The organism is Streptomyces sp. NPDC052109 (genome assembly GCF_040680195.1).
Classification (GTDB): domain Bacteria; phylum Actinomycetota; class Actinomycetes; order Streptomycetales; family Streptomycetaceae; genus Streptomyces.
In genome coordinates this window covers 243,790-301,460 of record NZ_JBFAWF010000001.1, presented here as the reverse complement: position 1 = coordinate 301,460, position 57,671 = coordinate 243,790, and the positions used below count along the sequence as shown (strand labels likewise).

Below are 57,671 nucleotides of genomic sequence, written 5' to 3'. Positions count from 1 at the left end.
CTGGAGGTGGCGATCGGCTCCGCCATCGACCGGTTCATCGCTTTCAACACCGAGCACCCGGTCTTCTTCGCGCTGCTGCACGGCCCCGACATCCCGGGACGGATGGCCGAGGCGCACGACCAGTTGCACGCGACCGTGACCGGCCGGATCGAGGAACTGCTCGCCTCCCTCATGCCCGGCGCCTCCCCGGCCGACGTCACCCGCACGGCGCACGTCTGCCTCGGCATCTACAAGTCCGGCCTGGAACTGGTCCTCGCCCACGAGGACGCCGAGCGTGCGGCCTACGTCCAGGAGATCAAGGACGTCCTGATCCGCTACCTGGACCCGCTGGTGGGAGACCGGCCCGACCACGGGTGATCCGGGGAGCCGTCCGGCGGCGGGTGAGCCAAGGGCCACTCGATCCCGGGTGAGAGTTAAGTGATCACCCGGCCTGGGGGGGAGCCGTGGAGCCGAGCTCGCCGGCCGCGACTCCAGTGGCCCGGATCCATGTGCCCCCAGCAGGTCACCCGGACTGCGGCACCCGGTGCATCTGCCTACAGTGCGGATGAATCGACCAGCAGCCGTCCGAGGGGACCCCCGTGAGCCACTCCCCGCCTCCCGGCGCACCCAAGGCCCGCATCCCCGGCCCCCAGCAGCCGCCCCCGCCGTACCCCCGCATCGCCGCGGGACTGTGGCGGCGCTGCCTCGGCGGGGGGCTCGCCCTGTGGGCGCTGACCGCGTGGGTCACGTACGAGACGCGGAACAGCGCAATGCTGCCGACGCTGATCCTGCTCGGCAGCCTTCTCGTGCCGGTCGTCTTCGTACTGTGGGCATACGAGCGCCACGGCCGTGACCTGGGCGTCAGTGCGATCCTCGGCTGCTTCCTGGCCGGCGGGGCCCTCGGCGTGCTCGGCGCCTCGCTGATGGAGGCGTACCTGCTGCGCCCCTCCCTCGGCATGTTCGCCGGCGTCGGGCTGATCGAGGAGGCGGCCAAGCTCGCCGCGCTGGTGTTCGTGCTGCGCCGGCAGCCGGCCGTCCGGGGACTGCGCGCCGGACTGGTGCTCGGCGCGGCCGTCGGCTTCGGCTGCGCGGCACTGGAGAGCGCCGGTTACGCGTTCGGCGCCGCCTTCTCCACCGAGGGCGTCGATCTGCGCTCCCTGCTGGAGACGGAGGTCCTGCGCGGGGTGCTCGCCCCCTTCGGGCACGGCCTGTGGACCGCGATCGCCGGTGGTGCGCTGCTGTCCCGGCGGCGCCTGAGCGGGCACTTCCGCATCGCCGCGCCGGTCGTCGGCACCTGCCTGGGCGTGTCCCTGCTGCACGCCCTGTGGGACTCCGCACACGGCATCGCGCTCTGGATGGTCGCCCGGCTGACCGGCGGCGGCCTGCGGGGGCAGCTGTTCGCACAGGGGTACCTCGTGCGGCCGAGCGCCGAACAGGAGCACCTCTTCGCGCTGTTCTCGGTCGGCGGGTCGGCCCTGGTGGCCCTGGCCGGGGTCGGCTGGGTGCGGTCACTGGCGCGCCGGGGCACCTCCTGGTGAGGCGCCTCGGTACCCCCTAGGGGTATAGTGTGGACAACGGTGGGGTCCCCTCGCGGGCCTCACTGGCCCCACATGCCCCGACGAGGAGTAACGACATGCACACCGACACCCCGGGCTCCGTCACCACCGTCTACAAGGTGACCGGCATGAGCTGTGGCCACTGTGAGGGCTCCGTCTCCGGCGAGATCTCCCAGATCCCCGGCGTCAGCTCGGTGAAGGCCGTGGCCTCCACCGGTGAGGTCACCGTGGTCTCCGAGGTCCCGCTGGACGACGAGGCCGTGCGCGCCGCCGTGGACGAGGCGGGCTTCGAGCTGGCCGGCCGGGCCTGAACGCCCGCCACCCCCGTTCCCCGACCCGACCGTGCCGACCAGCTGATACTGGATCCGTGCGGTCCGGTCCGATGTCTGGAGTCCGGACATGACCAGCACCACCGCAGAGAACGCGACCGCGATGACCACCTCCGAGGTCGAGCTGCTCATCGGCGGGATGACCTGCGCCTCCTGCGCCGCCCGGGTGGAGAAGAAGCTCAACCGGATGGAGGGCGTCAGCGCCACCGTCAACTTCGCCACCGAGAAGGCGAAGATCGCCTTCGGCGAGGGCGTGCGGGTGGCCGACCTGATCGCCACCGTGGAGAAGACCGGCTACACCGCCGAGGAGCCCGCGCCCCCGGAGCCCGATCCCGACACGTCTCCCGAAACCTCCGAGCAGGACCGGCAGGACCCCGGACTCGGCGCCCTGCGCCACCGGCTGCTCGTCTCCGCGCTGCTCGCCGCACCCGTGGTGCTGCTCGCGATGGTCCCGGCGCTGCAGTTCGACAACTGGCAGTGGCTGTCCCTCACCCTCGCCGCGCCGGTCGTCGTCTGGGGCGGGTGGCCCTTCCACCGGGCGGCCTGGACCAACCTCCGGCACGGCGCCGCCACCATGGACACCCTGGTCTCGGTCGGCACGCTGGCCGCGTTCGGCTGGTCGCTGTGGGCCCTGTTCCTCGGGGACGCGGGCACGCCGGGCATGCGCGACGAGTTCCGCCTCACCGTCTCGCGCATGGACGGCGCCTCCACCATCTACCTGGAGGTCGCCGCCGGAGTCGTCGCGCTGATCCTGCTCGGCCGCTATCTGGAGGCCCGCTCCAAGCGCCGCGCGGGCGCCGCCCTGAAGGCGCTGATGGAGCTGGGCGCCAAGGACGTGGCGCTCCTGCGGGACGGCCGCGAGGTACGCGTCCCCCTCTCCTCCCTGACCGTCGGCGACCGGTTCGTCGTACGCCCCGGCGAGAAGATCGCCACCGACGGCACGGTGGTCGAGGGCCTCTCCGCGGTGGACGCGTCCATGCTGACCGGCGAGTCGGCGCCGGTGGACGTCGGTCCCGGCGACCGGGTCACCGGCGCCACGGTCAACGCCGGCGGCCGGCTGGTCGTGGAGGCCGACCGGGTCGGCGCCGACACCCAGCTCGCCCGGATGGCGAGGCTCGTGGAGGACGCGCAGAACGGCAAGGCCGAGGTGCAGCGGCTCGCCGACCGGATATCCGCCGTCTTCGTCCCCGTGGTCATCCTCATCGCGCTCGGCACCTTCGGGGTCTGGCTGGGCGTCACCGGGGACCCCGTCGCCGCCTTCACGGCCGCCGTCGCCGTACTGATCATCGCCTGCCCCTGCGCGCTGGGCCTCGCCACACCGACCGCGCTGATGGTCGGCACCGGCCGCGGCGCCCAGCTCGGCATCCTCATCAAGGGCCCCGAGGTGCTGGAGTCCACGCGCCGCGTCGACACGGTCGTCCTCGACAAGACCGGCACCGTCACCACCGGCCGGATGACCCTGCAGGCGGTGTACGCCGCCGACGGCGAGGACGAGAAGGAGCTGCTGCGCCTCGCCGGCGCCCTGGAGCACGCCTCCGAGCACCCGGTCGCCCGCGCGATCGCCGCCGGCGCCGAGGAACGCGCCGGCTCACTGCCCGCGGTCGAGCACTTCGAGAACGTCCCCGGGCGGGGCGTACGCGGGCGCGTGGAAGGCCGCGAGGTGGCCGTGGGGCGCCTGTACGACGAGGTGCCGCACGAGTTGGCCCGGGCGGCACACGAAGCCGAGCAGGAGGGCCGTACGGCCGTCGTGGCGGGCTGGGACGGGCGGGCCCGCGGGGTCCTCGCCGTCGCCGACGCGATCAAGGGGACCAGCGCGGAGGCGGTACGGGAGCTGCGCGCGCTGGGCCTCAGGCCGGTGCTGCTCACGGGTGACAACCGGACGGTCGCCGAGGCGGTCGCGCACACGGTCGGCGTCGACGCCGGGGACGTCTTCGCCGAGGTGCTGCCGGAGGCCAAGGTGGACGTCGTACGGGGGCTGCAGCGCGAGGGGCGGACCGTGGCCATGGTCGGCGACGGCGTCAACGACGCGGCCGCACTCGCCGCCGCCGACCTGGGGCTCGCCATGGGCACCGGCGCGGACGCGGCGATCGAGGCCGGCGATCTGACGCTGGTGCGCGGTGATCTGCGGGTCGCGGCCGACGCCATCCGGCTGTCCCGGCGGACGCTGACCACCATCAGGGGCAACCTGGTGTGGGCCTTCGGCTACAACGTGGCCGCACTGCCGCTGGCCGCGGCCGGGCTGCTGAACCCGATGATCGCCGGGGCGGCGATGGCCTTCTCCTCGGTCTTCGTGGTGACCAACAGCCTGCGGCTGCGCCGGTTCCACTGAAGTCCCGCGAGGTTACCGGCGGTTAGACGTGGCCGAAGTAAGAGACCCCCTAGAGTCAGGCGCGAGCCTCACATAAGCTCTTCACAAGGCTCGCGCATCATCCTTACGCTTGGGCCCCGATCGCCGTATCGGGGCTCTTGCGCACCTAAGGGACATATGCAAGAGACGCAGATCACAGTGATGCGAACGTAACCATCGAAGGGGTTCGAAGGTCTAAGTTGGCGATGTCGGTTCGGCGTCTTGGGGGGCGTCATCCGGCATCTGAGGATGTCTTGGGGGACTTCCTCAGAGATGCGTTGCCGGGGCACGTACACCGGGAAGCTTTGAGCGGCCCTCCCAGCGTGCGTTGTCCCGGCAGATCGCACCGCATCACCGGAGCAGGACGAGTTTTGCTCATTCTGCTCGACGACAGCGATTCAGGCGCTGTCCTCTCCGAGCGCCCGGCCGGATCCCGTGGGGGGAATCCGCACCGGGACATGGGAAGGCGCCCTGGTCGTCGGCCCGTGGGGGGACCGGCGTCTCAGGGCGCCTTCTGCTTTTCACTTGTTTCCACGACGGGTCCGTGAGGACGGCGACGGGATGCCGGGGGGGCGACGGTAGTCCGTGCGCACCGCGGAGTCCCCCGGACGCCCGGAGGGCTCACCGCACCACAGGCGCCACCGCCGATCCCCTCCAGGGGACCGGCCCACGGCCCGAAGCCGACGGAAAGCAGGCCACAAGGGGCGCCATCTGCATGGCACCCCTCACCGGCAGGTGTCAGCGCTCCTCGACCGGCACGAAGTCACGCTCGACGACGCCCGTGTAGATCTGGCGCGGGCGGCCGATGCGCGAACCCGGCTCCTTGATCATCTCGGTCCACTGGGCGATCCAGCCCGGCAGGCGGCCGAGGGCGAACAGGACCGTGAACATCTCGGTCGGGAAGCCCATGGCCCGGTAGATCAGACCGGTGTAGAAGTCCACGTTCGGGTACAGCTTGCGCTCGACGAAGTAGTCGTCGGAGAGCGCGTGCTCCTCCAGCTTCAGGGCGATGTCGAGGAGCTCGTCCTCCTTGCCCAGCGCGGAGAGCACGTCGTGCGCGGCGGCCTTGATGATCTTGGCGCGCGGGTCGAAGTTCTTGTAGACCCGGTGGCCGAAGCCCATCAGACGGACGCCGTCCTCCTTGTTCTTCACCTTGCGGATGAAGGTGTCGACGTCGGAGCCGGAGTCGCGGATGCCCTCGAGCATCTCCAGCACGGACTGGTTGGCGCCGCCGTGCAGCGGGCCCCACAGCGCGTTGATGCCGGCCGAGATCGACGCGAACATGTTGGCCTGCGAGGAACCGACCAGGCGGACCGTGGAGGTCGAGCAGTTCTGCTCGTGGTCGGCGTGCAGGATCAGCAGCTTGTCCAGGGCGGCGACGACGACCGGGTCGAGGTCGTACTCCTGCGCCGGGACCGAGAAGGTCATGCGCAGGAAGTTCTCGACGTAGCCGAGGTCGTTGCGCGGGTAGACGAACGGGTGGCCGATCGACTTCTTGTACGCGTACGCGGCGATCGTCGGGAGCTTGGCGAGCAGGCGGATCGTGGAGAGGTCGCGCTGCTTCTCGTCGAACGGGTTGTGGCTGTCCTGGTAGAAGGTGGACAGCGCCGAGACGACCGAGGACAGCATGGCCATCGGGTGGGCGTCGCGCGGGAAGCCCTTGTAGAAGTTCTTGACGTCCTCGTGCAGCAGGGTGTGCCGCGTGATGTCGTTCTTGAACCTCGTCAGTTCGTCGACGGTGGGCAGCTCGCCGTTGATCAGCAGGTACGCCACCTCGAGGAAGGTGGAGCGTTCGGCCAGCTGCTCGATGGGGTAGCCGCGGTAGCGGAGGATGCCCGCCTCACCGTCGAGGTAGGTGACAGCGGATTTGTAGGCGGCCGTGTTGCCGTACCCGCTGTCCAGAGTCACCAGACCGGTCTGGGCGCGGAGCTTCCCGATGTCGAAGCCCTTGTCGCCGACGGTGCTGTCGACCACCGGGTAGGTGTACTCGCCGTCGCCGTACCGCAGTACTACAGAGTTGTCGCTCACGTCTTCCCTCACCGACGTAGTGCCTCATCTTCGAGGTGCCCTGACTGTCTCTACCATCCCCCATTTGGCTCAGGAGAGTGCACTCGGGGTCGACCATTGGGCCTATCGGCGGCACTCAGTGCCGCCAATCTGCTTATCCTGCCCCCTCCGAACGGCATCTGGAAGTGCTCTGTGACCTTCACGACTCATTTGATCGATCATTTTTCGTGATGCCTGTCCGCCGCCCGTCCGAGCCGGTGACGTCCAGCTTCCCGCCCGATGACGCGAGCCTGAAATCGAGGGCCGTGCAGCGCCGTCCCGCCGACACCGTGCGCACCGCCTGACCGATCGCCTTGCGCGAACCGACGAGGACGACCAGCTGCTTGGCCCGGGTGACCGCCGTGTACAGCAGGTTCCGCTGGAGCATCATCCATGCTCCTGTGGTGACGGGAATCACCACCGCGGGATATTCACTCCCCTGCGAGCGATGGATGGTCACCGCGTACGCATGGGCCAGTTCGTCCACTTCGTCGAATTCGTACGGAACCTCCTCGTCCTCGTCCGTCAGCACGGTCAGGCGCTGGTCGACCGGATCGAGCGAGGTGACGACGCCGACGGTGCCGTTGAAGACGCCGTTCTTCCCTTTCTCGTAATTGTTGCGAATCTGGGTGACCTTGTCGCCGACGCGGAAGACCCTGCCGCCGAACCGCCTCTCCGGCAGATCGGGCCGCCCGGGCGTGATGGCCTGCTGGAGCAGCCCATTGAGCGCACCCGCGCCCGCCGGCCCCCGGTGCATCGGCGCCAGTACCTGCACATCCCGGCGCGGATCCAGCCCGAACCTGGCCGGAATCCGCCGCGCGGCCACGTCCACGGCGAGCCGCCCCGCCTCCTCGGTGTCGTCCTCCACGAAGAGGAAGAAGTCCTTCAGCCCGTCGGTCAGCGGATGCTGCCCGGAGTTGATCCGGTGCGCGTTGGTGACGACGCCGGACTGCTGGGCCTGCCGGAAGACGCGGGTGAGCCGGACGGCGGGGAGGGGACTGCCGTCGGCGAGCAGATCGCGCAGCACTTCCCCGGCCCCGACGCTGGGCAGCTGGTCGACGTCACCGACGAAGAGCAGATGGGCGCCGGGCGCTACGGCTTTGACGAGCTTGTTGGCGAGCAGCAGGTCGAGCATGGAGGCCTCGTCCACGACGACCAGGTCGGCATCGAGCGGCCGGTCCCGGTCGTAGGCGGCATCCCCACCGGGCTTGAGCTCCAGCAGCCGGTGGACGGTGGAGGCCTCGGCGCCGGTCAGCTCGGACAGGCGCTTGGCGGCACGCCCGGTGGGCGCCGCGAGCAGCACCTTTGCACGCTTGGCCCGGGCCAGCTCCACGATCGAGCGGACGGTGAAGGACTTGCCGCAGCCGGGGCCGCCGGTGAGGACCGCGACCTTCTCGGTGAGCGCGAGCCTTACGGCTGCCTCCTGCTCCGGGGCGAGGTCGGCGCCCGTACGGCCCTTCAGCCAGCCGAGGGCTTTGCCCCAGTCGACGCCGTGGAACGCCGGCATCCGGTCCTGGTCCGTACGGAGGAGACGCAGCAGCTGGGAGGAGAGGGACAGCTCGGCGCGGTGGAAGGGGACGAGGTATACGGCGGTGACGGGCTCGGCGTCGTCGCCGTCCGGCCCGGGCACCTTCTCCCGTACGACACCCGGGTCGCCGCCGTCCTCCGACGGTTCGGCCAGCTCGGCGAGGCACTCGATGACAAGGCCGGTGTCCACGGCGAGCAGCTTCACCGCGTCGGAGATCAGCCGCTCCTCGGGGAGGAAGCAGTGCCCCTGGTCGGCGGACTGGGACAGGGCGTATTGCAGCCCCGCCTTGACCCGCTCCGGGCTGTCGTGCGGAATGCCGACGGACTGGGCGATCTTGTCGGCGGTGAGGAAGCCGATGCCCCAGACGTCGGCGGCGAGGCGGTACGGCTGTTCCCTGACGACCTGGATCGACGCGTCCCCGTACTTCTTGTAGATCCGCACGGCGATCGAGGTGGACACCTCGACGGTCTGCAGGAAGAGCATGACCTCCTTGATCGCCTTCTGCTCCTCCCAGGCGTCGGCGATCTTCTTGGTCCGCTTGGGACCGAGGCCCGGGACCTCGACGAGCCGCTTGGGCTCCTCCTCGATGATCCGGAGGGTGTCCAGCCCGAAGTGCTGCGTGATCCGGTCGGCGAAGACCGGCCCGATCCCCTTGACCAGCCCGGACCCGAGGTAACGCCGGATGCCCTGGACGGTGGCGGGCAGCACGGTCGTGTAGTTCTCGACATGGAACTGCTTGCCGTACTGGGGATGCGAGCCCCAGCGCCCCTCCATGCGCAGCGACTCCCCGACCTGGGCGCCGAGGAGCGCGCCGACGACCGTGAGCAGATCACCGCCGCCTCTGCCGGTGTCGACCCGGGCGACGGTGTATCCGTTCTCCTCGTTGGCGTACGTGATGCGCTCCAGCACGCCTTCGAGCACGGCGAGCCGGCGCTCGGTCGTGGGGTTCCCCGTGCGGTTGGACATGATCCGACCGTACAGGCGGGGTCCGACAACGGAAGGGGAGGCGTCAGGAGCGGGGTGCCTGAACCTGCTGACGCCCCTCGGGCCACCTCCGCCCGGCAGTCCGCGGCCTCGCCTCCTGCCGGCTGGCGCGCGCCGGGCGGAGCGGCGCCTGCGGTTCGCCACGGCCGAGCACCGCACCGGCGGTGCGGCGGCGTTCGCGGCCTGGCCCGCCGTCGGTCACCGTACGGCCCGCGCGGCCGGACGCCTCCTCGTCGGCGTGCGCCGCGGTTACATCGACGCGGCCATGGCCGGCCCAGTCCACCGGCCCCACGCACGCGGATCGCGCGCCGCGCAGGCCCGCGACGCCGCCGGGACGGGCCGTAGGCATGTCCTCGCGGGCGAGCGCACCGGCAGGGCAAGGGCAGACCTGGGACGTCGCGGCTGCGGCCCCGGTCCCGCCCGCCTCCCGGTCACGATTAGGTTTCGGACAACCTTCAACCTCTTGCCTCCCTCCGTGTAATCGATTCCAATCCTTCCTACGGCACGGATGTAATCGTTTCCACGATCCATCCACGAACTCACGAGGAGGTGGGCCCGCCGATGGCCAGCATCAAGGACGTCGCCGCCGCGGCCGGGGTCTCCGTCGCCACGGTCTCGCGCGTCCTGAACGCGCACCCCTCGGTCAGCGCAGACGCGCGGACACGGGTGCTGGCGGCCGTCGAGGCACTGGGGTACCGGCCCAATGCCGTCGCCCGGTCCCTGCGCACCGACCAGACCCACACCCTCGGGCTCGTCATCAGCGACGTACTCAACCCGTACTTCACCGAGCTGGCCCGTTCCGTCGAGGAAGAGGCCCGTGCGCTCGGCTACAGCGTGATCATCGGCAACGCCGACGAGCGGCCCGATCTGCAGGACCACCATGTGCGGAACCTGCTCGACCGGCGGATCGACGGGCTTCTCGTCTCGCCCACCGACGGTGGCTCACCGCTGATGCTGGAGGCCGCCCGCGCCGGGACCCCGATGGTGTTCGTGGACCGCTGGATCCCGGGGGTCGACGTGCCCGTCGTACGGGCCGACGGGCAGACGGCCATCCGGGATCTCGTCACCCACCTGTGCCGGCTCGGGCACCGACGGCTCGCGATCATCGCCGGGCCCGCCGCCACCACCACCGGCAGCGAGCGCGTCCAGGCCTTCAGGGCGGCTCTGGGCGAGCACGGGCTCGCGCTGCCGGACGCCTACACAGGCCAGGGCGACTTCCAGGCGGAGAGCGGGCGGCGGGTCACCGAGAAGTTCCTCGATCTGCCCGAGCCGCCACAGGTCGTCTTCGCGGCCGACAACCTCATGGCGCTCGGCGCCCTGGACGCCGTACGCGCGCGTGGGCTGCGCGTTCCGGACGACATCGCGCTGGCCGCGTTCGACGACATCCCCTGGTTCGTGCACACCGATCCGCCCGTGACCGCGATCGCCCAGCCGACCGGTGAGCTGGGGCGCGCCGCCGTACGGGCCCTGGTCGACCGCATCGAGGGCCGTACTCCGCAGTCCGTCACCCTGCCCGCCCGGCTCGTCGTGCGCCGCTCGTGCGGTGAGCCGCCCGCCCCCTCTCCAGGGCAGTCCCCCTCCCCAGTGCAAAGGAGCACGTCGTGAGCAACCCGGACGAGTTGCTGCGCATCGAGGGCATACGCAAGACCTTCCCCGGCGTGGTCGCGCTCGACGGCGTCGACTTCGATCTGCGCCGGGGCGAGGTCCATGTGCTGCTCGGTGAGAACGGCGCCGGCAAGAGCACGCTCATCAAGATGCTCTCCGGTGCCTACACGCCCGACGCCGGGCGGATCCACGTCGGCGGTCGGGAGGTGCGCATCCACGGTGCCCAGGACGCCGAGCGGCTCGGGATCGCCACCATCTACCAGGAGTTCAACCTGGTGCCCGATCTGACCGTCGCCGAGAACATCTTCCTCGGGCGGCAGCCGCGCCGCTTCGGGCTGATCGACCGCGGGCGGATGGAGGCCGACGCCGAAGCGCTCCTCGCGCGCGTGGGCGTGAACGTGTCCCCACGCGCGCGTGTACGTGAACTCGGCATCGCCCGGCTCCAGATGGTCGAGATCGCCAAGGCGCTCAGCCTGGACGCGCGCGTGCTGGTCATGGACGAGCCGACCGCGGTGCTCACCTCGGAGGAGGTGGAGAAGCTGTTCGGCATCGTGCGCTCCCTGCGGGAGGACGGCGTGGGGATCGTCTTCATCACGCACCACCTGGAGGAGATCGCCGCCCTGGGAGACCGGGTCACCGTGATCCGGGACGGGCGCAGTGTCGGCCAGGTTCCCGCCTCCACGCCCGAGGACGAGCTCGTACGGCTCATGGTCGGGCGGTCCATCGAGCAGCAGTATCCGCGGCAACGGCCCGAGAAGGGGTCCGCGTTGCTCAGCGTCGAGGGGCTCACGCGGGACTCGGTCTTCCACGACGTGAGCTTCGAGGTGCACGCCGGGGAGGTCGTCGGGATCGCCGGGCTCGTCGGTGCCGGCCGTACCGAGGTCGTACGGGCCGTGTTCGGGGCCGATCCGTACGACGGCGGGGTCGTGCGGGTCTCCGGGAGCGAGCTGAAGCGGCATGACGTGAACGCCGCGATGGCGGCCGGGATCGGGCTCGTACCGGAGGACCGCAAGGGGCAGGGGCTCGTGCTGGACGCCTCCGTCGAGGAGAACCTCGGGCTCGTGACCATGCGGGCCGCCACCCGGGCAGGGCTGGTCGACCGCAAGGCGCAGCACGTCGCCGCCGAGCGGATCGCCGGGCAGCTGGGCGTGCGGATGGCGGGGCTCGGGCAGCACGTGCGGACCCTGTCCGGCGGCAACCAGCAGAAGGTCGTCATCGGCAAGTGGCTGCTGGCCGACACCAAGGTGCTGATCCTCGACGAACCGACGCGTGGGATCGACGTCGGCGCGAAGGTCGAGATCTATCAGTTGATCAACCAGCTGACCGCTGCCGGGGCCGCCGTGCTCATGATCTCCAGCGATCTGCCCGAGGTGCTCGGCATGAGCGACCGGGTGCTGGTCATGGCCCAGGGCCGGATCGCCGGCGAGCTCCCGGCCGCCGAGGCCACCCAGGACGCCGTCATGGCGCTCGCCGTCTCCCACCCCACCGCTGAGAAGGACACCGAGAAGGAGGCCAGCCGTGGCCACTGACACGCTCAAGAGCCGGGCGGGCGCGAGTGGCGCCCCGGGCGGCGGCCTGCGCCGGCTGCTCCTGGACAACGGCGCGCTCACCGCGCTGATCGTCCTCGTCATCGCGCTGTCGGCGCTGTCCGGGGACTTCCTGACGACGGACAACCTGCTCAACATCGGTGTCCAGGCCGCCGTGACGGCCGTCCTCGCCTTCGGTGCGACCTTTGTGATCGTCTCGGCGGGCATCGACCTGTCGGTCGGTTCCGTGGCCGCGCTGTCGGCGACCGTGCTGGCGTGGAGCGCCACGCAGCACGGGATGCCGGTGCCGCTAGCGGTGCTCCTGGGCCTCGCCACGGGTGTCGTGGCCGGTCTGGTGAACGGCTTCCTCATCGCCTACGGCAAGCTGCCGCCGTTCATCGCGACGCTGGCCATGCTGTCGGTGGGCCGTGGTCTGGCCCTGGTGATCTCGCAGGGCTCCCCGATCGCCTTCCCCGACTCCGTCTCGCACCTCGGTGACACGCTCGGCGGCTGGCTGCCGGTGCCGGTGCTGGTCATGGTCGTCATGGGGCTGATCGCGGCGCTCGTGCTGGGGCGGACGTACATCGGCCGTTCCATGTACGCGATCGGCGGCAACGAGGAGGCGTCGCGGCTGTCCGGTCTGCGGGTGCACAGGCAGAAGCTCGCGATCTACGTCCTGTCCGGTGTGTTCGCGGCCGTCGCGGGCATCGTGCTGGCCTCCCGCCTGTCCTCGGCACAGCCGCAGGCCGCCGACGGCTACGAGCTGGACGCGATCGCCGCGGTCGTCATCGGCGGCGCCTCGCTCGCGGGCGGCACCGGCAAGGCCTCCGGCACGCTGATCGGCGCACTGATCCTGGCGGTGCTGAGGAACGGCCTCAACCTGCTGAACGTGTCCGCCTTCTGGCAGCAGGTCGTGATCGGTGTCGTCATCGCGCTGGCGGTGCTGCTGGACACCGTGCGGCGCAAGGCGGGGGCGACTCCGGTGGCGGCGGGCGCGGGCGGGCCCAAGGGCAAGCAGGCGGCGACGTACGCGCTCGCGGCCGTGGTGACCGTGGCGGTCGTCGGCGCGACCTCGTTCCTGCACGGCGGCTCGTCGTCCTCGACGACCCCGAAGATGGGACTGTCGCTGTCCACCCTCAACAACCCCTTCTTCGTGCAGATCCGGGCCGGTGCCCAGGCCGAGGCGAAGAAGCTGGGCGTGGACCTGACCGTCACCGACGCCCAGAACGACGCCTCCCAGCAGGCCAACCAGCTGCAGAACTTCACCAGCTCCAGGCTGGGCGCGATCATCGTCAACCCGGTGGACTCGGACGCGGCGAGCAACTCGGTGAAGGCCGCCGACAAGGCGAAGATCCCGGTGATCGCCGTCGACCGGGGCGTCAACAAGGCCGACCTGGACGCCCTGGTGGCCTCCGACAACGTGGCGGGCGGTGAGCTGGCCGCCAAGACGATCGCCGGGAAGCTCGGCGGCAAGGGCAGGATCGTGATCCTGCAGGGCCAGGCGGGCACCTCGGCGGCCCGGGAGCGGGCGCAGGGCTTCGCGCAGGGTCTGAAGGCCTACCCCGGCATCCAGGTGGTGGCCCAGCAGCCGGCCGACTTCGACCGCACCAAGGGCCTCGACGTGATGTCGAACCTGCTCCAGGCCCACCCCGACGTGCAGGGCGTCATCGCCGCCAACGACGAGATGGCGCTCGGCGCGATCAAGGCGCTGGGCTCCAAGGCCGGCAGGTCCGTGCAGGTCGTCGGCTTCGACGGCACCCCGGACGGGCTCACCGCGGTGAAGAACGGCACGCTGTACGCGTCGGTCGCCCAGCAGCCGACGCAGTTGGGGAGGATCGCCGTGGACAACGCGCTCCGGGCGGTCCAGGGCAAGAAGGTGGAACCGACGGTGAAGGTACCGGTGAAGGTGGTCACGAAGGACAACGTGGCCGGATTCAGCGGCTGACAACCGACGACGCGGGCGGGCGGTCGTACACCGTGGGGCACCGGCATGGGTCACCATGGAGGGACGGCCGTCCGCCCGGGGGCATCTCTCAGGGGAGTCAACTGATGTACGACTACGACCTGTTGGTCGTGGGTTCGGCCAACGCCGACCTGGTGATCGACGTCGAGCGGCGGCCGGCCGCCGGCGAGACGGTGCTGGGCGGCGACCTCGCCGTCCACCCCGGTGGCAAGGGCGCCAACCAGGCGGTCGCCGCGGCCCGCCTGGGCGCGGGTACGGCCCTGCTGGCCCGGGTGGGTGACGACGCCTACGGCCGGCTGCTCCTCGACTCCCTGCACGCGGCCGGCGTCGACACGGTCGGTGTGCTGGTGGGCGGGGCGCCGACGGGCGTGGCGCTGATCACCGTGGACCCCTCCGGGGACAACAGCATCGTGGTGTCGCCCGGCGCCAACGCCCGGCTCCTCCCGGCGGACATCCGTACGGCGGCGAGCCTCTTCCTCGCCTCGCGGGTGGTGTCGGCGCAGCTGGAGATCCCGCTGGAGACGGTCGTGGAGGTCGTACGGAACCTGGCCCCGGGCAACCGCTTCGTGCTGAACCCGTCCCCGCCGCGGCCGCTGCCCACGGAGGTGCTCGCGGCCTGCGATCCGCTGATCGTCAACGAGCACGAGGCGCGGGTGATCCTCGGCGAGGCCTGTGTGAGCGAGGATCCGGTGGACTGGGCGCGGCTGCTGCTGGCCAAGGGCCCGCGCTCGGTGGTGGTGACGCTGGGCGCGGAGGGGGCGCTGGTGTGCGACGACTCGGGGGTGACACGGGTGGCCTCGGTGCAGGTGGAGGCGGTGGACACCACCGGCGCGGGCGACGCGTTCACGGCCGCCCTCGCCTGGAGGCTGGGCACGGGCGCGGACCTGCCGGAGGCGGCGGCCTACGCGGCCCGGGTCGGCGCCGCGGCCGTGACCCGGCGGGGTGCGCAGGATTCGTACCCGACGGCGGAGGAGGTCGACGCCGTATGAAGAAGGCGGGGATCCTCAACCGCCATCTCTCCGGCGCCCTGGCCGAGTTGGGGCACGGGGACGGGGTGCTGGTGTGCGATGCGGGCATGCCGATCCCGGACGGGCCGCGCGTGGTGGACCTGGCGTTCCGCGCCGGGGTGCCGTCGTTCGCGGAGGTCGTGGACGGCTTGCTGGCCGAGCTGGTGGTGGAGGGCGCCACGGCGGCGAAGGAGCTGCGGGGCCGCAACCGCGCCCTGCTCGAGGGGCACTTCCCCGGGCTGTCCCTGGTCCCGCACGAGCGCCTCAAGGAGCTGTCGGCGGGCGCGCGGCTGGTCGTCCGCACGGGTGAGGCACGGCCGTACGCGAATGTGCTGCTGCGGTGCGGGGTGTTCTTCTAGGCACCGTCCGGGACGTTTCGAGGGGGCGGCCCCGGTCCGTCGACCGGGGCCGCCCCCTCGGCTTTCCCCTCCGTATCAGAACCCCGTGAATCCCCCCCGGGTCCCCTCCCGGGTTCTGATGACAGGTACGACACCCGGATCCCGGGAAGGGTTGCACGCGTTCTCAAGATTTTTCTCCCGTCCGACACCCGCGAGCGCGCCAGCCCCGAAGGTCGCGGAACGCCGCGGGGTCGCCCAGCCGCGCAGGGCAGCGCGCATGCCGCAATCGCCCTGCCTCGGCCATGTCCGCGATCTTGTGCAGCCCTACGGCCGTGACTCGGGGGCCGCCCACGCGGCGCCGCAGCACCGACTGCCGTCGGGGCCGCCGCCGGTACGTCGACGACGGCCGTGCACTCCCTGTTCGGCGGCAGACGGCCTGATCGGGGCGGTGCGCGACAGGGCCGTCGCCGGCCTGTTCCACGACCTGTCGGCGGTGCCGACCTCGGCGGATCCCCTCGCGGACACCGGCTATGGGGGTGCGGGCACAGTCACCTGTACGCGGTGCTGTTCGGTGGGGTGCGGAGATCGCCGGCCACCCGCACTCACCACGCTCAAGCGGTCAGGTTCGCCGCCCCGGTGCCAGGCCGACGTGCATCGCCCTGGTGCGGCGCCGTCATCCGGCGGCGTGCGCGAGGAACCGCTCCACCGTCTCCGCCAGCACCTCCCGGCCGTCGCGGGCCCACAGCTCCTCGTTGAAGAGTTCGACCTCGATCGGTCCCGTGTAGCCGGCCGCCTCCACATACCCCCGCCACTCCCGCATGTCGACCGCCCCGTCCCCGATCTGGCCCCGGCCGTTGAGGACGCCCTCGGGCAACGGCGTGATCCAGTCGGCGAGCTGGAAGGTGTGGATACGGCCGCCCGCGCCCGCCCGGGCGATCTGTGCGGGGGCCTGGTCGTCCCACCAGACGTGGTACGTGTCCACCGTGACACCCACTTGGTGAGCCGGGAAGCGTTCGGCGAGGTCCAGGGCCTGGGCCAGGGTCGAGACCACACAGCGGTCGGCGGCGTACACGGGGTGCAGGGGCTCGATGGCCAGGCGGACACCGTGGTCCTCGGCGTACGGCGCCAGTTCGGCCAGGGCGTCGGCGACGCGCTCGCGGGCCGCCCGCAGGTCCCTGCTGCCGGGCGGGAGGCCGCCGGAGACCAGGACCAGGGTGTCGGTGCCGAGGGTGGCCGCCTCGTCGATCGCGCGCCGGTTGTCCGCCAGCGCCGCCGCCCGCTCCTCCGCGTCGATCGCCGTGAAGAAGCCGCCCCGGCACAGGGTCGTCACCGTCAGGCCCGCGTCGCGGACCAGTTCCGCCGTGGCCTCCACGCCGTACTCCTGGACCGGCTCCCGCCACAGGCCCACCTGGGTGACGCCCAACCCCCGGCACGCCTCCGCCAGTTCGGGCATCGACAGCTGTTTCACCGTCATCTGGTTGATGCTGAAGCGCGTCAGGTCGGTCACTGACTCACCCCGTACAGCGAGAGCAGGTTCTTCATCCGTTCCTCCGCGAGCTTCGGGTCGGGGAACAGGCCGAGGCCGTCGGCCAGTTCGTAGGCGCGGGCCAGGTGCGGGAGGGAGCGGGCCGACTGCAGGCCGCCGACCATGGTGAAGTGCGACTGGTGGCCCGCGAGCCAGGCCAGGAGGACCACGCCCGTCTTGTAGAAGCGGGTCGGGGCCTGGAAGAGGTGTCGGGACAGCTCGACCGTGGGGTCCAGCAGGCTCCGGAAGCCTGCCGTGTCGCCCGTGTCCAGGACCCGTACCGCCGCGGCCGCCAGCGGGCCCAGCGGGTCGAAGATACCGAGCAGGGCGTGGCTGAAGCCCTGGTCGTCGCCCGCGATCAGCTCGGGGTAGTGGAAGTCGTCGCCGGTGTAGCAGCGGACCCCGCGCGGCAGCCGGCGGCGCAGCTCGATCTCCCGCCGCGCGTCCAGCAACGACACCTTGACGCCGTCCACCTTGTCGGGATGGGCGGCGATGACCTCCAGGAACGTCTCCGTCGCCGCGTCGAGGCCGGCCGAGCCCCAGTAGCCCTCCAGCGCCGGGTCGAACATCGGGCCCAGCCAGTGCAGGATCACCGGCTCGGCGGACTGGCGCAGGAGACGGCCGTAGGTCTCCAGGTAGTCCTCGGGCCCGGAGGCGGCAGCGGCCAAGGCGCGCGACGCCATGAGGATCGGCTGGGCACCCGACTCCTCCACCACCGCGAGCTGTTCCTCGTAGGCCGCGCGGATCTCCGCGACGGAGCCGTTCGTGATCTGGTCGGTGCCCACGCCGCAGGCGATCCGGCCGCCCATGCTCCGGGCTTCCGCCGCGCTACGGCGGATCAGCTCGGCCGCGCCCGCCCAGTCCAGGCCCATGCCGCGCTGGGCGGTGTCCATCGCCTCGGCGACGCCGAGTCCGTGGGACCACAGGTGGCGGCGGAAGGCGAGGGTGGCGTCCCAGTCGACGGCGGCGGGCGAGTCGGGGGACACATCCGCGTACGGGTCGGCCACGACGTGTGCCGCCGAGAACACCGTACGGGAGGCGAAGGGGGTGCCGGGAGACACGGCCAGCGGTTCGGTGCGCGGCTCGTACGTGCGCAACCCACCCTCCGCGTCCGGCAGTTGGATGGTCACAGGCCGATCTCCGGTACGTCGATGCGGCGGCCCTCGGCGGAGGACCTGAGGGCCAGTTCGGCCAGCTGGACGCCGCGGGCGCCGGCCAGCAGGTCCCAGTGGTACGGCGCGTCGGCGTAGACGTGCCTGAGGAACAGCTCCCACTGGGCCTTGAAGCCGTTGTCGAAGTCCCCGTTGTCCGGGACTTCCTGCCACTGGTCACGGAAGACCTCGGTGGCGGGCACGTCGGGGTTCCAGACCGGCTTGGGGGTGGCCGACCTGTGCTGCGCCCGGCACTTCCTCAGTCCCGCCACGGCCGAACCCTCGGTGCCGTCGACCTGGAACTCCACCAGTTCGTCGCGGTTGACCCGCACCGCCCAGGAGGAGTTGATCTGGGCGATCGCGCCGCCCTCCAGCTCGAAGACGCCGTACGCCGCGTCGTCCGCCGTCGCGTCGTAGGGCTTGCCCTGTTCGTCCCGGCGTTGCGGGATGTGGGTGGTGGCGAGGGCCTGGACGGACGTCACCCGGCCGAACAGCTCGCGCAGGACGTATTCCCAGTGCGGGAACATGTCGACGACGATGCCGCCGCCGTCCTCGGCGCGGTAGTTCCAGGAGGGCCGCTGGGCGGCCTGCCAGTCGCCCTCGAACACCCAGTAGCCGAACTCGCCCCGCACGGACAGGACGCGGCCGAAGAAGCCGCCGTCGATCAGCCGCTTCAGCTTGAGCAGCCCCGGCAGGAAGATCTTGTCCTGGACCACGCCGTGCTTGATGCCCTTCTCCTCGGCCAGGCGGGCCAGCTCGAGGGCACCGTCCAGGCCGGTGGCGGTGGGCTTCTCGGTGTAGACGTGCTTACCGGCGGCGATCGCCTTCTTGAGGGCCTCCTCACGGGCGGAGGTGACCTGCGAGTCGAAGTAGAGGTCGACGGACGGATCGGTGAGCACCGCGTCCACGTCGGTCGAGAAGTGCTCCAGGCCGTGCCGTTCGGCGATCTCCTCGAGGGCGTACGCGCGCCGGCCGAGCAGGATCGGCTCCGGCCACAGCACGGTGCCGTCGCCGAGGTCGAGGCCACCCTGGTCGCGCAGGGCGAGGATCGACCGGACGAGGTGCTGGCGGTAGCCCATGCGCCCGGTCACGCCGTTCATGGCGATACGCACCGTCTTGCGTGTCACGTCGTTCCTCTCTGTCCACCCTCACAACGCGCGCGCAGCAAGCGCTTTCTATGCTGCGAAGCTAGCCTCTGGACCCTGTTCCGTACAAGACCGTGTCCCCTTCGAGTTGTTCGAGGGGGCGAACAACTCGGGTGCATGGCTTTAAGGTCTGCTCGACAGTTTCTCGGAACCAGCGGCATGAACTGGCTGTCTACGAGGGCGTACGACACGATGCGCGACCGGAGGACGACGAGATGACGGTGACCCTGGCGGATGTGGCGGCCCGCGCCCAGGTCTCACCCGCGACGGTGTCGCGCGTGCTGAACGGCAACTACCCGGTGGCCGCCTCCACGCGCGATCGGGTGCTGCGGGCGGTGGACGAGCTGGACTACGTCCTCAACGGCCCGGCGAGCGCCCTCGCCGCGGCCACCTCCGACCTGGTCGGCATCCTCGTCAACGACATCGCCGACCCGTTCTTCGGGATCATGGCGAGCGCGATCCAGGCCGAGATCGGGGGCACGGGGGGCGGCCGGGCCGGCGGTGAGCGGCTCGCGGTGGTCTGCAACACGGGCGGCTCCCCGGAGCGTGAGCTGACCTACCTGACCCTGCTGCAGCGGCAGCGGGCGGCGGCCGTGGTGCTGACCGGCGGGGCTGTGGAGGACGCGCCGCACGCCGCGGCGGTCGCGGCGAAGCTGCGCAAGCTCACCGAGGCCGGCACGCGGGTGGTGCTGTGCGGGCGGCCGCCGGCACCCGACGCCGACGCCGTCGCCCTCACCTTCGACAACCGGGGCGGCGCACGCCGGCTCACCGAGCACCTGCTCGGCCTGGGCCACCGCCGCCTCGGCTACATCGCGGGCCCCGAGGAACGTACGACCACCCGGCACCGGCTGGAGGGGCACCGGGCGGCGCTTCAGGCGGCGGGTGTCGAGGAGGACCCCGGCTGGACGGTGCACGGAAGCTACGACCGCCGGTCCGGGTACGAGGCCACGCTGGAGCTGCTGCGCCGCGACCCCTCCCTGACGGCGATCGTGGCCGCGAACGACTCCGTCGCGCTGGGCGCGTGCGCGGCGCTGCGGGACTCCGGGCTGCGGATCCCGGACGACGTGTCGGTGGCCGGGTTCGACGATCTGCCGTTCAGCGTGGACGCGGTGCCCGCGCTGACGACCGTGCGGTTGCCGCTCGCGGAGGCCGGAGCGCGGGCCGGGCGGATCGCCATGGGGCGGGAGGAGCCGCCGCCGGGCGCCGTCGCGGCGGTTCGGGGGGAGTTGATGGTGCGGGGATCCTCCGGGGTGCCCCGCGCCTGAGCGGCCGTCGGCACGTTCCGACCCGCGGGCTGTTCACTGCCGGCCGGGAACCGACCGTCCCAGCATCGGCAGCGGCGCCTCGCCCCTGCGCCGGTCGCGGTACCAGCGCCTGCCCGTCTCGTAGGCCCGGCGGGCCCTGCGCACGGTGGGGATCTGGGTGGCGAGATGGACCTGGTACTTCCAGGGGCTCTGATGGCCTTGGCGTACCGACATGGCGTAGGCGAAGGAGACCGGGTCGCGGTCCAGGTAGTCGTCGAGCTGCTCGAACCAGGCCATGCTGGACCGCGCTCCGGCCTGTACGGGTTGCAGTTCGGCGCGGCGGTGCTGGTCGTACTCGCGCAGTGCCACTCGCGGATCCCGGTACTCGGAGAGGCTGTGGGCGAGCACGATCGCGTCGATCATCGCGAGCCGGGTGCCGGACCCGAGCGTGAAGTGGGTGGTGTGCGCGGCGTCGCCGACCAGGACGACGTTGCCGTCGACCCAGGTCTCGTTGCTGATGTGCTGGAACCGCTGCCACTTGGCCGGTTCGCCGCGTGACCTGCTGATCAGGGAACGGCCGTCGAGTGCGCGATAGAAGATCTTCTCCAGCACGGGGACGGCGTCCTCGGGGTCGAGCGTGTCGAGGCCGAGGCCCTGCCAGGTCCGCGGAGAGCACTCCACGATGCAGGTGCTGACCCTGCCCTTGACCGACGGGTAGGCGTGGAACCAGATCCAGCCCGCGGGGGTCTCCTCGAAGTCGAACACGAAGCTCCCGAACTGCCGGTCCGTGCCGAGCCAGATGTAGGGGTTGCGGCCGGTCTCCACCTTGGTGCCGAAGCGCTCGGCGCGGCTCTGCCGGATCCGGCTGCCCGCGCCGTCCGCGGCCACGATCACGTCGGCCTCGGGCAGGTCGGCGGGGTCGGCGAGCTTCTCCCCGTGCCGGACGTCGACGCCGAGCGACCGTGCACGCCGGGTCAGGACCTCCAGCAGGGCCGCCCGGCCCATGCTGTAGCCGTAGCCGCCGAAGTACGCCGTACCGTCGTGCCCGCTGCCGTGGACGCGGATCTCCTGGTCCTCCCAGAGCACGGAACCGGCGCTCACCGCCCGCGCGCTCTCGGGGTCGTTGCGATGCAGGATGTCCAGCAGATCGTTCCAGTACACGACCCCCCAGCCGTACGTCGCCTCCGGCGGGTCGCGCTCGATCACGGTGATCTCGTGACCGGCGTCCCGCAGCTTCGCGGAGATCGCGAAGTACAGCCCGGCCGGGCCTCCACCTACGCAGACGATCCTCATCCGGTACCTCCATTGTCACGGCCACACCGGTACGTCACTTCTGTCACGGCTTCCGGCACATGGAACCGGGTGCCCGTGGGGTCGGGCACCCGGATCCACCTTTGGTTGGTCGGGGGTGTCGGTCAGTCTTGGGTTGGTCGGGGGTGTCGGTCAGTGCTGACGCTCAGCAGCCTCCCCAGTCACCCCAGCCCCAGCCCCAGCCGCCGCCGCCGTGGCCCCAGCCCCAGCCGCCGCCGCCGTGGCCGAAGCCCCAGCCCCAGCCCCAGCCGCCGCCCCAGCCGCCGCCGCCCCAGCCCCAGCCGCCGCCGCCCCAGCCCCAGCCGCCGCCGCCGCCGTTGTGGTACGTGGCGACGTGCGCGGGAGCAGAGGTGGTAGCCGCCTGGGCCGCTCCGGCTCCGGCTGCAATGGCCAGGATGGGTGCCGAGCAGACCGCGATGGCCACTCTCTTCATACGGGTGGTGTGTGCGCGCATGATGATGCCCCTCTCCGGAGGGTGTGATGGATTGTCGGCGGCCACGACGGGCCGTCCGCGTTGGCTCCAGAGCCTGCGCGTAGCTCTGGGCTCGTCCGCCGCCGCTCTGCGCTCTGCAGCGGGCCGTCACTCCCGGATAAAACGGGCATAAGTGACGTTTGTTATTAAAGCTACGATGAGATCGCGGGCTTGTCAAAAGCAGGGCGCTACGGGAACGCAAAAACCAGAAAAGGAAGTTGAGGCGCCGACGGGCCCGGACCGTGGACGCCGGCGGGAGCCGGGTCTAGGCTCGGAAAGGCCGCATCTCTGACTGAGTCAAGCATCCGGGGGCGATCATGACCGTCCAGGACGTCCGCGCCTTCAACCGCTTCTACACCGGGCTCATCGGCGCCCTCGACTACGGCCGCCACCTCTACGCCCCGTACACCCTCACCGAATCCCGTGTGCTGTACGAACTCGCCCAGGTCCCGCACCTGGACGCGGTCGATCTGCGCACACAGCTCGATCTCGACGCCGGATATCTGAGCCGGATCCTGAACAGGTTCGAGGACGCCGGGCTGATCGAGCGCGGGCCCTCTCGCAGCGACCCGCGCCGGCGGCGGGTGCGGCTGACCGCACGGGGGCGGGAGGCCGCCGGGATGCTGGACGAGCGCGCCCGGGACACGGTCGGGGCCATGCTCGACACCGTGGTCCCGGCCGACCGGCCCCGGCTGGCGGAGGCCATGCGGACCATCCAGGACGTCCTGGGCGCGGAGCGCCCCCGGTCCGACGAGGCCGTCCTGCGTGAGCCGCAGCCCGGTGACCTCGGCTGGATCGTCCAGCGCAACGCGGCCCTGTACGCGGCGGAGTACGGCTGGAACGCCGACTACGAGGGGCTCGTCGCCCGGATCGTCGCCGACTTCGCCGAGGACCACGACCCGCATCTGGAGCGGGTGTGGATCGCCGAGCAGGACCGGCGGCCGGTGGGCTGCGTGATGTGCGTACGGGACGACGCGCCCGCCACCGCGCGGCTGCGACTGCTGCTCGTCGAGCCCGAGGCGCGCGGGCACGGCGTCGGTGACCGCCTGGTGGGAGCCGTGATCGACTTCGCGGGCGAGGTCGGCTACCGCGAGCTGGTGCTGTGGACCAACGACGTACTGGGCAGCGCCCGCCGGATCTACCAGCGGCACGGCTTCGTGCTCGTCGCGGAGAAACCGCACCGTTCCTTCGGCAAGGATCTCGTCGGCCAGGACTGGCGGCTGGATCTGCACGGATCGGGCGAGTGACGAGTAGGGTCCGAGCCATGAAGCTGGCGTTCTCCACACTCGGTGTCCCCGGCCTGCCCGTCCCGGAGGTCCTGGCGCTCGCGACCGCGCACGGCTACCACGGTGTCGAACTGCGCGCCCACCCGGAGGAGCCGGTGCATCCCGGGCTCTCCGCCGCCGAACGCGCCGCCACCGCGGCCCGGTTCAAGGAGGCCGGGGTCGAGGTGCTGGGCGTCGCCGGGTACGCACGCGTCGCCGCGCCCGGTGACGACGCGCCCGTGCTGGCGGAGATCCGTGACCTGCTCCATCTCGCCCACGACCTGGGCGCGCCCTTCGTCCGGGTCTTCCCCGGCGCCGACCCGGACCTCCCGCGCGAGGAGTCCGACGCCGTCGCCGCCCGGCGGCTCGGCACCGCCGCGGAGGACGCGTCCGCGCTGGGGGTGCGGATCCTGCTGGAGACGCACGACTCGCATCGCACCGGGGCCGACGTGATCCGGGTGCTGGGGCCGGTCGGACACCGGCAGGTGGGTGCCCTGTGGGACGTCATGCACACCTGGCTGGGTGGTGAGCAGCCCGCCGACACCTACGCGGCGCTCGCTCCGCATCTGGGGTATGTGCAGGTCAAGGACATCTCGTCGGCGCAGGACACCGGTCCGCTGCCGCTGGGCTCGGGGGTGCTTCCGCTCACCGAGTGCGTGGACGTGCTGTGCCGGCACGGGTGGGAAGGGTGGTTGTGCTGGGAGTACGAGAAGCGGTGGTACGAGTCTGCTGCGCCGCTTGCGGGATTGTTGGCCGCGGGGCGGGAGCATCTGCTGCGCTTGCTGGATGAGGCGGCGTAGGGGCGGTGGATGTGCGGCCCTGCGCCCGGGGCCGCGGGCCGTTGCCGGGTGCCGGTCCGTGGTGGCTGGTCTCGCAGGTCACCGCGGCCCGGTCAATTCGCTGGCCGGAGTGCAGGCGCCCGGTTAGCCTCCCCCGGTGATCCAGCCGTTCATCGACGTACGCCCCCTGCGCACCTCCCCTCTCTTCCGCCGGCTGCTGGTCGGGCGGACCGTGTCCACGCTCGGCGGGTTCATGACCATGGTGACGGTCATGTACCAGGTGTGGGACATGACCCGCAGCACGGCGTGGACCGGCGCGGTCGGGCTCGCGCAGGCACTGCCGCTCGTGGTGTTCGGGCTGTTCGCGGGCGCCTGGGTGGACCGGGCGGACCGGCGGCGGATCTACCTGGCGGCGACCGTGGGCCAGGCGGTCTGTTCCGTGCTGCTGGCCGTGCAGGGCTTCACCGGGCATGTCCCGGTGCCGGCCGTCCTCGCGCTGGTCGCCGCGCAGGCGGCGTTCGGCGCGCTCGGCGCTCCGGCGGCCGGGGTCTTCGTCCCGCGTCTGCTGCCGCGGGACCAGGTGGCCGCGGGCCTGGCCCTGAACCAGATCACCGGCCAGTCGATGATGCTCCTCGGCCCGGCGCTGGCCGGTGCGCTGCTGGGCTGGCTCGGCATCGGCACCTGCTATCTGCTGGACGCCCTCAGCTTCGCCGTCGCCTTCTACGGCGCCTTCGGGCTGCCCGCGCTGCCGCCGCGCGGCGAGCCGTCGCGGGGGGGCCTGCACGGGGTGCTGGACGGGTTGCGGTTCCTGGCCGGGCACCGGACGGTGCGGGGCGCGCTGATCACCGACCTCGCCGCGACCGTGCTGTCCTTCCCGGTGAGCCTGTTCCCGCTGGTCAACGCCGAGCGGTTCGGTGGTGACCCGCGCACGCTCGGACTGTTCCTGTCGGCCCTGGCGGTGGGCGGAGTCACGGCCACCGCCCTGTCGGGTGCCGTGACCCGGCTCGGCCGGCCGGGTCCGGTGATGCTGGGCGCGGCGGCCGTCTGGGGTGCCGCGCTGGTGCTCTTCGGGCTGACGACCAACGCCTGGCTGTGCCTGGCCCTGCTCGCCGTCGCGGGCGCCGGGGACGCCACGTCGGTCGTCTCCCGGTCCACGATCGTGCAGACCCACACCCCGGACGCGCTGCTCGGCCGAGTCACGGCGGCCGAGCAGATCGTCGGCCAGGCGGGCCCCAGCCTCGGCAATGTACGCGGCGGTCTGGTCGCCGGCTGGTCCGGCGGAGCGGCTTCGCTGATCAGCGGCGGCCTGCTGTGTCTGCTGGCGGTGGGGGCGGTCGCCGCGACGACGCCGGAGCTGCGCGACCGGGCGCCGGGTCCGGCCGACGGGACCGCCGAGGCGCCGGACCTGGCCACCGAGTCCGCATGAGGGACCCTCCCGCACGCCGTGCGGGGAAACCCCCCGTCGCCGTGGGCCGGTTGACGCCGGACAAGGCGCCCCTGGCTCCCCTCTGACGCACAACTACCCCTGGTGTGAGAGCAGTTGCTCCGATAGCTTCCGGCGCACATCTGTCTCACAGGGGAGAGTGCGCATGCGCAAGGTGCTCAGATGGCTGCTGGCGCTCACCGTGTTCATAGGCACGCTGAGCACGGCGGGCGCGGCCACCGCCGCCCAGTCCGAGCCCTCCGACATCAAGGACAGGCTGCTCGCCATACCGGGCATGAGCCTGATCGAGGAGAAACCGTACCCCGGCTACCGCTACTTCGTCCTGAACTACACCCAGCCGATCGACCACCGCCACCCGGACCGTGGCACCTTCCAGCAGCGGATCACCGTGCTGCACAAGGACACCAGCCGCCCGACCGTCTTCTACACCAGCGGCTACAACGTCTCCACCACCCCCTCGCGCCGCGAGCCCACCCAGATCGTGGACGGCAACCAGGTCTCCCTGGAGTACCGCTTCTTCACCCCGTCCCGCCCCGCCCCGGCCGACTGGTCCAAGCTCGACATCTGGCAGGCGGCGAGCGACCAGCACCGTGTGTTCGAGGCCCTCGAGCCGATCTACGGCGGCCACTGGATCGCCACCGGCGGCTCCAAGGGCGGCATGACGGCGACGTACTACGAGCGCTTCTACCCGAGGGACATGGACGGGGTCGTCGCGTACGTCGCGCCCAACGACGTCGTCAACGACGAGGACTCGGCCTACGACCGCTTCTTCACCCGCGTCGGCACCAAGGAGTGCCGGGACCGGCTGAACGCCGTGCAGCGGGAGGCGCTGGTGCGTCGGGAGCCGCTGGAGCAGCGGTACGCACAGTACGCCGCCGGCAACCACTACACCTTCGACACCATCGGCGGACTCGACAAGGCGTACGAGGCGGTCGTCCTCGACTACGTCTGGGGATTCTGGCAGTACAGCCTGCTGAAGGACTGCGACAGCGTCCCGGCGAACGCGGCCACGGCGAGCGACGAGGACATCTGGAACTCGGTCGACACCATCTCCGGGTTCTCCGCCTACACCGACCAGGGGCTCGCGCAGTACACGCCGTACTACTACCAGGCGGGCACCCAGCTGGGCGCGCCGACCATCCACTTCCCGTACATCGAGGGGAAGTTGATCCGCTACGGCTACCAAGCGCCGCGCAACTACGTGCCCCGTTCCATCCCGATGCGCTTTCAGCCCTGGGCCATGCGGGACGTGGACACGTGGGTGCGCCACCACGCCACGCACATGCTGTTCGTCTACGGCCAGAACGACCCCTGGGGTGCGGAGCGTTTCCGGCTCGGCGCGGGCGCCCGTGACTCCTACGTCTTCACCGCGCCCGGCATGAACCACGGCGCGAACGTGGCGGGCCTGGTACCGGACCAGAAGTCCCTCGCCACGGCTCGCATCCTCAAGTGGGCCGGGGTCTCGGCCACGGACGTGGCCCGGGCGAGGCCCTTGGCCCGGTTCGACGCGAGGCTGGATGTGCGGGACGCCGAGCGCGAGCCCGCTTCGAGGCCGTAGGAACCTACACCCGCCGGGCGCAGCCCACCGGCTCGGCGCCGCCCAGTTGGACGTACAGCGCCGTCGACGCCGGGCAGTCCTCCCGCACCGGCGTCGCCCTGGTGATCCGGAACTGGGGGCGGTGGGCGCCGGAGCCGTCGCACGCGGTCTCGCGGACCTGGCCCGCGCCGGAGGTGTACACGCAGTCCCCGGGGATCGTGCGTGGGCCGCCTCCGCCGCCGGGGTCGCCGGGGTGCGGGGGCTCGAGGTTGCGCATGCAGGCGTAGCCCGGGGAGATCGCGGCCTGGGCGCTGATGTGCAGCACGAAGTCGGTGGTCGCCGGGCAAAGGGGGCCGTCGGCGAGGGCGCCGTCGTAGCGGGCGACGACCCGGGCCGCCGCCCGCTCGCCGGCGCAGGGCACCTCGGTGAAGCTGGTCCTGCCGAAGGAGCTGCACGCGCCGACGGCGAGGAACTCGGCACCGTGGCCGGTCGCGGCCGGGGTGGGGCGGGCGTCGCCGACGGGGGCGCCCGCCGGGCCCCGGCAGCCGGTCAGCAGCGCGGCCGGCAGCAGGAACACCAGGCACGCGACTCCTGCGGCACCTTTCCCACGCATGGCCATCCCCCCTGACACCCCGGTCCAGCGTGACCCGTCAGGATGCGGCCACGCCAGACGTGCGGGGCGGGTTTCCGCCCGTTGGCGGTATTACGCCCGGTGTGTGGCGTACGGCTGGTACGTCAGCCCGTGTCCGATCGGGTACAGCACCTGCGTGGGGTCGTCGGCCCGTTGCACCGGCACCGGCAGCCTGCCGCGCGGCGCCACGCGCCCGGCGATCACCCGTGCGGCGGCACGCACTTCGACGTCCGTCCAGCCGTAGGACGCCAGGCAGGCTTTGACGGAGGGGTACTGGGCCACGTCGTAGGGGTTGCGGACCGCGAGTGCCGCGAGCGGCTTGCCCAGGGCCGACAGCTGGTCCACCAGCGTCTGCTGGGCGTTGCCCGCCGTCACGTTGTACGTCACGACGACCGCCGCGTCCGCGTCCCGCGCGGCCGTGACCGCCGCGGCGATGGTCGCGGCGGAGGGCGCGGTGCCGGTGGACAGGGCCGTGGCGGTGAAGCCCAGCTCGGTGAGGGCGGCGGCCAGCACGCCGGTGGGCGGGCCGGTGGTGCCGGAGGGGGAGGCCGGGTCCGCGCCGACGACCAGCACCCGGCGCCCGGTGCGCGGGGAGAAGGGGAGGACGCCGTCCTCGTTGACCAGCAGGGTCGTGGTCCGCTCGGCGATCCGGTCGGCGGCGGCCAGGTGCGCCTTGGTGCCCACCGTCCGCTCGACGCTCGTGCGGCCGGCGCGCGAGGGGTCGAAGAGGCCCAGCCGGGACTTCAGCCGCAGGATGCGCAGGATCGACTCGTCGAGGCGCGACTCCGTCAGCTCGCCGTCCTGGACCGCCTTCAGCACCGCGTTCCAGGCCACGTCCAGGGAAGGCGGGTTGAGCAGCTGGTCCACACCGGCCTTCAGGGCGAGCACCGGCACCCGGTCGTCGCCGTACTTGGTGCGGACGCCCTCCATGCCGAGGGAGTCGGTGATCACGACCCCGTCGTAGCCGAGTTCGCCGCGCAGGATGCCCGTGAGGATCGGGTGGGAGAGGGTGGCCGGGTCGCCGGAGTCGTCCAGGGCCGGGAACTGGATGTGCGCGGTCATGACGGAGTCGATGTCCGCGGCGATCGCGGCCCGGAAGGGCACGGCGTCCAGCTTCTCCCACAGGTCGCGGGTGTGGGTGATGACGGGGAAGCCGGTGTGGCTGTCGGTGGCGGTGTCGCCGTGGCCCGGGAAGTGCTTGGCGGTCGCCGCGACCCGGGACGCCTGATAGCCCTTCACCTCGGCGGCCACCAGCGCGGCGACCGCGTCGGGGTCGGCGCCGAAGGACCGTACGCCGATGACCGGGTTGGCCGGGTTGACGTTGACGTCGGCGTCCGGGGAGTAGTCCTGGTTGATGCCCATCGCGCGCAGCTCGGCGCCGGAGATCCGGCCGAGGGTGTGCGCGTCCGCGCGGGACCCCGCGGCGCCGACGGCCATCGCGCCGGGGAAGAGGGTGGCGGGCTTGCCGACCCGGCAGACCGCGCCGTGCTCCTGGTCGGTGGCGATGAGCACCGGCAGGCCGCGCGGCTGCTCCAGCGAGGCCTGCTGGATGCCGGCGGAGAGATCGGCGATCTGCCGCGGGTCACGGGTGTTGTGCGCCCAGGTGAAGTAGATGATCCCGCCGACCCGGTACTTCGCGATCAGCTCGGCGGCCGTGCGGACACCGATCTCCTTGAGGTTGGCGTCGATGTCGGCCTGGTCGGGGGCGGTGGCGGAGTGGCCGTAGACCCGCATCACGAAGAGCTGGCCGACCTTCTCCTGAAGCGTCATCCGGGAGATCAGGGCGCGCAGCCGGCGGTCGTCGCCGGGTGCGGCGGCACGGGCGGCCGTCGGTACGGTCAGCGCGGCGGTCAGGCCCGCGGTCGCGGCGAGGACGGCGCGTCTGGACGGCCGTGCGGTGTTTCCCGGGCGTGCTGTGCTTCTCGTGCTGGTGTCGTCGCTTCCCGTGCTGGTGTGGTGCACGTGCGCTCCTTCCAGAGGAGAACCGCTGAAGGAAACTTCCGAGGAATCACCAATATCCAGGAAGTTTCTTTCCGTCAAGGGAATGCACAGTAACCGTCAAGGGGCCGCCACCGGCGCAGGGGAGGGGGGCGCGCCGGTGGCGGCGGGCTGCCGGCCGTGCCGCGGCGGAGAGGGTGGGTCGGCGTTCGCGGCCAGTCGCGAGGGCCGACACCACGGCACGTAGGACTCGTCCGGCCACCTGCGCGTTGGACGGGCCCGGCGCGCGCCGGGTTCCCCGACCCGGTGGAGTGGACCAGGGCGTGCGGGTACGGTGGCGCGTCCGTCCCCTGGACATGGTCGACCGGAGTGCGGACGGACGGCCATCATGCGGGCATGCCCGCAGTCGCCCTCCCCGGTTCCAAGTCCATCACCGCCCGCGCCCTCTTCCTCGCGGCCGCCGCCGACGGCGTCAGCACGCTGGTACACCCCCTGCGCTCCGACGACACCGAGGGCTTCACCGAGGGCCTCGCCCGGCTCGGCTACCGGGTCGGCCGTACCCCGGACGCCTGGCAGGTGGACGGCCGCCCGCAGGGGCCGGCGGTCGCCGAGGCCGACGTCCACTGCCGGGACGGCGCCACCACCGCCCGCTTCCTGCCGGTCCTGGCCGCCACCGGACGGGGCGCCTTCCGCTTCGACGCCTCCGCGCAGATGCGCCGCCGCCCGCTCGGCCCGCTCACCCGGGCCCTGCGCGACCTGGGCGTCGACCTGCGGCACGAGGAGACCGAGGGCCACCATCCGCTCACCGTCCGGGCGGCCGGTGTCGAGGGCGGCGAGGTGACGCTGGACGCCGGCCGGTCCTCCCAGTACCTGACCGCGCTGCTCCTGCTGGGCCCGCTGACCCGGAAGGGCCTCAGGATCCGGGTGACCGACCTGGTCTCGGCGCCCTACGTGGAGATCACGCTGGCGATGATGCGGGCCTTCGGCGTGGAGGTCGTCCGGGACGGCGACGTGTACGACGTCCCGGCCGGTGGCTACCGGGCCACCACCTACGCGGTGGAGCCGGACGCCTCCACCGCGAGCTACTTCTTCGCCGCGGCCGCCGTCACGCCCGGCCGTGAGGTGACCGTGCCCGGCCTCGGCACCGGCGCGCTCCAGGGCGACCTGCGCTTCGTGGAGGTGCTGCGGCGGATGGGCGCCGAGGTGGAGACCGCGGCGGACCGGACGACCGTGCGCGGTACGGGAGTTCTGCGCGGCCTCACCGTCAACATGCGGGACATCTCCGACACCATGCCCACGCTGGCCGCGATCGCTCCGTTCGCCTCCGGCCCGGTCCGCATCGAGGACGTGGCCAACACCCGGGTGAAGGAGTGCGACCGGCTCGAGGCCTGCGCGGACAACCTCCGGCGGCTCGGCATCGACGTGGCGACCGGTCCCGACTGGATCGAGATCCGGCCCGGCGCACCGGCACCCGGCACCGAGATCAGGAGCTTCGGCGACCACCGCATCGTCATGTCCTTCGCGGTGACGGGCCTGCACTGCCCCGGCCTGTCGTACGACGACCCCGGCTGCGTCCGCAAGACGTTCCCGGGCTTCCACGAGGCGTTCGCGCGGCTGTCCCGGGCGAGCTGACCGGGCGCGGGTCCGGGCAGGACTCAGGCCCGGGCGGCCGTCAGCACAGGATCCAGCCCGTGTTGATCCCCTGCCCGCTCACATACCCCTTGATCCACACGCAGCGGTGGCCGGCGTGTACCGTCACCGGGCCCGCGTGGTGCACGTAGCGGCCCTGGTCCACGACGGGACGGTTGCCGCGGGCCTGCACGCTGACGGACATCGTCTGGGCGCGGCCGGGATGCCGGGCGACGGTGACGGCACAGACATAGCCGTTCTGCTTGTAGACGTGCGTGACCCCGGTACTGAACGTCAGGGTCCGCACCTCGCGCCCGGCGCAGCCGCCGGCCGTGTCCGCCTGGGCGCTGCCGGACGTCACGAGCGCGAACATCCCGGACGCGGCCAGCACTGCCGCTCCGAGCGCCAGGCGCCTGCGTATCCCACCACTGTCCACTGTCGTCCTCCCCGTACCACGGTCGCGTCCCCCGGTGGCCGTACTGATGTACGGACGCACGACGTATGTCGGATGGTTGCACGGCCGTCAGTGGGACGCGTCGGCCGGGGCCCGGTGGGCTACGCCGAACCGCGGATCTCAGCGGGACGCGGGGACCGGCTCCTCCGGTTCCGGCCGGCCGACGAAGGTGCGCCACAGAGCGGCGTACCGGCCGTCGCGGGCGAGGAGTTCTTCGTGGGTGCCGTCCTCCGCGACCCGGCCGTGGTCCATGACCACCACCCGGTCCGCGCGGGCCGCCGTGGTCAGCCGGTGGGCGACCACCAGGGTCGTACGACGGCCCGTCAGGCGGTCGGTGGCCTGATTGACCTGGGCCTCCGTGGCCAGGTCCAGCGCGGCCGTGGCCTCGTCGAGGAGCAGGATGTCGGGGTCGACCAGTTCGGCGCGGGCGAGCGCGATCAGCTGGCGCTGGCCGGCCGAGAGATTGCGGCCCCGCTCGGCGACCTCGTGCAGATAGCCGCCCTCCAGCGTGGCGATCATCTCGTGCGCGCCGACCGCCCGCGCCGCCGCCTCCACCTCGGCGTCGGTGGCGTCGGGACGGCCGTAGGCGATGGCGTCCCGGACGGTGCCCGGGAAGAGGTAGGCCTCCTGCGGGACCACCCCGAGGCGGTGCCGGTACGAGGTCAGGTCCAGGGCGCGCAGATCCGTGCCGTCGACCGTGACCCGGCCGCCGGTGGGGTCGTAGAAGCGCGCCACCAGCTTGACCAGCGTCGACTTGCCGGCGCCCGTCTCACCGACGAAGGCCACCGTCTGCCCGGCCGGTATCGTCAGGTCGATGCCGGCCAGGGCCGCGTCGCCCTCGTCGGTGGCCCCGTACGCGAAACGCACGCCCTCGAAGGCGATGTCACCGCGCAGGGACAGCACCTCCAGCGGCTCGTCCGTCGACTTCGTGGACGTCGGCTCGCGCAGCAGCTCCTGGATGCGGCCCAGGGAGACCGTGGCCTGCTGGTAGCCGTCGAACACCTGGGACAGCTGCTGCACGGGCGCGAAGAACAGGTCGATGTAGAGCAGATACGCCACCAGGGCGCCGGTGGTGAGCGTCGCCGCCTCCACCCGGTGCGCGCCCACCATCAGCACGGAGGCCGCCGCCACGGACGACAGCAGCTGCACGAACGGGAAGTAGACGGAGATCAGCCACTGACCGCGGATACGGGCGCTCCGGTAGCTGTCGCTGCGTGCGGCGAACCGCCGCCCGCCGTCCCGCTCGCGCCGGAAGGCCTGCACGATCCGCAGCCCGGCGACCGACTCCTGGAGGTCGGCGTTGACCACCGACACGCGTTCCCGGGCCAGTTCGTACGCCTTGACGCTCGCCCGGCGGAAGAAGAAGGTCGCGACGAACAGCGGGGGCAGTGTCGCGAAGACGACGAGCGCGAGCTGTACGTCGATCACCAGCAGCGCGACCATGATGCCGAAGAAGGTCACGACCGAGACGAACGCGGTGACCAGGCCGGTCTGCAGGAAGGTGGACAGGGCGTCGACGTCGGTCGTCATCCGGGTCATGATCCGGCCGGTCAGCTCGCGCTCGTAGTAGTCGAGGCCGAGCCGCTGGAGCTGCGCGAAGATCTTCAGCCGCAGCGCGTACAGCACCCGCTCGCCGGTACGGCCGGTCAGCCGCGTCTCACCGATCTGCGCGGCCCACTGCACCAGCACGGTCAGCAGGCCCAGCAGCGAGGCCGCCCAGACCGCGCCGATGGCCATCTTCGTCACGCCCGCGTCGATGCCGTGCCGGATCAGCACCGGCAGCAGCAGGCCCGCGCCCGCGTCCACGGCGACCAGCAGCAGGCTGAGGAGCAGGGGCAGCCCGAAGCCGCGCAGCAGGCGGCGCAGGCCGTAGGAGTCCTCGTGACGGACCGCGCGGGCCTCGTCGACGTCCGGGGTGTCGGTGGCCGGGGGCAGCGCCTCCACCTGGGCGAGGAGCTCGGGGGTGGCGGGGGTGCCGCTGAGCGCCTGGTCCTTGGGGGTGCGGTCGCCGGTCCACAGCCGGGGGGTGACACCCCGCTCGGCGTCGAACTCCGCGTCCAGCTCCTCGCGGACGGAGGTGTCCTCCCGCGGTACGGCGGGGGCGGCGTGGCCCGGGGAGACCCCGCCCAGCTCGTCCGGATCGGTGAGCAGCCGCCGGTAGAGGGCGGACCGCTCCTGGAGTTCGTCGTGGGTGCCGAGGTCGGCGAGCCGGCCGCCGTCGAGGACGGCGATGCGGTCGGCGAGGTTCAGCGTGGAGCGGCGGTGCGCGATGAGCAGGGTCGTACGGCCCTCCATCACCTGCTTCAGTGCCTCGTGGATCTCGTGCTCGACACGGGCGTCCACGGCCGAGGTGGCGTCGTCCAGGACCAGCAGGCGCGGGTCGGTGAGCAGGGCGCGGGCGAGCGCGATGCGCTGGCGCTGGCCGCCCGAGAGGGTGAGGCCCTGTTCGCCGACCTTGGTGTCGTAGCCCTCGGGCAGCTCGGCGATGAAACGGTCCGCCTGGGCGGCGCGGGCGGCCTTGCGGATCTCCTCCTCGGTGGCGTCGGGACGGCCGTACGCGATGTTGCTGCGCACGGTGTCGGAGAAGAGGAAGGAGTCCTCCGGGACCAGGCCGATCGCCGCCCTGAGCGAGTCGAGGGTCAGCTCGCGGACGTCGTGCCCGCCGATCAGGACCGCACCGTGGGTGACGTCGTAGAAGCGCGGGAGCAGCAGGGAGAGGGTGGATTTGCCGGAGCCGGAGGAGCCGACGACGGCGAGGGTCTCGCCGGGGCGGATCTCGAAGGTCAGGCCGTCGAGGACCTTGGACCCGCTGTCGTACGCGAAGGACACGTCGTCGAACTCGACGGTCGCGGGCGCGCCGGCGGGAAGCGTCTTGGTGCCTTCGCGGAGCGTCGGCTCGGTGTCGATCAGCTCCAGCACGCGCTCGGTGCCGGCCCGGGCCTGCTGGCCGACGGTGAGGACCATCGCGAGCATGCGGACCGGGCCGACCAGCTGGGCGAGGTAGCTGGAGAAGGCGACGAACGTGCCGAGCGTGATGTGCCCGCGCACGGCCAGCCAGCCGCCGAGGGCCAGCATGGCGACCTGGCCGAGCGCCGGGACCGCCTGGAGGGCGGGGGTGTACGTGCTGTTCAGCCGGATCGTGCGCAGTCGCCCCGCGAAGAGCTTGCGCCCGACCTCGCGCAGCTTCCCGGTCTCCTGCTCCTCCTGCCCGAAGCCCTTCACCACGCGGACGCCGCTGACGGCGCCGTCGACCACCCCCGCGACGGCCGCCGCCTGGGCCTGGGCGTACCAGGTGGCGGGGTGCAGCTTGCTGCGGCTCCGCTTGGCTATCCAGCCGAGCGCGGGCGCGACGGCGAGGGCGACCAGGGTCAGCGGCAACGACAGCCACGCCATGATCACCAGGGAGAGCAGGAAGAGCAGGACGTTCCCCAGGGTCATCGGGAGCATGAAGAGCAGGCCCTGGATCAGCTGCAGGTCGCTGGTGGCCCGGCCGACCACCTGCCCGGTGGACAGCTCGTCCTGGCGGCGGCCGTCGAGCCGGGTGATCGTGCCGTACATCTCGGTCCGCAGGTCGTGCTGGACGTCGAGGGCGAGCCGTCCGCCGTAGTAGCGGCGGACGTAGGCGGAGGCGTAGACGAGGAGGGCCGCGCCGATCAGGGCGCCGGCCCAGGGGGCCATGGTGCGGGTGTGGTTACCGACCACGTCGTCGATGATCACCTTGGTGATCAGCGGGATCACGGCCATGACCGCCATGCCGGCGAGGGAGGAGCCGAGGGCGAGGACGACGTCCTTCGGATACCGCCAGGCGTATGCCGCCAGGCGCCGTGCCCATCCCCGTTCCGCTGTCACGCCGGTGCCTTCCTTTCGACCTGCCCTACCGGAAGGCACCAACACGGCCGGAGGCGGATTTCATCCCTCCGCAACAAAACGGGGTGGGGGGTCAGGCCCGTACCCGCAAGTAATAGAACCTCGTCGTCTGTGCCGCGTTCTGGTTGTCGTCGCTCACCAGCAGGACCCGGAGGCTGCCGGTGTGGTCACGCCCCGTGATCGCCATGCCCTCGATGTTGTCCAGTAGGGGATTGGGCTGGGTCTGCCTGGCCGTGGCGCCCAGCGACGGACAGTCGGCGACGTCGGTCAGCAGCGTCTTCTCGATCAGGCGCACTCCGGGCTGCCCGGTCAGGTTCCCGATGCCGCTGGTGTCGGTCGCGTGACGGAGGTCGGCCAGGTAGAGGCGGACGGTGTTGCCGACGCCGGAGGTGAAGCCGCGCTCCAGGACCAGGAGGCGGCCGTCGGGCGTGGCCTGGACCTCGGGGACGCCGAGACCGGCGTCGGTGCGGTACGCGTACTGGGCGGAGAGGCGGAAGTGGTCGCCCCTGGTGCGCTGCCAGGTCTGGAAGCGGACGATCCCCGCCGAGTCGCCCGAGATCGCGTACTCCATGGAGGCCAGCAGGGTGTGACCGCCGGGCAGCAGGGTCAGACCCTCGAAGGTCTGGTTGGCGGTGGCGCGGCCGGCCGGGGCGACGAGGAGGGAGGACGGGACCGGCAGCCGGTCGAGGATCGTGCCGTCGGCGGAGTAGCGGCGCACGGACGGCTCGGTCTCGGAGGTGACGAGCCGGGTGCCGTCCCGGTCGATGACGAGACCCTCGGAGTCGAGGTCGGCGCCCTTCTCGTCGGCGAGGTGGACGGCCCGCCTCGGCCGAAGGGTCCGCGCGTCCAGCTCGAACAGGGACGAGCGGTCCTCCAGGGCGGCGATCGAGCCGTCGCGGTCGACCGCGAGCGCGGAGAAGTTGCCGACGAAGGTGCCGTCGTACGTCGTCTTGTCGAGCGCGTCGGAGAAGCGGTCGATGGCGACGGTCGGCGAACAGGCGTGGCCGCCCGTCGAGTTGGCGGCGCCGGCGGGCCCGGCGGCGGTCAGGCAGGTGGCCGCCGCCAGGCCGGCGGTGAGGGTGGCGAGTACGGTTCTCAAGCGCATGCCGGTCACCGTAGGGCGGGTCGGGTGTCCTGCGGGAGACCGCCCCGTGAACCCGCTCCGGGTCAGCCCTGCGGCGGCACCGCGACGAACGCCTCGCTGGGCTTGCTCGTCGGGGTGTAGACCGCGGTCGCGGAGGTGGTCGGCACGAGGTCCTTGTGGATGGCCTTGGCGACGTTCTGGATGGTGGTGACGCCGTAGTCCATGGTGCTGTTGTCCTGCGTCAGCACCGAGATCATGTAGTCGTGGCCGGCGCCGTTGAAGGTGCCGAGGCTGTGCACCCGCCAGCCGTGCGTCGCGCGCTGCAGCCAGCCGTTCTTGACGTGCACGGCGACCGTGGACGGCGCGCCGGCCGGGGTGCCCCAGCGCTGCGAGGAGATGACCTGGCCCATCAACTTCAGGATGTAGTCACGGGAGTTGTCGCTCAGCACGCTGTTCTTGGCGGTGACGAGCTTGAGCAGCTTCTGCTCGTCGGTGACGTTCTCCTGGGTCAGGCCCCAGTAACCGTTCGCACCCGGCACGGTCTTCGTCATCCCGGCGGCGGCCAGGAAGCCCTTGATCTTCGTCATGCCGAGCTGCTTCCACAGCGCGGTCGTCGCGTCGTTGTCCGACTTGGTGATCATGGCCTTGGTGAGCGAGGCCTCACGGTCGGTCAGGTAGCGGTTGTGCTTCTTGGCGTCCCACAGCAGCGTGGCGAGCACGGTGACCTTCACGGTGCTGGCCGAGTCGTAGGAGCTGGTGGCGCGCAGGGTACAAGTGGTGCTGGTGCCGCGGTCGTACAGACCGAGCGCGACCGTGCTCCTGCGGTTCGCGAGGGCGGACGTGATGTCCTTCTGCAGCTTGGCGGCCAGGCCCGCCTTGGCGGACGTACAGCTGACGGCGGGCGTGGCCGCGGCGGCCGGGGTGGCGGCGGCCACGGTGGGTATGACGAGCGCGGCACCTAGGGCGGCGGCGAGCGCGCCGGTACGTCTTGTTGTCCGGGGATCCATACCCGCGTTGACGCACGGAACCGCCCGAAAGGTTGTACGCCCGCTCCGGCTCGGACGTTCGAGCGGTCCCGGAGATGGCAATGATTCGTCCATGCCGGAGGACACGGAAAGCGGATACGTACGGTCGGGGCGGCTGTTCGCGGCGTTGGCGGTGCTGCACTACCTGGTCTCGTCCGACCGGAAGCCGCTCGACCGGGGGGCGTACCCCTCGAAGGACAATATCCTGATTCGGATCAACCGGATCAAAAGGGATTATTCCCTGGACCAGTTGATGGCGTTGCGCAACCGCGGCGGCCAGGAGTGGGAGGCGGCGGCGGAGATATTCCGACTGATCCCGGGCCTTCTGTCACCGGGACGCGTCCCGACCGAGGGCCTCAACGACAAAAGTCTCGCGGAACACAAGGCGGGCTACGACGCCCAGATGACCGACTTCCGGGAGAAGTTCCCGAAGCTGCTGCCCTGACCCCTTACCCGACTCTCACCGACCCACAGCCTCCGCCCAGGCGCACCACAGCCCGCACCCATCGCCGGTCTGCAGGGTGCACTGGTGACATCTGCCACCGATCCCCTCCCCCACACGACGACCGCGACCCCGGGTTCGCCGGCACCGGACGCCGTACCTCCGGAGCGTGTACCCCGCTGGTCGCTGCCCGCGCTGCTCGCGATCCTGCTGCTGGCGGCGGTGCTCTACTCCTGGAACCTCTCCGGGTCGAGCCTGAACACCTTCTACAGCGGCGCCGTCTGGGCCGGTACGAAGAGCTGGAAGGCCTGGTTCTTCGGCTCGCTGGACCCGGGCAACTTCCTCACCGTCGACAAACCGCCCTTCGCGCTCATGGTCATGGGCCTGTCGTGCCGCCTCTTCGGCTTCGGCACCTGGCAGATGATGGCGCCGATGATCGTGACGGCACTGGCCACGATCTGGATCCTGCACACATCCGTCAGGCGGGTGTGGGGTCACGGCGCGGCGACGGTGGCCGCCCTGGTGCTGGCCCTGACACCGATCACGGTCGCCATCAACCGCGACAACAACCCCGACACCCTGCTGGTGTTCCTCATGGTGTCGGGGGCGGCGCTCGCGCTGCGCGCCACGCGTGACGACCGGCTGCTGCCCCTGCTGGGCTCGGCCGCCTGCTTCGGCCTCGCCTTCAACACCAAGCTGCTCGCGGGCTACATCGCCCTGCCGGCCGTCTTCGTGGTCTACCTCTACGCGTCGCGGGCCCCATGGCTGAAGCGGGTAGTCAACCTGCTGCTCGCGGCGGTCGTCCTCGCCGTCTTCAGCTTCTGGTGGGCGGTGGCCGTCTCCCTGGTCCCGGCCGCCGACCGGCCGTACATCGGCGGTTCGACCGACGGCACCGCCTGGGACCTGATCATGGGGTACGACGGTCTCGGCCGCGTCTTCGGCGGCGAGGGCAACGGCGCCGGCGGCGGAGGCGGCGGAGGCGGCTTCTCCGGCACCGCGGGCCTCGGCCGGATGTTCAACGACATCCTCGGCGGCCAGATCTCGTGGCTGCTGCCCTTCTCGGCGATCGCGCTGATCGCCGGCCTGGTGCTGTGCGGTCGCGCCCCCCGCACCGACCTGAAGCGGATGGCGCTGATCCTGTGGGGTGGCTGGACCGTGCTCCACTACCTCATCTTCGCCACGGCCCAGGGCACCATGCACCCCTACTACACGACCGCGCTCGCCCCGGGCATCGCGGCGCTGTGCGGCGGCGGTGGCGTGATGCTGCTGAACGCCTTGCGCGCCGACAGGCGCTGGGCATGGGTCCTTCCGCTCGCCTTCGCCGTCACCGGCCTCTGGGCGATCGTCCTGCTCCGCCGGGCCTCCGGCTGGAACACCTGGCTGTGGCCGGCGATCGGGCTTCTCACGGCGGCCGGGATCGTGGGCATGCTGCTGTTCCGCACCGGCGGCCGGGCCCGGCTGCTGGCGGCCTCCCTGGCGGCGGCGGTGGTCGCGGCACTGGCGGGTCCGACGGCGTACGCCTGGTCGGTGCCGTCCGGTTCCGGCGGCGGCATGGGCGGCACGAACCCCACGGCGGGGCCCTCGACCGGCGGCGGCTTCGGCGGCGGGCCGGGCGGGGGCGGGCGCGGTGGCTTCGGCGGTGACCGCAGCGGCTCCGGCGGCTTCCCGGGCGGCGGGGAGATGCCGGGCGGCGCGAACGCCGAAGCGGGCGGGGTGCCGGGCAACGGCGAACTGCCCGGAGGCGGCAACGGCGGCTTCCCGGGAGGTGCCGGCGGCGGCTTCCCCGGAGGTGGCCAGGCACCCGGCGGCAGCGGCCGGGCGGGCGGCGCGGTCCCCGGCGGTACGGGAGAAGCCGGGGGCGCCGGAGCAGCCGGCGGCTCCCGTGCGGAGCGGCGCGGCGGCTTCGGCGGCGGCGGTTTCGGCGGCGGCCCCATGGGAGGCGAGACGAGCAGCGAACTGATCGCCTACCTGAAGAAGCATCAGGACGGCGCCACCTGGCTGCTGGCCGTCTCCAACTCCCAGTCCGCCGCACGGCTCGAACTGACCACCAAGGAGCCCGTCATCTCCATGTGGGGCTTCACCGGCAGCGACAACGCGATGACCGTCGCCAAGCTGGAGGAACTGGTGAAGAAGGGCGAGCTGCACTACATCCAGCTGGGCGGCGGCATGAGGGCAGGCGGGCCCGGCGGTGGCGGCAACAGCGTGTCCTCCGAGGTCACGGCCTGGGTGGAGAAGCACGGGACGCTGGTGAAGGAGAGCGCGTACAGCAAGAGCGCGACGTCCTCCACGACTTCCAAGTCGTCCGAGCCGTCCGGCAAGACCTCGTCTCGGAGCAGCCAGTCCACGCTCTACCGACTGGACCCGTCGGACGTGAGCTGAACGGGCGAAGACAACCCACGCGGCGCGCCGAGACCAAAGCCGGCCTTCGGCGCGCCGCGCCTGTCGCCTGGCGCACCCGCAGCACCCTGTGGGGCACGACGTGGGCGACCCCTTCGAGACCCGCGAGGACGCCGAGAAGGCCGCATTCGACCTGGCCGGATCGAAGCCGGACCCCTGGGGGAACTTCCGACAGCTCGAGACAGAAAATGGCTCGCGGGTAGTCGTGCACAGGCATGATCCAGCAAGACCTCACTTCCACGCCGGCGAGGCAAAGATCGACGACTCCAGGAAGTCGGCAACTTCGGATGGGACAACAGGAAATTCCAGCTCCCGGCCGGTCGCACGCACTGGAGCGCTGTGGCCTCCCGGGTGCTGAAGTCCGCCGCTCCGCCGGATGCACCATCAGTGACGGAAGCCATCCGTGCGGTCGCCGGATTCGCTGTCGAGCCGGTCGCCGTCATTCCCGTCGCAGCCCCGGATGCCGTCGACGAACTCGACCGGCAGTGGCCACGCTATGCCGCGCTCGGCCCGCTGTGCGACGAAAAGGGCGAGTTTTTCCTTTCTCCTCCCGTATCTGGCGGCAGCGAGATCGGCGGGGTAAAAGGCGACGCGCAGCGCCCTTGACGCACCTCGCCATGCACGACACCGGCTGAGGAGCGAGCGGGCCGGCGGCCACGCACTCACTCCTCGGCGAACAACTCCGTCGCGCCCGTGGGCGTGTACGGCTAGCTGGGCCCGGACCTCCAGTTGGACGAGCTAACCCAGATGCGTAGGCGCGAACATCCGCAGCACAGCCGAGAGCACGACCACCGACGGTCCCGGCGCCGCCAGCGCCTTCGCCAGGTCCTCCTCCAGGGTCTGCGGGGTCGTACGGACCCCGGGCACCCCGAAGGACTCGGCGAGGGCCACGTAGTCCGGACGCGTCAGCTCCGTCGCCGTGGCCTGGCCGAAGGCGTCGGTCATGTACTCGCGGAGGATTCCGTAGCCGCCGTCGTCGACGATCAGCCAGGTGACCGGCAGGTCGTACTGGCGAGCCGTGGCCAGTTCCGCGATCGAGTACAGGGCGCCGCCGTCACCCGACACGGCCAGGACCGGGCGCGTCGGGTCGGCCGCCGCCGCACCCAGCGCCGCCGGGAAGCCGTAGCCGAGGCCGCCGGCGCCCTGCGCGGAGTGCATGAGGTTCGTGCCCCGGGGATCGAACGCCGACCAGGCCCAGTACGCCAGGATCGTCATGTCCCAGAAGGACGGGGAGTCGGCGGGCAGGGCGCGCCGGACGGCACCCAGCGCCTCCTGTTCCAGGGTGAGTCCCTGGGAGGCGACGCGCTCACCGACTCGGGACAGCAGCTCCCGCACCCGGTCCGGCGCCGACGCGTCCGTCCGCTCCTCCACCGTCTCCAGCAGGGCCTGCAGCGCGAGGCGCGCGTCCGCGTGGATGCCCAGCGCCGGGTGGTTCGACTCCAGTTTGCCGAGGTCGGCCTCGATCTGGACGACCCGGCCGCGGGGCTTGAACGTGTGGTAGTTGGAGGAGAGTTCACCGAGGCCCGAGCCGACCACCAGCAGAACGTCCGCGTCCTCCAGGAAGTCCGTCGTGTGGCGGTCCTCCAGCCAGGACTGCAGCGAGAGAGGGTGCTCCCAGGGGAACGCGCCCTTGCCGCCGAACGTCGTCACCACCGGCGCCTGAAGTTTCTCGGCCAGCGCCCTCAGCTTCCCGGAGGCGTCCGACCGTACGACCCCGCCGCCGGCGATGATCGCAGGGCGGGCCGCACGGGACAGCAAGTCGGCGGCCACCGCCGTAAGTTCGGGGCGCGGGGCCAGGTCCTCCGGCGTCGCGTCCGGCGCCGTCACCACCGGCAGGGCGGTCGGCGCGAGCAGCACGTCCTGCGGGATCTCCACCCACACCGGGCCGTGCGGGACGGTGAGCGCCGACTTCCAGGCCGCCGCGATCGCGGACGGGATCTGGGACTGCGTGCGGACCGTGTGGACGGACTTGACCACGCCGCGGAACGAGGCGGCCTGGTCAGGGAGTTCGTGGAGGTAGCCGTGGCGGCCGCCGCCCAGGCCCGCCGTCGGGATCTGGCTGCTGATCGCCAGCACGGGGGCGGAGGCCGCGGCCGCCTCCTGCAACGCGGCCAGCGACGTCAGGGCTCCCGGGCCCGTCGACAGCAGCAGCGGCGCCGCCTCGCCCGTGATCCTGCCGTAGGCGTCCGCCGCGAAGCCCGCGTTGTTCTCCACCCGCAGGCCCACATAGCGCAGAGCAGATCTGCGCAGGGCGTCGAACATACCGAGGGCGTGCTGGCCGGGCAGGCCGAAGACCGTCGTCGCGCCGAGCCCGGCCAGCGTTTCCACGACCAGGTCTCCGCCGTTCCGGCCGGGAGGGGGATTCAGCGCGGCCGCCGTCTGCTGATCGGTCGGTCGGAGTACCAGGTCGTGGTCGTGAGTCACAGCTCTCGTTCCCCTAGGGAGAGTCAGGCGTTGCGGGCCGCCGCGATCTGGCGGCTCATGATGGTGGTCAGTTCGTAGGCCGTGTGCGAGGCCGCCACCGAGGTGATCTCGGCGTGGTCGTACGCGGGTGCCACCTCGACGACGTCCGCCGAGACCAGGTTGCAGGACGCCAGGCCGCGCAGGATCTCCAGCAGCTCGCGGGAGGTCATGCCGCCCGCCTCCGGCGTACCGGTGCCGGGCGCGTGGGCCGGGTCGAGGCAGTCGATGTCGATGGAGATGTACAGCGGGCGGTCACCGATGCGCTGGCGCAGCTGGTCGGCCACCTCGTCGGCGCCCCGGCGGTAGATGTCGGCGGACGTGACGATGCCGAAGCCCATCTTCTCGTCGTCCGTCAGGTCCTGCTTGCCGTACAGCGGGCCGCGGGTGCCGACGTGGGAGAGGGCCGAGGTGTCGAGGATGCCCTCCTCCACCGCGCGGCGGAACGGGGTGCCGTGGGTGTACTCGGCACCGAAGTACGTGTCCCAGGTGTCCAGGTGGGCGTCGAAGTGGAGCAGGGCGACCGGGCCGTGCTTCTTCGCGACCGAGCGCAGGAGCGGCAGGGCGATGGTGTGGTCGCCGCCCAGGGTCATCAGGCGGGCGCCGGTGCCGAGCAGTTCGTCCGCCGCCGCCTCGATCGTCTCGACGGCCTCGTTGATGTTGAACGGGTTCACCGCGATGTCGCCGCCGTCGGCCACCTGCGCCAGGGCGAACGGGGACGCGTCCTGCGCCGGGTTGTACGGGCGCAGCAGCCGGGACGCCTCGCGGATGGCGTTGCCGCCGAAGCGGGCGCCCGGCCGGTACGAGACGCCGGAGTCGAACGGCACGCCCACGACGGCGACGTCGGCGGTGCCGACCTCGTCCAGGCGGGGCAGCCGGGCGAAGGTCGCGGGGCCGGCGTACCGCGGGATGCGGGAGGAGTCGACGGGGCCGCGGGGCGTCTCGTTGCTGCTCATGGTGAAATGCCTTCTTTCCTGCGCTTCGTCGCGCATGTGCTGCTTTCCATACGACTCTACTGGTGAGCCGGGACCGGTTCGGACGCGAGTTCGGGGTTCCGTCCGGCGAGGCGTTCGCGCCAGGTGGCGAGCACGGTCTCGTCGGTGGGCTTGGTCGCCAGGGAGACCACGACGTAGGCGGCGAGGGAGGCGAGCAGGCCGTAGTAGACGGGCTCGTTGGCCAGGATGCCGTAGCCCGCCATCAGGCCGATGACCGCGAGGCCGCCGACGATCACGGAGGCGAGGGCGCCCTGGACGGTGCCGCGCTTCCACAGCAGACCGCCGAGGATCGGCACGAGCAGACCGCCCACGAGCAGGTTGTACGCCACCGTCAGCGCCTCGACCACGTTGTTCAGCGCGATCGCCGTACCGATCACGGCCACACCCATGATCAGGATGAACGCGCGGTTGCCGCCGACCTCGTCATGGTCCCCGGACGACCGCTTGGTGATCCCCCGCAGCCGCGACCAGATGTCGTTGTTGGCGACCGTGGCGCAGGCGATCAGCGCGCCGGAGGAGGTGGACATCACGGCGGCGAGGGCGGCGGCCAGCACCAGGCCGCGCACGCCGACGGGGAGTTCGTCCTTGACGATGGTGGCGAAGGCGTCGTCGGGGCTGCCGAGCTTGGGGTAGAGCACCTTGGCGGCCGTGCCGATCACCGCGCCGGCGAGGGCGTAGGCCAGACAGTAGGTGCCGGCCACGGTGCCGCCCCACTTGGCGGTCCTGTCACTGCGGGCGGTGAACACGCGCTGCCAGATGTCCTGGCCGATGAGCATGCCGAACGTGTAGATCAGGACGTAGGTGAAGATCGTCTGGCCGCCGATGCCCAGCGGGTCGAAGTACGAGGTGGGCAGCTTGGCCTTCATCTCGCTGAAGCCACCCGCCTTGACGACCGCGATCGGCAGGAGCAGCAGGAGCACGCCGATCGTCTTGACCACGAACTGCACCATGTCGGTCAGGGTGATGGACCACATGCCGCCGAGGGTGGAGTAGGCGACGACGATCGAGCCGCCGATGACGATCGCGAGGGTCCGGTTCATGTCGAACAGGACGTCGAAGATCGTGGCGTAGGCGATCGTGGACGTCACCGCGAGCATGAGGGTGTACGCCCACATGACCACGCCGGAGATCACACCGGCGCGGCCGCCGTAGCGCAGGTCGAGCATCTCGGAGACGGTGTAGACCCTCAGCCGGGCGATGCGGGCGGAGAAGAAGACGGACAGCGCGAGCAGGCCGAGGCCGATGGTGAAGACCATCCAGGCGCCGGAGAGGCCGTACTGGTAGCCGAGGCCCACGCCGCCGATGGTGGAGGCGCCGCCGAGGACGATCGCCGCCATGGTGCCGGAGTACATGGCCGGTCCGAGGCGGCGGCCCGCCACCAGGAAGTCGCTCTTCGACTTGGCGCGGCGCATGCCCCACCAGCCCATGGCCAGCATGCCGGCGAGATAGACGACGATCACTGTGTAGTCGACGGCCATGGGGCAGTCCTCCTTCGCTCACGGGTCGGTGGCGTGTCGTGCAAAGACGTGGGGGGTTCCTCCGGGATGTCCTTCCGCGGAGGGGCGACGGCAGCTGATCGCGGGGACATCCGCCCGTACCCGCGGCTGCCGTGCTGACTTGACACTAGGTGGCCGGAAAGCGACTGCGAAGTGTACGTTTCATCCATATGAGCGGGGGTGGATGGAGGGAACGCACACCATGCCGGAGACGATCACCCCAGCGGTCCCACCGACCCCACCGGTCCCGCTGTCGGCCCTGCTGTCCCGCGAGGACCTCGCCCTGCGCCAGATCGCGGGCCCGGACGACCCGTCCGTCGTGATCCACTGGGCGCACACCTCGGAGATGGCCGACCCGTACCCGTATCTGCTGGGCGGCGAGCTGCTGCTCACGGCCGGGGTGCACATCCCGGAGGCGGCGGGCTCGGGCACCTACTTCGACGACTACGTCTCCCGGATCGTCGCGGCGGGTGGCGCGGCCCTCGGCTTCGGCGTGGCCCCGGTGCACGACACCGTCCCGCGCGCCCTGGTCGCCGCCTGCGAGCGCCACGGCCTGCCGCTGCTGGAGGTGCCGCCCCGGACCACCTTCTCGGGCGTGGCCCGCGCGGTGTGGCAGCTGATGGCCCAGGCCCGCCTGGCCGAACTGCGCCGCGTCACCGAAGCCCAGCAGAGCCTCGCCGCGGCGGCCTCCCGCCCGGATCCGGTGCCTTCGGTGCTGCGGCAGCTGGCCCAGCGTCTGGGCGGCCGGGCGGTGCTCTACGGCCCGGACGGCACGGAGATCGCGGCGGCGGGCCGGGAGCAGGCACCGGACGTGGGCCGGGCGCTCAGGGGACTGGTGCCGGTGGTACGGCCCGCGGGGAATGCGGCACCCAGGGCGACCTCCGCCACCGACGCCGTCGACGACGTCCACCTGGCCGTCTACGCCCTCGGCGCCGACGAGGGGTTCGTGCTCGGCGTGGCCACCGTCCGGCGCGACCCCGGCGACCACACCATCGCCTCCGTCGCCGCCGTGCTGCTGTCGCTGCTGACCGGGGAGCACCACAGCGGCGCCGGTGCCGCCCGGTCCTCCGCCCTGGTACGGCTGCTGCTGGGCGCCCCGCCCGAGGAAGTGGCCCCGCTGCTCGGCGCCGGGGAGTGGCTCGTCGTGCACGCCCGCCCCGAGGCCCAGCTGCCCGACGCCGTCGCCGCCTCCGCGCTCGGCGCGGCGCTGGGTTCGCCGTTGGTCGACCTCGGGCGTGACGTCGTACGGGTGCTGGTGCCGGGCGGGCGGGTGCCGGAGCCGCAGGCGGGCTGGACGCTCGGGGTGAGTGCGGCCGTGGAGCCCCGGGAGTGGCCGGCCGCCGACGCCCAGGCGGCCCGGGCCCTCGCCCGGGCCCGCGCCACCCGCACTCCGCTCGTCCGGCACGGCGCCCGGCCGGGCCTGGAGGATCTGGTGCCGCGGGCGGACGCCGAGGCACACGCCCGCGCGCTGCTCGCCCCGCTGGCCGGCCGGCCCGAACTCGTCGAGACCCTGCGCAACTGGCTCGCGCTGCACGGAAGTTGGGACCGTACGGCGGTGGCGCTCGATGTGCACCGCAACACCGTGCGGCAGCGGATCGCCCGCTGCGCCGCCCTGTTGGACGCCGACCTGGACGACCCGGACGTGCGCATGGAGTTGTGGTTCGCGCTGCGGCGCGGCTGACCGGGCGAGTGAGCCCCGTCCCAGCGGACGATATGGCGAGGACGGCCGCAGCCCGCTGCCTCACAATGGACGCATGCCGATATCCGGGACGCCCAGCCGCGCTCAGCTCGTCGACCACCTGGTGAGAACCCGTATCGCGGGGGACGTCGCCACACCGCGTGAGAACAACCTCTCCCACTACCGCCAGCTCGCCAACGGCGTCCGCAACTTCTGGCTCGGCCTGGAACTCGGCGACCGCTGGACGGACGAGCAGGACGTGCTCGCTGTCATGGCCGAGCGGGTGGGGGTCAACGACGATCCGGAGTACCGGTACGGCCAGGACACCATCGACCCCGAACTGACCGTGGACGCGCTGGAGCGGATGGCGGCACGGCTGCGTAAAGCGGCCGAGGACCGGCAGCGAGTGCTGTTCGCGACCGGGCACCCGGGCGGTCTGCTGGACGTGCACCGGGCCACGGCAGCCGCGCTGCGTGCCGCCGGCTGCGAGATCGTGGTCATCCCGGACGGGCTGCAGACGGACGAGGGTTACGTGATGCAGTTCGCGGACGTCGCGGTGCTGGAGCACGGGGCGACGCTGTGGCACACCCACTCCGGGGAGCCGATGCGGGCCGTTCTGACGGCACTTGAGCGCGAGGGGCGCCCGCTGCCGGACCTGGTCGTCGCCGACCACGGCTGGGCCGGGTACGCCGGCCAGCACGGCCTGGACTCGGTCGGATACGCCGACTGCAACGACCCGGCGCTGTTCCTCGCCGAGTCCGAGGGCACCCTCCAGGTCGTCGTACCGCTCGACGACCATGTGGTCAGCCCCCGCCACTACGACCCGATGGCGGCGTATCTGCTGGCGCAGGCGGGACTTTCCTGACCCGCCGCCGCGCCGCTCCGGCACGGCACTGTGCGGCTCCGCACGCGGAGCCGCACAGGGTGGGCGCGTTCGGCGCCGGATCAGCTGCTACTACTGCTGCTGCGACTTCCGCTACTGCTGTTGTTGCTGTTGTTGCTGCTGCTCTTGTTGCCGCTGCTGCTGCCGCTGCTGTTGCCGCTGCTGCCGCTGTTGTTCCAGTTGCCGTTGTTCCAGTTGCCGTTGTTCCAGTTGCCGTTGCCGCCCCAGCCGCCCCAGCCGCCACCGCCGTGGTGGCGCCCGTGGTGGCGGTGGTGGTGCCAACCGCCACAGCCGCAGCCCCAGCCCCAGCCTCCACCCCAGCCTCCGCCCCAGCCCCCGCCCCAGCCCCCGCCCCAGCTGTGGAAGCTGGGGCTCTGCGCAGGGGCTGCCGAGGCGGTGCCGGCCGTGCCGATCGCGGCTCCGCCGGCCAGCAGGAAGCCTGCGGCGGACATCACGACGTAACGCTTGAAGCGCTGTGCTCGCATGGGAAAGTACCCTTCTGTCTCCATCATCTCCCGCGGCTCCCTGAGGAATACGCGGCGTGGATGGCGGCGCCGTGCTCACTGAGGGGGACAGACACGGCGCGCTCTTCAGGTGTCACCGCAGAAGACTCACTGGACGGATGTCGCCGCCGACGTCTGCCGTTCCGGGAGTTCGGGAACCGTCGGCCGGTTACACCCTGTGCTGCGGCTGTCACTCATAGAGATTAGTACCCCAGCGGTCACTCGGCACCTCGAGACCACATCAGTCCCGCGGGACGCGGACGACACCCTCCTGGATGACGGTGATGGCGAGCTGTCCGTCCTGTGTGTAGATACGGGCCTGGCCGAGGCCGCGGCCGCCGTGCGCGGACGGCGACTCCTGGTCGTACAGCAGCCATTCGTCGGCGCGGAAGGGGCGGTGGAACCACATCGCGTGGTCCAGGGAGGCGCCCACGACATCCCCTACCGCCCAGCCGCCCCGGCCGTGCGCGAGCAGCACGGAGTCGAGGAGGGTCATGTCGGAGACGTAGGTGGCGAGCACGACGTGCAGCAACGGGTCGTCGTCCAGCTTGCCGTTGGTGCGGAACCACACCTGCGAGTGCGGCTCGCGCGGCGCGCCGAACTGCCCGTACGGCGGCTCCTCCACGTACCTGAGGTCGATGGCCTCGCGGGCCTCCAGGAACTTCTCGACGACCTCGGGGGACAGGTGGGCGTAGCCACGCAGCCGCTCCTGCGAGGTGGGCAGGGAGGCCGGGTCGGGCGAGGCGGGCATGGGCGCCTGGTGCTCCAGCCCCTCCTCGTACACCTGGAAGGACGCGGACAGGTGGAAGATCGGCTTGCCGTGCTGTACGGCGACCACGCGGCGGGTGGTGAAGGACCGGCCGTCGCGGATGCGGTCGACGGTGTAGACGATCGGCGCGCCCGGGTCGCCGGGGCGCAGGAAGTACGCGTGCAGGGAGTGGGCCGGCCGGTCCGCGGGGACGGTCCGTCCCGCGGCGACCAGCGCCTGCGCCGCGACCTGCCCGCCGAAGACGCGGGGTACGACGGCGGAGCGGGACTGGCCCCGGAAGATGTTCTCCTCGATCTGCTCGAGGTCGAGCAGATCGAGGAGATCCTGGAGTGCCTTGCTCATAGCGTCAGTTGTACCGGCCAGTGATTGCGGTCGGCTTACAGGCCCATGTCCTTCGCGATGATCGTCTTCATGATCTCGCTGGTGCCGCCGTAGATGCGGTTGACACGGTTGTCCGCGTACAGGCGGGCGATCGGGTACTCGTTCATGTAGCCGTAGCCGCCGTGCAGCTGGAGGCAGCGGTCGATGACACGGTGGGCGACCTCGGTGCAGAACAGCTTGGCGGAGGCGGCCTCGGCGGGGGTGAGCTCACCGGCGTCCAGGGCCTCGGTCGCGCGGTCGGCGACGGCCTCGGCGGCGTCCACCTCGGCCTGGCAGGCGGCCAGCTCGAACTTGGTGTTCTGGAAGTGGGCGACCGGCTTGCCGAAGACGGTGCGCTCCTGGACGTACTGCTTGGCGAACCGGACGGCGGCCTTGGCCTGCGCGTAGGCGCCGAAGGCGATGCCCCAGCGCTCCGAGGCCAGGTTGTGGCCGAGGTAGTAGAAGCCCTTGTTCTCCTCGCCGAGCAGGTCCTCGACCGGCACCTTGACGTCGACGAAGGCCAGCTCGGCGGTGTCGGAGGTCTTCAGGCCCAGCTTGTCGAGCTTGCGGCCGACGGAGTAGCCCTCGGACTTGGTGTCCACCGCGAACAGGGAGATGCCGTGACGGCGGTCCTCGGCGGTGGGCGCGGAGGTGCGGGCGCAGACGATGACACGGTCGGCGTGGACGCCGCCGGTGATGAAGGTCTTGGCACCGTTGAGGACGTAGTGCGTGCCGTCCTCGGAGAGCTTGGCGGTGGACTTCATGCCCGCGAGGTCGGAACCGGTACCCGGCTCCGTCATCGCGATGGCCCACATCTCCTCGCCGGTGACGAACTTCGGCAGGTAGCGCTTCTTCTGCTCGTCGGTGGCGAGCATCTTGATGTACGGCAGGGCGAGCAGCACGTGCACGCCGGAGCCGCCGAACTGCACGCCCGCGCGGGCGGTCTCCTCGTAGAGGACGGCCTCGAACTTGTGGCTGTCCAGGCCCGCGCCGCCGAACTCCTCGGGCACGTTGATGCCGAATATCCCCAGCTCGCCGAGCTTGTAGTAGAAGTCGCGCGGCGCCTGGCCGGCGGCGAACCACTCGTCGTAGACCGGGACGACCTCGGCCTCGATGAAGGCGCGGATGGTCTCCCGGAACGCCTCGTGATCCTCGTTGAACACCGTACGGCGCACGGTTACCTCCCCGGACTCGGCACATCGGCATGTCTAAGCGCTTGCTCAGACTCGAAGATACCGGCGAGTACGGGGATGCGTCCAGAGACGCAGATCACTCCGGGGCCGACTCGCGGGGCGGCGCTCACGGGGCGGACGGCTCGGGCAGGCCGGACACCGGCCCGGCCGCGCGAGTCACGCGCTCACCGCTCCCCCGCCGCCTCGAACGCCCCCCGGGCCATCCGGTGCAGCAGTGCCGCCGTCGTGCCACGCCCCGGCAGGGTCCCCGCCCGCCCCAGGTGCGGTGTGGAGTTCAGCAGGCCGAAGACCGAGTGGACGGCCGAGCGGGCCGAGGGTTCGGAGAGTGCCGGATAGACCTCCCGTACGACCTCCACCCACAGCTCCAGGTACTGCCGCTGCAGCTGCCGCACCAGCTTGCGGTCGCTGTCGCGCAGGCGGTCCAGCTCCCGGTCGTGCAGGGTGATGAGCGGGCGGTCGTCCAGGGCGAAGTCGATGTGGCCCTCGATGAGGGAGTCGAGGACCGCCGAGGCACCCGTCTCCCCGTCGGCCTCCGCCAGGCGGCGCTTCGCTCCCGTCAGCAGCTGGCCACTGATGCCGACCAGCAGCTCGGCGAGCATCGCGTCCTTGCCCGGGAAGTGCCGGTACAGCCCGGGGCCGCTGATGCCCACCGCGGCACCTATCTCGTCGACGCCGACGCCGTGGAAGCCGCGCTCGGCGAAGAGCCGGGCGGCCTCCTTCAGGATCTGCTCGCGCCGGGTCGGTGCATCGGTTCTGGTGACCATGCAGGCAATTCTAGACAGCGAGGTTAGCGGTCGTTAACCTAGAGGAAATGGTTAACGCTCATTAACTGGTTCGATTACCGGGTGAGGGGACCGCAGGATGCAGGAGGCACCGGAGCTGACGAGCGCGGCAGACCCCGCGTCGGAGGCCTGGCGGGCCAATGAACAGGCTCATCTCGCGCTCGTGGAGGAGTTGCGCGGCAAGCTGGCCGCGGCGGCCCTCGGCGGCGGTGAGAAGGCGCGCGCCAGGCACACCGCGCGGGGCAAGCTGCTGCCGAGGGACAGGGTGGACACGCTGCTCGACCCCGGGTCGCCGTTCCTGGAGCTGGCCCCCCTCGCGGCCGACGGGATGTACGACGGTCAGGCCCCCGCCGCCGGGGTGATCGCCGGGATCGGGCGGGTCAGCGGGCGCGAGTGCGTGATCGTGGCCAATGACGCGACCGTCAAGGGCGGCACGTACTACCCGATGACGGTGAAGAAGCACCTGCGCGCCCAGGAGGTGGCCCTGGACAACCGGCTGCCCTGCGTCTGTCTCGTCGACTCCGGAGGCGCCTTCCTGCCGATGCAGGACGAGGTCTTCCCGGACCGCGAGCACTTCGGGCGGATCTTCTACAACCAGGCCCGGATGTCCGGCGCGGGGATCCCGCAGATCGCGGCCGTCCTCGGCTCGTGCACGGCCGGCGGCGCGTACGTCCCGGCGATGAGTGACGAGGCAGTGATCGTCCGTGGTCAAGGGACGATCTTCCTCGGCGGCCCGCCCCTGGTGAAGGCCGCCACCGGTGAGGTCGTCACCGCCGAGGAGCTGGGCGGCGGCGAGGTGCACTCCCGGATCTCCGGTGTCACCGACCACCTCGCGGAGGACGACGCGCACGCCCTGCGGATCGTGCGGAACATCATCGCCACCCTCCCGGCCCGGCAGCCCCTGCCCTGGGAGGTCCAGCCGGCCGCAGAGCCGAAGGTCGACCCGTACGGGTTGTACGGCGCCGTCCCGGTCGACTCCCGCACCCCCTACGACGTCCGCGAGATCATCGCCCGGATCACGGACGGCTCCCGGTTCGCCGAGTTCAAGAGCGAGTTCGGGCAGACGCTGGTCACCGGCTTCGCCCGCATCCACGGCCACCCGGTCGGGATCGTCGCCAACAACGGCATCCTCTTCTCCGAGTCCGCGCAGAAGGGCGCCCACTTCATCGAGCTGTGCGACCAGCGCGGGATCCCGCTGGTGTTCCTGCAGAACATCTCCGGGTTCATGGTCGGCAAGGACTACGAGGCGGGCGGCATCGCCAAGCACGGCGCCAAGATGGTCACCGCCGTCGCCTGCACGCGCGTACCGAAGCTCACGGTGGTGGTCGGCGGGTCGTACGGCGCCGGCAACTACTCGATGTGCGGCCGGGCCTACTCCCCCCGCTTCCTGTGGATGTGGCCCAACGCCAAGATCTCCGTGATGGGCGGCGAGCAGGCCGCGTCCGTCCTCGCCACGGTCAAGCGGGACCAGCTGGAGGCGCGCGGCGAGGAGTGGCCCGCCGGGGACGAGGAGGCCTTCAAGGCGCCGATCCGCGCACAGTACGAGCGCCAGGGCAACGCCTACTACGCCACGGCCCGCCTCTGGGACGACGGCGTGATCGACCCGCTGGAGACCCGTCAGGTGCTCGGACTCGCCCTGACGGCCTGCGCCAACGCGCCGCTGGGAGACCCCCAGTTCGGCGTCTTCCGGATGTGAGGAGGGGAACCGTGTTCGACACAGTGCTGGTCGCCAACCGGGGCGAGATCGCCGTACGCGTCATCCGTACGCTCCGCTCGCTGGGCGTGCGCTCGGTGGCGGTCTTCTCCGACGCCGACGCCGACGCGCGGCACGTCCGGGAGGCCGACACGGCGGTACGGATCGGTCCGGCGCCGGCGGCCGAGAGCTATCTGTCGGTGGAGCGGCTGCTGCAGGCCGCCGCCCGCACCGGCGCCCAGGCCGTCCACCCGGGGTACGGCTTCCTCGCCGAGAACGCGGGCTTCGCGCGCGCGTGCGAGGAGGCGGGTCTGGTGTTCATCGGCCCGCCGGCGGACGCGATCGCCCTCATGGGCGACAAGATCCGCGCCAAGGAGACGGTGGAGGCGGCCGGGGTTCCGGTCGTGCCCGGCGGGCGCGATCCCGAACTGGCCGAGGCCGCCCGTGCGTTGGGCGCCCCCGTGCTGCTGAAGCCGTCAGCCGGCGGCGGCGGCAAGGGCATGCGGCTGGTGCGGGACATGGCGGTGCTGGAGGAGGAGATCGCTGCCGCCCGCCGCGAGGCCCGCGCCTCCTTCGGCGACGACACCCTGCTCGTCGAGCGCTGGGTGGACCGGCCCCGGCACATCGAGATCCAGGTGCTGGCCGACGGCCACGGGAACGTGGTCCACCTCGGCGAGCGCGAGTGCTCGCTCCAGCGGCGCCACCAGAAGATCATCGAGGAGGCGCCGAGCGTGCTCCTCGACGAGGCCACGCGCGCGGCGATGGGCGAGGCGGCCGTGCAGGCGGCGCGCAGTTGCGGGTACCGGGGCGCGGGCACGGTGGAGTTCATCGTCCCCGGCGGCGACCCCTCCCAGTACTACTTCATGGAGATGAACACCCGCCTCCAGGTGGAGCACCCGGTCACCGAACTCGTCACCGGCCTGGACCTGGTGGAGTGGCAGCTGCGGGTGGCGGCCGGCGAGAGGCTGGACTTCGCCCAGTCCGACCTCACCCTCACCGGGCACGCCGTCGAGGCCCGGATCTGCGCCGAAGACCCCGCACGCGGGTTCCTCCCGTCCGGCGGTACGGTCCTCAGGCTCCAGGAACCGCAGGGCGACGGCGTCCGCACCGACTCCGGGCTCAGTGAGGGCACCGAGGTGGGCAGTCTGTACGACCCGATGCTGTCCAAGGTGATCGCCTACGGCCCCGACCGGGAGACGGCACTGAGAAAGCTCCGTTCCGCCCTCGCGGAGACGGTCACGCTGGGCGTGCCGACCAACGCGGGCTTCCTGCGCCGGCTCCTGGCCCATCCGGCCGTGGTGGCGGGCGAGTTGGACACGGGCCTGGTCGAGCGGGTGGTGGACGAGCTGGTCTCCACGGACGTGCCGGAGGAGGTGTACGAGGCGGCGGCGGCCGTACGGGCCGAGGCGCTCCGGCCCCGCACGGACGGCTGGGTCGACCCCTTCTCGGTGCCGAGCGGCTGGCGGCTCGGCGGCACCCCGAGACCGCCCGCCTTCCACCTGCGGGTGCAGGACCCGGTGACGTACACCCCGCGCGGCACCGCGACCGTCACCGGCGCCACGGTCTGCGTCACCCTCGACGGCGTCCGCCACACCTTCCACCGGGCCGGTGACTGGATCGGCCGCGACGGCGACGCCTGGCAGGTGCGGGACCACGACCCGGTGGCCGCGTCCCTGAGCAGGTCCGCGCACGCCGGCGCCGACTCCCTCACCGCGCCCATGCCCGGCACGGTGACCGTGGTCAAGGTCGCCGTCGGCGACGAGGTGACTGCCGGACAGAGCCTGCTGGTGGTGGAGGCGATGAAGATGGAGCACGTCATCTCAGCCCCGCACGCCGGCACGGTCGCCGAGCTGGACGTGAGCCCGGGCACGACGGTCGCCATGGACCAGGTACTGGCCGTCATCGCACCGCACGAGGAGGTGGCGCAGTGACCGCCGAGCGACTGCCCATGGTCGTACCGGCCACGGACCTGCCCGCGCGGGTGCGGATCCACGAGGTCGGGGCGCGCGACGGCCTGCAGAACGAGAAGCGGACCGTACCGACCGAGATCAAGGCGGAGTTCGTCCGCCGGCTCGCCGACGCGGGCCTGACGACGATCGAGGCGACGAGCTTCGTGCACCCCGAGTGGGTGCCCCAACTGGCCGACGCCGAGGAGCTGTTCCCGGCGATCAGCGGCCTTCCGGGCGTGGAGCTCCCGGTGCTCGTGCCCAACCGGCGCGGCCTGGAGCGGGCCCTGGCTCTCGGGGCCGACCGGATCGCCGTCTTCGCCAGTGCCACCGAGTCCTTCGCGAAGGCCAACCTCAACCGCACGGTGGACGAGTCGCTGGCCGTGTTCGAGCCGGTGGTGCGGCAGGCGAAGGACCGGGGCGTGCACGTGCGCGGCTATGTCTCCATGTGCTTCGGCGACCCGTGGGAGGGCGCCGTCCCGCTGCACCAGGTGGCCCGCGTCTGCACGGCCCTCAGGGACATGGGCTGTGACGAGCTGAGCCTCGGCGACACGATCGGCGTGGCCACGCCGGGCCATGTGCTCGAACTGCTCAACCTGCTCAACGAGGAGCACGTGCCGACGAACGTGATCGGCGTGCACTTCCACGACACCTACGGCCAGGCGCTCGCCAACACCCTGGCCGCCCTCCAGCACGGCGTCACCACCGTGGACGCCTCGGCCGGCGGCCTCGGCGGCTGCCCGTACGCGAAGTCCGCCACCGGCAACCTCGCCACCGAGGACCTCGTCTGGATGCTGCACGGCCTGGGCATCGAGACCGGGGTCGACCTCGGCCGTCTGACCGCCACGAGCGTGTGGATGGCCGCCCATCTGGAACGGCCCAGCCCGTCCCGTACCGTCCGCGCTCTCTCCCACAAGGAACAGTGATCAGCATGGACCACCGTCTCAGCCCCGAGCTCGAGGAACTCCGCCGTACGGTGGAGGAGTTCGCGCACGACGTCGTGGCGCCGAAGATCGGGAACTTCTACGAGCGGCACGAGTTCCCGTACGAGATCGTCCGCGAGATGGGCCGCATGGGCCTGTTCGGGCTGCCGTTCCCGGAGGAGTACGGCGGCATGGGCGGCGACTACCTCGCGCTCGGCATCGCCCTGGAGGAACTGGCCCGGGTGGACTCGTCGGTGGCGATCACCCTGGAGGCCGGCGTCTCGCTGGGCGCGATGCCGATCCATCTGTTCGGCACGGAGGAGCAGAAGCGGGAGTGGCTGCCCCGGCTGTGCGCGGGCGAGATCCTGGGCGCGTTCGGCCTGACCGAGCCGGACGGCGGCAGTGACGCGGGGGCCACGCGTACGACGGCCCGGCTGGACCCGGACACGGACGAATGGGTCATCAACGGCGCGAAGTGCTTCATCACCAACTCCGGTACGGACATCACCGGGTTGGTGACGGTGACGGCGGTCACCGGTCGCAAGCCGGACGGCCGGCCGCAGATCTCGGCGATCATCGTCCCCGCCGGCACCCCCGGCTTCACGGTCGCCGCGCCCTACTCGAAGGTCGGCTGGAACGCCTCCGACACCCGCGAGCTGTCCTTCCAGGACGTGCGGGTGCCGGCCGCGAACCTGCTCGGCGCGGAGGGCCGGGGTTACGCCCAGTTCCTGCGCATCCTGGACGAGGGCCGGATCGCCATCGCGGCCCTCGCCACCGGTCTGGCCCAGGGCTGTGTCGACGAGTCGGTGAAGTACGCGAAGGAACGCCACGCCTTCGGCCGGCCGATCGGCGCCAACCAGGCCATCCAGTTCAAGATCGCCGACATGGAGATGAAGGCGCACACGGCCCGTCTGGCCTGGCGGGACGCGGCTTCCCGGCTGGTCTCGGGCGAGCCCTTCAAGAAGGAGGCGGCCCTGGCCAAGCTGTACTCCTCCACGATCGCCGTGGACAACGCCCGCGACGCCACCCAGATCCACGGCGGCTACGGCTTCATGAACGAGTATCCGGTGGCGCGCATGTGGCGCGACTCCAAGATCCTGGAGATCGGCGAGGGCACGAGCGAGGTCCAGCGGATGCTGATCGCCCGGGAGCTGGGGCTGGTGAGCTGAACCCCGCCCCTCGGACACCTCCGGCCCCGCACGCATCCCGCGCGGGGCCGGTTCGTTAGGGGGGCGGGGCCCGGACGTCGGCGGGCGGGCGCGGAGCGCCGGAGGACGGGGAACGCCGCCGGACGGCGGGGCGGGTCACCGAACGCGGCGCGGGGCGGGTTGCCGGAGCACGGGCGCGGGGCGCCGAAGCGCGGGCGCGGGGCGCCCAAGCACGGGGCCAGGTGGCCCGACGACAGGGCGCGTGGCCGCAGCACGGCCGCGGGGCACCGGACG

The 57,671-nt window shown here is 71.7% G+C and carries 44 protein-coding genes and 1 pseudogene (1 of these 45 running past the window's edge); 25 read left to right on the top strand and 20 right to left on the bottom strand.

Annotation, left to right across the window (positions count from 1 at the left end; all coding sequences use genetic code 11):
• The 4 genes from AB0L59_RS01365 to AB0L59_RS01350 all read left to right on the top strand — a co-directional run.
• Positions 1-357, top strand: partial view of a TetR family transcriptional regulator gene (locus AB0L59_RS01365; RefSeq protein WP_365577986.1) — the 3' portion only. Its footprint begins 294 nt before the window's first position; 357 of the gene's 651 nt are visible here — the last part of the coding sequence; the start codon falls outside the window, past its left edge; it ends in the stop codon at positions 355-357.
• Between the two features lie 221 nt (positions 358-578).
• A complete protein-coding gene (locus AB0L59_RS01360) occupies positions 579-1,517 on the top strand; it encodes a PrsW family glutamic-type intramembrane protease (RefSeq protein ID WP_365577984.1) in 939 nt (312 codons plus the stop codon).
• A 95-nt stretch (positions 1,518-1,612) separates the two neighbouring features.
• Complete coding sequence (locus AB0L59_RS01355) at positions 1,613-1,846, top strand: heavy-metal-associated domain-containing protein (protein ID WP_365577982.1); 234 nt, start codon at positions 1,613-1,615, stop codon at positions 1,844-1,846.
• A gap of 88 nt (positions 1,847-1,934) precedes the next feature.
• The gene (locus tag AB0L59_RS01350) at positions 1,935-4,193 is read left to right on the top strand and encodes a heavy metal translocating P-type ATPase (RefSeq protein WP_365577980.1); all 2,259 of its coding nucleotides are present in this window, start codon (positions 1,935-1,937) and stop codon (positions 4,191-4,193) included.
• A 756-nt stretch (positions 4,194-4,949) separates the two neighbouring features.
• Here the strand turns inward: AB0L59_RS01350 and AB0L59_RS01345 are convergent.
• Positions 4,950-6,239 (bottom strand): citrate synthase, encoded by a 1,290-nt coding sequence (locus AB0L59_RS01345; RefSeq protein WP_365577978.1) that lies wholly within the window; start codon positions 6,237-6,239, stop codon positions 4,950-4,952.
• A 178-nt stretch (positions 6,240-6,417) separates the two neighbouring features.
• Positions 6,418-8,751 carry an ATP-dependent RecD-like DNA helicase gene (locus AB0L59_RS01340; protein ID WP_365577976.1) on the bottom strand — a complete coding sequence of 778 codons (2,334 nt, stop codon included), beginning with the start codon at positions 8,749-8,751 and terminating at the stop codon, positions 6,418-6,420.
• Between the two features lie 579 nt (positions 8,752-9,330).
• On the opposite strand from AB0L59_RS01340, the gene AB0L59_RS01335 reads away from it, so the two are divergent.
• From AB0L59_RS01335 to AB0L59_RS01310, 6 genes and pseudogenes are all read left to right on the top strand, one after another.
• A complete protein-coding gene (locus AB0L59_RS01335; RefSeq protein WP_365577974.1) occupies positions 9,331-10,374 on the top strand; it encodes a LacI family DNA-binding transcriptional regulator in 1,044 nt (347 codons plus the stop codon).
• Positions 10,371-11,903, top strand: a complete 1,533-nt coding sequence (locus tag AB0L59_RS01330) for a sugar ABC transporter ATP-binding protein (RefSeq protein WP_365577972.1) — start codon at positions 10,371-10,373, stop codon at positions 11,901-11,903. The genes AB0L59_RS01335 and AB0L59_RS01330 overlap by 4 nt, the downstream gene beginning before the upstream one ends.
• Complete coding sequence (locus AB0L59_RS01325; RefSeq protein ID WP_365577970.1) at positions 11,893-13,845, top strand: substrate-binding domain-containing protein; 1,953 nt, start codon at positions 11,893-11,895, stop codon at positions 13,843-13,845. Before AB0L59_RS01330 ends, AB0L59_RS01325 begins: the two co-directional genes overlap by 11 nt.
• Positions 13,846-13,949: 104 nt before the next feature.
• Positions 13,950-14,852, top strand: coding sequence for a ribokinase (locus tag AB0L59_RS01320; RefSeq protein WP_365577968.1), 903 nt, complete (start codon positions 13,950-13,952; stop codon positions 14,850-14,852).
• Positions 14,849-15,229, top strand: coding sequence for a D-ribose pyranase (gene rbsD, locus AB0L59_RS01315; RefSeq protein WP_365577966.1), 381 nt, complete (start codon positions 14,849-14,851; stop codon positions 15,227-15,229). Before AB0L59_RS01320 ends, rbsD begins: the two co-directional genes overlap by 4 nt.
• Before the next feature lie 351 nt (positions 15,230-15,580).
• Positions 15,581-15,790 (top strand): annotated as a pseudogene (locus AB0L59_RS01310) (TetR/AcrR family transcriptional regulator); the annotation flags it as partial.
• Between the two features lie 91 nt (positions 15,791-15,881).
• Here the strand turns inward: AB0L59_RS01310 and AB0L59_RS01305 are convergent.
• From AB0L59_RS01305 to AB0L59_RS01295, 3 genes are read right to left on the bottom strand one after another with little or no spacing between them, the layout of a single operon-like run.
• Positions 15,882-16,715 carry a sugar phosphate isomerase/epimerase family protein gene (locus tag AB0L59_RS01305; protein ID WP_365577964.1) on the bottom strand — a complete coding sequence of 278 codons (834 nt, stop codon included), beginning with the start codon at positions 16,713-16,715 and terminating at the stop codon, positions 15,882-15,884.
• A complete protein-coding gene (locus tag AB0L59_RS01300) occupies positions 16,712-17,863 on the bottom strand; it encodes a dihydrodipicolinate synthase family protein (protein WP_365577962.1) in 1,152 nt (383 codons plus the stop codon). The genes AB0L59_RS01305 and AB0L59_RS01300 overlap by 4 nt, the downstream gene beginning before the upstream one ends.
• Complete coding sequence (locus AB0L59_RS01295) at positions 17,860-19,011, bottom strand: Gfo/Idh/MocA family oxidoreductase (RefSeq protein WP_365577960.1); 1,152 nt, start codon at positions 19,009-19,011, stop codon at positions 17,860-17,862. Before AB0L59_RS01295 ends, AB0L59_RS01300 begins: the two co-directional genes overlap by 4 nt.
• Before the next feature lie 233 nt (positions 19,012-19,244).
• On the opposite strand from AB0L59_RS01295, the gene AB0L59_RS01290 reads away from it, so the two are divergent.
• Positions 19,245-20,294, top strand: coding sequence for a LacI family DNA-binding transcriptional regulator (locus AB0L59_RS01290; protein ID WP_365577958.1), 1,050 nt, complete (start codon positions 19,245-19,247; stop codon positions 20,292-20,294).
• Positions 20,295-20,327: 33 nt separating this feature from the next.
• On the opposite strand, the gene AB0L59_RS01285 is transcribed toward AB0L59_RS01290, so the two are convergent.
• Together AB0L59_RS01285 and AB0L59_RS01280 are read right to left on the bottom strand one after the other, a co-directional pair.
• Positions 20,328-21,566 (bottom strand): FAD-dependent monooxygenase, encoded by a 1,239-nt coding sequence (locus AB0L59_RS01285; protein WP_365577956.1) that lies wholly within the window; start codon positions 21,564-21,566, stop codon positions 20,328-20,330.
• A gap of 163 nt (positions 21,567-21,729) precedes the next feature.
• Positions 21,730-22,038, bottom strand: a complete 309-nt coding sequence (locus AB0L59_RS01280; protein ID WP_365577954.1) for a hypothetical protein — start codon at positions 22,036-22,038, stop codon at positions 21,730-21,732.
• A gap of 335 nt (positions 22,039-22,373) precedes the next feature.
• Here AB0L59_RS01280 and AB0L59_RS01275 point away from each other — a divergent pair, with 335 nt between their 5' ends.
• The 4 genes from AB0L59_RS01275 (at position 22,374) to AB0L59_RS01260 (ending at position 27,102) form a co-directional block, all read left to right on the top strand.
• A complete protein-coding gene (locus tag AB0L59_RS01275; RefSeq protein ID WP_365577952.1) occupies positions 22,374-23,303 on the top strand; it encodes a GNAT family N-acetyltransferase in 930 nt (309 codons plus the stop codon).
• A gap of 17 nt (positions 23,304-23,320) precedes the next feature.
• On the top strand, positions 23,321-24,121 hold the full coding sequence (locus AB0L59_RS01270; RefSeq protein ID WP_365577950.1) for a sugar phosphate isomerase/epimerase family protein: 801 nt from the start codon (positions 23,321-23,323) through the stop codon (positions 24,119-24,121).
• A 136-nt stretch (positions 24,122-24,257) separates the two neighbouring features.
• Positions 24,258-25,526 carry an MFS transporter gene (locus tag AB0L59_RS01265; RefSeq protein WP_365577948.1) on the top strand — a complete coding sequence of 423 codons (1,269 nt, stop codon included), beginning with the start codon at positions 24,258-24,260 and terminating at the stop codon, positions 25,524-25,526.
• Positions 25,527-25,689: 163 nt separating this feature from the next.
• Positions 25,690-27,102 carry a S28 family serine protease gene (locus AB0L59_RS01260; RefSeq protein ID WP_365577946.1) on the top strand — a complete coding sequence of 471 codons (1,413 nt, stop codon included), beginning with the start codon at positions 25,690-25,692 and terminating at the stop codon, positions 27,100-27,102.
• A gap of 4 nt (positions 27,103-27,106) precedes the next feature.
• Here the strand turns inward: AB0L59_RS01260 and AB0L59_RS01255 are convergent, their stop codons facing one another.
• Positions 27,107-27,694, bottom strand: a complete 588-nt coding sequence (locus tag AB0L59_RS01255) for a hypothetical protein (protein ID WP_365577944.1) — start codon at positions 27,692-27,694, stop codon at positions 27,107-27,109.
• 90 nt (positions 27,695-27,784) lie between these two features.
• Entirely contained in the window at positions 27,785-29,674 is a 1,890-nt protein-coding gene (locus tag AB0L59_RS01250) for a glycoside hydrolase family 3 protein (protein WP_365577942.1), read from the bottom strand.
• A 372-nt stretch (positions 29,675-30,046) separates the two neighbouring features.
• On the opposite strand from AB0L59_RS01250, the gene aroA reads away from it, so the two are divergent.
• Positions 30,047-31,282: a 3-phosphoshikimate 1-carboxyvinyltransferase gene (gene aroA / locus AB0L59_RS01245; protein ID WP_365577940.1), complete on the top strand. Its 1,236-nt coding sequence runs from the start codon at positions 30,047-30,049 to the stop codon at positions 31,280-31,282.
• A gap of 40 nt (positions 31,283-31,322) precedes the next feature.
• Here aroA and AB0L59_RS01240 read toward each other — a convergent pair whose 3' ends face one another.
• From AB0L59_RS01240 to AB0L59_RS01225, 4 genes are all read right to left on the bottom strand, one after another.
• Positions 31,323-31,715, bottom strand: a complete 393-nt coding sequence (locus tag AB0L59_RS01240) for a hypothetical protein (protein WP_365577938.1) — start codon at positions 31,713-31,715, stop codon at positions 31,323-31,325.
• A gap of 138 nt (positions 31,716-31,853) precedes the next feature.
• Positions 31,854-35,582, bottom strand: coding sequence for an ABC transporter ATP-binding protein (locus AB0L59_RS01235; protein WP_365577936.1), 3,729 nt, complete (start codon positions 35,580-35,582; stop codon positions 31,854-31,856).
• 91 nt (positions 35,583-35,673) lie between these two features.
• Positions 35,674-36,705, bottom strand: coding sequence for an esterase-like activity of phytase family protein (locus AB0L59_RS01230; RefSeq protein ID WP_365577934.1), 1,032 nt, complete (start codon positions 36,703-36,705; stop codon positions 35,674-35,676).
• 62 nt (positions 36,706-36,767) lie between these two features.
• Positions 36,768-37,691: a serine hydrolase gene (locus tag AB0L59_RS01225; RefSeq protein ID WP_365577933.1), complete on the bottom strand. Its 924-nt coding sequence runs from the start codon at positions 37,689-37,691 to the stop codon at positions 36,768-36,770.
• A 91-nt stretch (positions 37,692-37,782) separates the two neighbouring features.
• Here AB0L59_RS01225 and AB0L59_RS01220 point away from each other — a divergent pair, with 91 nt between their 5' ends.
• The 3 genes from AB0L59_RS01220 to AB0L59_RS01210 all read left to right on the top strand — a co-directional run bounded on the left by AB0L59_RS01220 (position 37,783) and on the right by AB0L59_RS01210 (position 41,154).
• Entirely contained in the window at positions 37,783-38,154 is a 372-nt protein-coding gene (locus tag AB0L59_RS01220) for a hypothetical protein (RefSeq protein WP_365577931.1), read from the top strand.
• A gap of 84 nt (positions 38,155-38,238) precedes the next feature.
• Positions 38,239-40,530 carry a glycosyltransferase family 39 protein gene (locus AB0L59_RS01215; protein WP_365577929.1) on the top strand — a complete coding sequence of 764 codons (2,292 nt, stop codon included), beginning with the start codon at positions 38,239-38,241 and terminating at the stop codon, positions 40,528-40,530.
• Positions 40,531-40,935: 405 nt separating this feature from the next.
• Entirely contained in the window at positions 40,936-41,154 is a 219-nt protein-coding gene (locus AB0L59_RS01210; protein WP_365577927.1) for a hypothetical protein, read from the top strand.
• A gap of 132 nt (positions 41,155-41,286) precedes the next feature.
• Here the strand turns inward: AB0L59_RS01210 and AB0L59_RS01205 are convergent, their stop codons facing one another.
• From AB0L59_RS01205 to AB0L59_RS01195, 3 genes are read right to left on the bottom strand one after another with little or no spacing between them, the layout of a single operon-like run.
• Positions 41,287-42,972 carry a thiamine pyrophosphate-binding protein gene (locus AB0L59_RS01205; RefSeq protein ID WP_365577925.1) on the bottom strand — a complete coding sequence of 562 codons (1,686 nt, stop codon included), beginning with the start codon at positions 42,970-42,972 and terminating at the stop codon, positions 41,287-41,289.
• Positions 42,973-42,995: 23 nt separating this feature from the next.
• A complete protein-coding gene (gene speB / locus AB0L59_RS01200; RefSeq protein WP_055706451.1) occupies positions 42,996-43,964 on the bottom strand; it encodes an agmatinase in 969 nt (322 codons plus the stop codon).
• A gap of 56 nt (positions 43,965-44,020) precedes the next feature.
• Entirely contained in the window at positions 44,021-45,481 is a 1,461-nt protein-coding gene (locus AB0L59_RS01195) for a sodium:solute symporter (RefSeq protein WP_365577923.1), read from the bottom strand.
• Positions 45,482-45,701: 220 nt separating this feature from the next.
• On the opposite strand from AB0L59_RS01195, the gene AB0L59_RS01190 reads away from it, so the two are divergent.
• Both AB0L59_RS01190 and AB0L59_RS01185 read left to right on the top strand, forming a co-directional pair.
• The gene (locus AB0L59_RS01190; RefSeq protein ID WP_365577921.1) at positions 45,702-47,180 is read left to right on the top strand and encodes a PucR family transcriptional regulator ligand-binding domain-containing protein; all 1,479 of its coding nucleotides are present in this window, start codon (positions 45,702-45,704) and stop codon (positions 47,178-47,180) included.
• Between the two features lie 73 nt (positions 47,181-47,253).
• Positions 47,254-48,042 (top strand): phosphatase, encoded by a 789-nt coding sequence (locus tag AB0L59_RS01185; protein ID WP_365577919.1) that lies wholly within the window; start codon positions 47,254-47,256, stop codon positions 48,040-48,042.
• An 80-nt stretch (positions 48,043-48,122) separates the two neighbouring features.
• Here AB0L59_RS01185 and AB0L59_RS01180 read toward each other — a convergent pair whose 3' ends face one another.
• From AB0L59_RS01180 to AB0L59_RS01165, 4 genes are all read right to left on the bottom strand, one after another.
• On the bottom strand, positions 48,123-48,545 hold the full coding sequence (locus AB0L59_RS01180) for a hypothetical protein (protein ID WP_365577917.1): 423 nt from the start codon (positions 48,543-48,545) through the stop codon (positions 48,123-48,125).
• Positions 48,546-48,804: 259 nt separating this feature from the next.
• Positions 48,805-49,674, bottom strand: a complete 870-nt coding sequence (tesB, locus tag AB0L59_RS01175; RefSeq protein ID WP_365577915.1) for an acyl-CoA thioesterase II — start codon at positions 49,672-49,674, stop codon at positions 48,805-48,807.
• A 35-nt stretch (positions 49,675-49,709) separates the two neighbouring features.
• Positions 49,710-50,867 (bottom strand): acyl-CoA dehydrogenase family protein, encoded by a 1,158-nt coding sequence (locus AB0L59_RS01170; RefSeq protein ID WP_365577913.1) that lies wholly within the window; start codon positions 50,865-50,867, stop codon positions 49,710-49,712.
• 182 nt (positions 50,868-51,049) lie between these two features.
• The gene (locus tag AB0L59_RS01165) at positions 51,050-51,649 is read right to left on the bottom strand and encodes a TetR/AcrR family transcriptional regulator (protein ID WP_365577911.1); all 600 of its coding nucleotides are present in this window, start codon (positions 51,647-51,649) and stop codon (positions 51,050-51,052) included.
• Positions 51,650-51,746: 97 nt separating this feature from the next.
• Here AB0L59_RS01165 and AB0L59_RS01160 point away from each other — a divergent pair, with 97 nt between their 5' ends.
• The 4 genes from AB0L59_RS01160 to AB0L59_RS01145 are packed head-to-tail and all read left to right on the top strand — an operon-like array spanning position 51,747 to position 57,398.
• Positions 51,747-53,363, top strand: a complete 1,617-nt coding sequence (locus AB0L59_RS01160; protein WP_365577909.1) for a carboxyl transferase domain-containing protein — start codon at positions 51,747-51,749, stop codon at positions 53,361-53,363.
• A gap of 11 nt (positions 53,364-53,374) precedes the next feature.
• Positions 53,375-55,291 (top strand): acetyl/propionyl/methylcrotonyl-CoA carboxylase subunit alpha, encoded by a 1,917-nt coding sequence (locus tag AB0L59_RS01155; protein ID WP_365577907.1) that lies wholly within the window; start codon positions 53,375-53,377, stop codon positions 55,289-55,291.
• Positions 55,288-56,232 (top strand): hydroxymethylglutaryl-CoA lyase, encoded by a 945-nt coding sequence (locus tag AB0L59_RS01150; protein ID WP_365577905.1) that lies wholly within the window; start codon positions 55,288-55,290, stop codon positions 56,230-56,232. Before AB0L59_RS01155 ends, AB0L59_RS01150 begins: the two co-directional genes overlap by 4 nt.
• 5 nt (positions 56,233-56,237) lie before the next feature.
• On the top strand, positions 56,238-57,398 hold the full coding sequence (locus AB0L59_RS01145; RefSeq protein WP_365577903.1) for an acyl-CoA dehydrogenase family protein: 1,161 nt from the start codon (positions 56,238-56,240) through the stop codon (positions 57,396-57,398).
• The last annotated feature ends 273 nt before the right edge of the window (positions 57,399-57,671 follow it).

Excerpts from the sequence above, each read along its gene's own strand:
- speB (WP_055706451.1), bottom strand. The coding sequence starts at position 43,964 with ATGAGCAGCAACGAGACGCCCCGCGGCCCCGTCGACTCCTCCCGCATC.
- rbsD (WP_365577966.1), top strand. The coding sequence starts at position 14,849 with ATGAAGAAGGCGGGGATCCTCAACCGCCATCTCTCCGGCGCCCTGGCC.
- AB0L59_RS01225 (WP_365577933.1), bottom strand. The coding sequence starts at position 37,691 with ATGGATCCCCGGACAACAAGACGTACCGGCGCGCTCGCCGCCGCCCTA.
- AB0L59_RS01335 (WP_365577974.1), top strand. The coding sequence starts at position 9,331 with ATGGCCAGCATCAAGGACGTCGCCGCCGCGGCCGGGGTCTCCGTCGCC.
- AB0L59_RS01230 (WP_365577934.1), bottom strand. The coding sequence starts at position 36,705 with ATGCGCTTGAGAACCGTACTCGCCACCCTCACCGCCGGCCTGGCGGCG.
- tesB (WP_365577915.1), bottom strand. The coding sequence starts at position 49,674 with ATGAGCAAGGCACTCCAGGATCTCCTCGATCTGCTCGACCTCGAGCAG.
- AB0L59_RS01145 (WP_365577903.1), top strand. The coding sequence starts at position 56,238 with ATGGACCACCGTCTCAGCCCCGAGCTCGAGGAACTCCGCCGTACGGTG.
- AB0L59_RS01280 (WP_365577954.1), bottom strand. The coding sequence starts at position 22,038 with ATGCGCGCACACACCACCCGTATGAAGAGAGTGGCCATCGCGGTCTGC.
- AB0L59_RS01255 (WP_365577944.1), bottom strand. The coding sequence starts at position 27,694 with ATGCGTGGGAAAGGTGCCGCAGGAGTCGCGTGCCTGGTGTTCCTGCTG.
- AB0L59_RS01285 (WP_365577956.1), bottom strand. The coding sequence starts at position 21,566 with ATGAGGATCGTCTGCGTAGGTGGAGGCCCGGCCGGGCTGTACTTCGCG.
- AB0L59_RS01195 (WP_365577923.1), bottom strand. The coding sequence starts at position 45,481 with ATGGCCGTCGACTACACAGTGATCGTCGTCTATCTCGCCGGCATGCTG.
- AB0L59_RS01180 (WP_365577917.1), bottom strand. The coding sequence starts at position 48,545 with ATGCGAGCACAGCGCTTCAAGCGTTACGTCGTGATGTCCGCCGCAGGC.
- AB0L59_RS01220 (WP_365577931.1), top strand. The coding sequence starts at position 37,783 with ATGCCGGAGGACACGGAAAGCGGATACGTACGGTCGGGGCGGCTGTTC.
- AB0L59_RS01350 (WP_365577980.1), top strand. The coding sequence starts at position 1,935 with ATGACCAGCACCACCGCAGAGAACGCGACCGCGATGACCACCTCCGAG.
- AB0L59_RS01185 (WP_365577919.1), top strand. The coding sequence starts at position 47,254 with ATGCCGATATCCGGGACGCCCAGCCGCGCTCAGCTCGTCGACCACCTG.
- AB0L59_RS01290 (WP_365577958.1), top strand. The coding sequence starts at position 19,245 with ATGACGGTGACCCTGGCGGATGTGGCGGCCCGCGCCCAGGTCTCACCC.
- aroA (WP_365577940.1), top strand. The coding sequence starts at position 30,047 with ATGCCCGCAGTCGCCCTCCCCGGTTCCAAGTCCATCACCGCCCGCGCC.
- AB0L59_RS01355 (WP_365577982.1), top strand. The coding sequence starts at position 1,613 with ATGCACACCGACACCCCGGGCTCCGTCACCACCGTCTACAAGGTGACC.
- AB0L59_RS01340 (WP_365577976.1), bottom strand. The coding sequence starts at position 8,751 with ATGTCCAACCGCACGGGGAACCCCACGACCGAGCGCCGGCTCGCCGTG.
- AB0L59_RS01165 (WP_365577911.1), bottom strand. The coding sequence starts at position 51,649 with ATGGTCACCAGAACCGATGCACCGACCCGGCGCGAGCAGATCCTGAAG.
- AB0L59_RS01320 (WP_365577968.1), top strand. The coding sequence starts at position 13,950 with ATGTACGACTACGACCTGTTGGTCGTGGGTTCGGCCAACGCCGACCTG.
- AB0L59_RS01275 (WP_365577952.1), top strand. The coding sequence starts at position 22,374 with ATGACCGTCCAGGACGTCCGCGCCTTCAACCGCTTCTACACCGGGCTC.
- AB0L59_RS01190 (WP_365577921.1), top strand. The coding sequence starts at position 45,702 with ATGCCGGAGACGATCACCCCAGCGGTCCCACCGACCCCACCGGTCCCG.
- AB0L59_RS01270 (WP_365577950.1), top strand. The coding sequence starts at position 23,321 with ATGAAGCTGGCGTTCTCCACACTCGGTGTCCCCGGCCTGCCCGTCCCG.
- AB0L59_RS01260 (WP_365577946.1), top strand. The coding sequence starts at position 25,690 with ATGCGCAAGGTGCTCAGATGGCTGCTGGCGCTCACCGTGTTCATAGGC.
- AB0L59_RS01160 (WP_365577909.1), top strand. The coding sequence starts at position 51,747 with ATGCAGGAGGCACCGGAGCTGACGAGCGCGGCAGACCCCGCGTCGGAG.